Source organism: Luteimonas sp. J29, assembly GCF_000472505.1.
Taxonomy (GTDB): Bacteria; Pseudomonadota; Gammaproteobacteria; order Xanthomonadales; family Xanthomonadaceae; genus Luteimonas.
In genome coordinates this window covers 1-56,831 of the sequence record NZ_AWZR01000013.1, presented here as the reverse complement: position 1 = coordinate 56,831, position 56,831 = coordinate 1, and the positions used below count along the sequence as shown (strand labels likewise).

The following is a 56,831-nucleotide window of genomic DNA, read 5'->3' as shown; positions in this document are numbered from 1 at the left end:
CTTCAAGACCACGCTCATCAGCACGCTGGCCTACTCGGCCCTGCTGTTCGGCGGCTTCGCCCTGCTGCGCAGCCGCCTGCCGGTGCTGCGCGCGCAAACCGTCTGAGCGGCGCCACGCCGCCATGGGCAACCGGCTGTCGAAGATCTACACCCGGACCGGCGACGACGGCAGTACCGGGCTGGGCGACGGCAGCCGGGTCGCCAAGGACTCGGCGCGGGTGGAGGCCTACGGCACCGTCGACGAGGCCAACTCGAGCATCGGCCTGCTGCTCGCCGCGACGCTGCCCGACGACGTGCGCGAACAGCTGACCGCGATCCAGCACCAGCTGTTCGACCTCGGCGGCGAGCTCTGCATCCCCGGCCACGCTGCGATCCACGACGCCGACGTCGAGCGCCTGGAAGCGTGGCTCGACCACCACAACGACACGCTGCCCCCGCTGAAGGACTTCATCCTGCCCGGCGGGGGCGAGGCCGCGGCGCGCTGCCATGTCGCGCGCACCGTGGTGCGCCGCGCCGAACGCGCCGCCGTGGCGCTTGCGCGCCAGGAAGCGGTGCGGCCGCAGGCGGTCCGCTACCTCAACCGCCTGTCCGACCTGCTGTTCGTGCTCGCCCGGGCGCTGGCGCGCCACGACGGGCACGGCGAAGTGCTCTGGCAGCACCAGAGACGCTAGGCCATGGCCCGCCTGCTCGGCTACACGCACCCGGCCTGCCTGGACCACGACACCGGCCTGGAACATCCCGAGTGCGCGGACCGGCTGGGCTCGGTGCTCGAGGCGGTGCACGACGCGTTCCCCGGCATCGAATGGATCGAGGCCCCGCGCGCCACCCGCGGCCAGCTGCTGCGGGTGCACGACGAACGCCTGCTGGCCACGGTCCTGAGCCCGCCCCCGCACGGCACGCTCCACCTCGACCCCGATACCGTGGTCTCGCCCGGCTCGCCCGAGGCGGCGCTTCGCGCAGCGGGCGCCGGCGTGGCGGCGGTCGACGCGGTCATGCACGGGGAAACCGACGTCGCGTTCTGCGCGGTACGTCCGCCCGGGCACCACGCCACGGTCGACGCGGCGATGGGATTCTGCCTGTTCAACAACATCGCCGTGTCCGCCGCGCACGCGCTCGACCGCTTCGGCCTCGGCCGGGTGGCGATCATCGACTTCGACGTCCACCACGGCAACGGCACCCAGGCCATCTTCGAGCACGACCCGCGGGTGCTGTACCTGAGTACCCACCAGGCCGGTATCTATCCGTGGTCGGGCGCCGGCAACGAGCGCGGCGCCGGCAACGTCGTGAACATGCCGCTGCCGGCCGGCGCCGGCGGCGGGGCGTTCCGCCAGGCCTGGCGCGAGGAGCTGCTGCCGGCGCTCCGGTCGTTCGAACCGCAACTGGTGCTGGTGTCGGCCGGGTTCGACGGCGACCGCCGCGACCCGATGGCCCAGTTCGACCTCGAACCGGCCGACTTCGGCTGGCTGACCGGGGAGCTCATGCGGGAGGCCGCGCACCACGCCCAGGGCCGGATCGTGTCGATGCTCGAGGGCGGCTACCACCTCGGGGCGCTGGCCGAGGGCGCGGTCGCCCATGTCGCCGCGCTGCTGGAGGCCGACGCGGGGACCGGGCCACGGTGAACGTTGCGGCGTCAACCCTCCCCGCAGCATGAACCGCGGTTGCCATCTGCATTGCCGCTGCACGGGGGTTCCGGCAAGCTAGCGGCCTTTCCGCCCCCCGGGATCCTGCCGCGTGCGTCCAGCATTCCGCCTGTTGCCCCTGCCGATCTGCATCGCGATGTCGCTGGCGGCCCATGCGGATGACGACATCCCGGTCGACTGGTCGCTGTGCCCGGTCGAGGACGCCGTCCCGCTGTTCCCCGACGCGCAGCCGCCGGTCGGCGCTCCCGCCGACCGCGACAGCCTGCCCACCGACATCCAGGGCGACCAGACCATCGGCATGGACGGCGGCATCTACAACGTCACCGGCAACGTGACGCTGCGCCGGGGCGACCAGTTCCTGGGTACCGACAGCATCGAGTTCTCGCAGGAGACCGGCACCTACGTCGCCACCGGCAACGTGCGCTACCAGGATTCGGGGATGCGCGTGGTGGCCGACCGCCTCGAGGGCGACCAGAACACCGATTCGCACCGCATCGACAACGTCAGCTACCAGCTGACAGAGCGCCGCGGCAACGGTGGTGCCGAGCGCATCGAGATGCAGGACTCCAGGGGCCGGATGTTCGAGTCCACGTACTCGACCTGCCCTCCCAGCCAGCGCTGGTGGGAACTGCGCGCGCAGCGCATCGACGTCGACACCGAGGAAGGCACCGGCGTGGCCCGCAACGCCACCCTGCGCATCGGCAAGGTGCCGGTACTGTACGTGCCGTGGCTGGCGTTCCCGATCGACGACCGCCGCCGCACCGGCCTGCTCTATCCCAACATCGGCGTGTCCAGCCGCAATGGCTTCGACTACACGCAGCCGGTCTATTTCAACCTGGCGCCAAACTACGACCTCACCCTGGAACCGCGCTGGATGAGCAAGCGCGGCCTGCAGCTCGGGACCGAGTTCCGCTACCTGTACCCGGGCGGGCGCGGCACCTTCGACCTGCAGCTGCTGCCGTCGGATGACCTGACCTGGCGCGACCGCGAGCGCGAAATCGACGAGGTCCCGATCGAAGAGAACCGTCGCAGGGAGGACCGCGGCGCGTTCCGCTATTCCGGAGTACACCGGTTCAATCGCAATTGGCGCGCCCGTGCGCGGCTGCACTGGCTCAGCGACCCGCGCTGGATCGAGGACGCGAGCAGCAGCATCGAAGGAGCATCGGTGTCCTCGCTCAAGAGCACGGTCGGCCTCTACGGGCGGGGACGGCATTGGAGCGCCCTGATCGAAGGCCAGTACCGGCATCTGGCCGACTACACCATCGACGAGAGCAGGCTGCCCTACAACCGCCTGCCACGGGCATCCTTCTCGTGGGAACAGCCCTTCGACGGCTGGCTGGTCGCGGGCGTGGACGCCGAGGCGACGCGCTTCACCCACATCGACAACGAGACGCGACCCAACGGCACCGAGACCAAGCCGGGCGGCAGCCGCCTGTTCCTCAAGCCGTGGGTGAGCATGCCCCTGGAAGGCTCGAGCTGGTTCGTCCGGCCGACGCTCGCGCTGCGCCACGTCCAGTACCGCCTCGACGAGGGTTTCGGCACCGATGACGAGTCGCCCTCCGCGAGCCACCCGATGGCATCGCTGGACGCGGGCCTGTTCTTCGACCGCGAGACCCGCTTCCGCGGCGAACGGTACCTGCACACGCTCGAGCCGCGGCTGTTCTACCTCAACGTGCCTTACCGCGACCAGGACGACTTCCCGCTGTTCGACACCCGGCCGATGACCTTCAGCTGGGGCCAGCTGTTCCGCGACAACCGCTACTCGGGCGGCGACCGCCAGGGCGACGCGAACCAGCTCACGGTGGCGCTGAGCACGCGCCTGATCCGCGAGTCCGACGGCCGCGAGAAGCTCTCGCTCAGCGCCGGCCAGATCCGCTACTTCGAGGACGCCCGGATCACGCTCGGCAACGAGGCGCCGATCAGCAAGGGCGAATCGGCCTGGGTGGTGGACGGGAGCTACGCCGTCAACGACCGCTGGACGGTCGGCGCCTCCTACCAGTGGAATCCGACCACCCGCCGCGAGGACCTGGCCACCATCCGCACCCGCTACCTGGTCGGCGACGACGGCATCATCAACTTCGCCTACCGCTATCGTAGAAGCGCGCTGCGCCAGACCGACCTGCTCGAGCAGGTGGACCTGTCGTTCCTGTACCCGATCAACCAGGCGTGGTCGGTGGTCGGCCGCTATTACTACTCGCTGCAGCACAACCAGGTGCTCGAGGGCATCGCCGGCGTGCAGTGGGAAAGCTGCTGCGTGGCGGCGCGCCTGGTGGCCCGCCGCTACCTGCGCAACACCCGTGGCGAGATGAACGACTCGATCCAGCTCGAGATCGAGCTCAAGGGCCTGGGCTCGGCCGGTCCGGACAACCGGAGCCGGCTGCGCCGTGCTATCCTCGGCTATCACCGAGACGACCTCTACCTCGTCCCGCCGTCGGAGCTGCAGGGCAGCGTGGACGACGACGACCAGCCTGCCGACGACTTCCTGCCATGAAGACCCGCATCGCCTTCCTGTGCGCCGCACTGCTGTTCGCGGCCTCCGCCCTCGCGCAACAGGTCCAGCCGCTGGAGCGCATCGTCGCGGTGGTGGACGAGGACGTGATCCTGCAGAGCGAACTCAACCGGGCGGTGGCCAACATCCTCGCCCAGTACGCCGACCGCCAGAACCAGCTGCCGCCGCGCCAGGTGCTCGAACGCCAGGTGCTCGAACGCCTGATCCTGATGAAACTGCAGACCACGCGCGCGGCCGAGACCGGCGTGCGCGTGGGCGACGCCGAGGTCGACAGCGCGATCAACGCGATCGCCCAGCAGAACAACCTCTCGCCCGACCAGCTGCGCCAGCAGCTGGCGCTGGAAGGCATGTCGATCGAGGACTTCCGCGCCTCGCTGCGCGACGAGATCATGATCCAGCGCCTGCGCCAGCGCTTCGCGCAGAGCCGGATCAGCGTGAGCGACGCCGAGGTCGACGCCGCGCTGGCCGCGCGCGCAGGTGCCCGCCAGTACCAGCTGGCGCACATCCTGGTCGCCCTGCCGGAGGGCGCCACGCCCGAGCAGATCGCCATCGGCCAGCAGAAGATCGACGGCATCAAGGGCCTGATCGACCGCGGCGAGATGGATTTCGCGGCTGCGGCGGTGCGCTACTCCGACAGCCCGAACGCGCTCGAGGGCGGCAACCTCGGCTGGCGCACCCTGGACGAGGTGCCGGTGGCCTTCGCCAACGCGATCCGGTCGATGTCGCCCGGCGAGGTGATCGGCCCGATCCGCGGCCCGAGCGGTTTCCAGCTGCTGCAGCTGGTGGACGTGCGCGATGCCGCGGCCTCCGGCCCGACGGTCACCCAGTACCACGCGCGCCACATCCTGGTGCGACCGGCCGAGGGCCCCGCGGGCGACAGCGAGGCCAAGGCCCGCATCGACGGCCTGCGCGCGCGCATCGCCGGCGGCGCGGATTTCGAGGCCGTGGCGCGCGAGAGCTCCGACGACACCATGAGCCGCGACGCCGGCGGCGACCTGGGCTGGTTCACCGAGGACGAGTTCGGCCCCGAGTTCGGCGGCCAGGTCGCGGCGCTCGCCGATGGCCAGGTGTCCGCGCCGTTCCGCACCCAGGCCGGCTGGCACATCGTGCAGCGGGTCGGCACCCGCCAGGCCAGCGTCGACGACGAGAACCGGCGCGCCCAGGTGCGCGAGTCGATCGGCCAGCGCAAGCTCGAGGACGAGTGGGACCGCTACTTGCGCGAAATGCGCGGCGAGGCCTACGTCGACATCCGCCTCGGCAACTCCGCCGGCGGCTGACATGGCGCGCCCGCGCCTGGCGCTGGTCCCGGGAGAGCCGGCCGGCGTGGGGCCGGAGCTGTGCGTGCGCGCGGCCCAGCGCGCCTGGGACGCGGACCTGGTGGCCTATGGCGACGGCCGCACCCTGGTCGAAGCCGCCGACCGCCTCGGCCTGCCCCTGGAACTGCTGCCCCCCGACGCCCCTTGCCCGGCGCCGGGCCAACTGCGCCTGGTCGGGATCCCGAATGCGGTCGCCTGCCCCCCGGGCGCCCCGGACCCGCGCAACGCCGCCGCCGTGGTCGAAGCGCTCGCGCGCGCGGCCGACGACTGCCTGGCCGGTGCCTGCGACGGCCTGGTCACAGGTCCGGTCCACAAGGCCACGATCAACCTCGGCGGCATCGCCTACACCGGCACCACCGAGCTGCTCGCCGCGCGGGCCGGCTGCGACGTGGTGATGATGCTGGCCAACGACGTCGTCCGGGTCGCGCTCGCCACCACCCACCTGCCGCTGCGCGCGGTCGCCGACGCGATTACCGCGGCGGGGCTGGAGCGCACGCTGCGGATCGTGGAGGCCGCGATGCGCGAGGGCTTCGGCATCGACTCGCCCCGCATCGCCGTGCTCGGCCTCAATCCCCACGCGGGCGAGGCCGGGCACCTGGGCCGCGAGGAAATGGAGGTGATCGAGCCCGTGCTGGCGCGCCTGCGCGCCGAGGGCCTGCGCCTGGACGGGCCGCTGCCTGCCGACACCGCGTTCCTGCCCGCGCGCCTGCGCGAGGTCGACGCGGTGCTGGCGATGTACCACGACCAGGGCCTGCCCGTACTCAAGTACAGCGGTTTCGAGCAGGCAGTGAACCTGACCCTGGGACTGCCCTACCCGCGGGTGGCGGTGGACCACGGGACCGCGCTGGACCTGGCCGGCAGCGGCCGCGCGGATCCGTCGAGCCTGTTCGCCGCCATTTCGACCTGCACCCGGCTCGCCGCTGGCCGGAAGGAGCGACGCCCGTGACCGATGCAGCCACCATCACCTGGGACGACTTCATGCGCGTGGACCTGCGCGTGGGCCGGATCGTCTCGGCGCGCGTCTTCGAACAGGCGCGCGAGCCGGCCTACGTGCTCGAGGTCGACTTCGGCCCGGACATCGGGGTGCGCAAGTCGAGCGCCCAGGTGACCGCCCTGTACACCCCGGAGGAGCTCGTCGGACGGCTGGTGGTGGGCGTGGTCAACTTCCCGCCCAAGCAGATCGGCCCGCTGATGTCGCAGTGCCTGGTCACCGGCTTCCACGACGAGGCCGGCCGGGTCGCGCTGTGCGTGCCGGACCGCGAGGTGCCCCTGGGGACGCGGCTGCTGTGAGCGGGTTCACCCGACCGGCGAAGAAGTCGCTCGGCCAGCATTTCCTGCACGAGCGCGAGGTGATCGAGAAGATCATCCTGGCCGTGGACCCGAAGCCGGGCGACCGCCTGGTCGAGATCGGCCCGGGCCAGGGCGCGATGACCTTTCCCCTGCTCGACCGCCACGGCAGCCTGACCGCGATCGAGTTCGACCGCGACCTGCTCGAGCCGCTCGCGGCGGCCGCGCGCGTCCACGGCGAGCTGACCCTGATCCATTCGGACGTGCTCGACGTCGATTTCACCGCCCTCGCCGACGGCACGCCGCTGCGCCTGGTCGGCAACCTGCCCTACAACCTGTCCTCGCCGATCCTGTTCCACGCCCTGGACCACGCCGCGGCGATCCGCGACATGCATTTCATGCTGCAGAAGGAAGTGGTCGACCGCATGGCCGCCGGCCCCGGCAGCAAGACCTACGGGCGGCTGAGCGTGATGCTCCAGGCCTGGTGCGAGGTCACCGCCCTGTTCACCGTCGGCCCGGGTGCGTTCCGGCCGCCGCCCAAGGTCGATTCGGCGGTGGTGAGGCTGGTGCCGCGCCCGCCGGCCAGCGTCGGCATCGTCGACCCGGCGCGCTTCGCGGCGATCGTCCGCGACGCCTTCGGCCAGCGGCGCAAGACCCTGCGCAATGCCCTGTCGCGGCTGTGCGACGAGGCCACGATCCGGGCCGCCGGCCTCGATCCCCAGGCGCGGGCCGAGCAGGTCCCCGTGTCCGGCTTCGTGCGCCTGGCCAATACCCCGCCGGCGGCGTAGGCGCGGGCGCCCGTGACGGCGGCGTCTCCGCCGCGGGATGGCCGCGTTCACGGCCGGGCGCATACACTTCGGGCAATGAACGAGACGGCCGACTACAGCCTGGAGATCCAGATCGCGACCCGGTTCCTGGACGAGGAATCCGCGCCCGAGGACGACCTGTACGTGTTCGCGTACACGATCCGGATCCGCAACCTCGGCCGGCTGCCGGCCAAGCTGGTCGCGCGCCACTGGGTGATCACCGACGCCAACGGCCGGGTCGAGGAGGTCCACGGCGACGGCGTGGTCGGCGAGCAGCCGCGGCTGGAGCCGGGCGAGCAGTTCGTCTACACCTCCGGCGCCACCCTGCCCACCGCCGTGGGCACGATGGAAGGCAGTTACGACATGCTCGGCGACGACGGCACCCGCTTCGACGCGCCCATCCCGCCGTTCACCCTCGCCGCGCCGCGCACGCTGCACTGAGGGGTCGCAGGGCATGGCCGTCTGGGCGATCGGTGACCTGCAGGGCTGCTACGGACCCACGCGCCGGCTGCTGGACGCGATCCGTTTCGATCCGGCCCGCGACCGGCTCTGGTTCTGCGGCGACCTGGTCAATCGCGGCGGCGAATCGCTCGAGACCCTGCGCCTGGTGCATTCGCTGCGCGCGCAGGCGGTGACCGTGCTCGGCAACCACGACCTGTCGCTGCTGGCGATCGCGCAACGGTCCGAGGCCGAGCAGCGCAAAGTCAACCCGGACCTGCAGCGGGTGCTGTTCGCGGAGGATCGCCAGGAACTGCTCGACTGGCTGCGGTCGCAGCCCCTGGTGCACGCCGACCGGAGCCTCGGGTGGCTGATGGTGCACGCGGGCCTGGCGCCGAAGTGGACCACCCAGGCGGCCGAACAGTACGCGCGCGAGGTCGAGCGCAGGCTCGCCGGGGGCGGCGCGCAGAAACTGCTGCGCAACATGTACGGCGACCGGCCGGCATGGTCGCCGCGCCTGGCCGGCACCGACCGCGACCGGGCGATCATCAACGTGTTCACCCGCATGCGCTACTGCTCGCCGCGCGGGCGCATCGCGTTCGAGGAGAAAGGCGCGCCGGGGACCCAGGCACCGGGGCTGTATCCCTGGTTCGAGGTGCCCGGACGGGTCGAACGCGACCTGAAGATCGTCTGCGGCCACTGGTCCACCCTGGGCCTGTTCATCGGCCTCGGCGTGCATGCGCTCGACACCGGTGCCGTATGGGGCGGGCGCTTGACTGCGCTGCAGCTCGATTCGGAAGACCTGCGGATCGTGCAGGTGCCCGGACGAGACGTGGCCGGCAAGCCCTGAATCAGCCCGCGCCGGAGCGCACGCGCTCGAGCTCCACGAAATCGAACGCGAACGTGTGGCGCGCGTCCGCCGCGTGGTGCTCGCGCGCGACCTCGCGCCATCCGCCGTCCAGCGCCGGGAAGAACGCGTCGGCGCCCTCGACGATGGTGTCGACCAGGGTGACCTGCAGGCGGTCCGCGCGCGGCAGCGCGAGCGCGTAGACCTCGCCGCCGCCGATCACGCACAGCTCGCCCGCGTCCTGCGCGCCTGCCAGCGCCAGCGCCTCGTCGAGCGACGCCACCGGCTGCATGCCGCCGACCGGCGCGCGGCCGCTCCGCGTCAGCACGAGGTTGGTCCGCCCGGGCAGGGCACGGCCGATCGACTCGGCGGTCCTGCGCCCCATCAGCACCGGCTTGCCCAGGGTCAGCGCCTTGAACCGCTTCAGGTCGTCGGGCAGGTGCCAGGGCAGCGCGTTGCCGCGGCCGATGGCGCGGGCGCGGTCGTGGGCGACGATCAGGACGACACGCGGCATGCGCTCACACCGCCACCGGCGCGCGGATCGCCGGATGCGGATCGTAGCCGTCGATCGCGATGTCCTCGAAGCGGAAGTCGAAGATCTCGCGCACCTCCGGGTTCAGGCGCAGCGCGGGCAGCGGGCGCGGGTCGCGCGAAAGCTGCTCGCGCGCCTGCTCGAAGTGGTTCGAGTACAGGTGCGCGTCGCCGAGGGTGTGGACGAAGTCGCCCACGCCCAGCCCCGTCACCTGCGCCACCATGTGGGTCAGCAACGCGTAGCTGGCGATGTTGAACGGCACCCCGAGGAAGATGTCGCCGCTGCGCTGGTAGAGCTGGCAGCTCAGCCGGCCATCGGCGACGTAGAACTGGAACATCGTGTGGCACGGCATCAGCGCCATCTCCGGCAGGTCGGCCACGTTCCAGGCACTGACCACGAGCCGGCGCGAATCGGGATTGCGCCTGATCTCCTCGACCACCCAGCGGATCTGGTCGATCTCGCTGCCGTCGGCGGCGGCCCAGCGCCGCCACTGCTTGCCGTACACCGGGCCGAGTTCGCCCTGCCCGTCGGCCCACTCGTCCCAGATCGTGACCTTGTTGTCGCGGAGGTAGGCGATGTTGGTCTCGCCCTTCAGGAACCACAGCAGTTCGTGGATGATCGATCGCAGGTGCAGCTTCTTGGTGGTGACCAGCGGGAAGCCTTCGCGCAGGTCGAAACGCATCTGCCAGCCGAACACGCTGCGGGTGCCGGTGCCGGTCCGGTCGGACTTTTCCGTGCCATGCTCGAGCACGTGGCGCAGGAGGTCGAGGTACTGCCTCATGCCGCGCCTCCGGCCGCCGTCGGCTGCAGGGTCGGCGAACGGTGCGAGCGCCAGAGCAGGTACGCGCCGAGTGCGACCAGCGGCAGCGACAGCAGTTGGCCCATGGTCAGCCAGCCGAACGCGATGTAGCCGATGTCGGCGTCGGGCACGCGCACGAATTCCACCGCGAAGCGGAACACCCCGTAGAGCAGCGCGAACAGGCCGCTGAGCGCGTAACGCGGGCGCGGCCGGGACGAGTACCACCACAGCACGATGAACATCACCAGGCCCTCGAGGAAGGCCTGGTAGAGCTGCGAGGGATGGCGCGCGAACGCATCCAGCGCGCCGGCGGCGAACTCGGCCTGGAGCTGCTCGGCGCTGCGGCCGGCGAGCTGCGGGTCGGTGGGAAACACCACGCCCCATCCGGCCTGGGTGTACTTGCCCCAGAGCTCGGCTCCGATGTAGTTGCCGATCCGGCCAAAGCCCAGCCCCGGCGGCACCAGCGGCGCCACGAAGTCCATCACGTCGAAGAAATGCAGGCGCTGCCGCCGCGCCCAGATCCACGCCCCGACCAGCACGCCCAGCAGGCCGCCGTGGAAGCTCATCCCGCCGTCCCAGACCCGGACGATCATCAGCGGCTCGCGCAGGAACTCGGGCAGCGCGTAGAACAGCACGTAGCCGATGCGTCCGCCGAGCACGACGCCCAGCATCCCGTAGAACAGCAGGTCGCCGAAGCCGTTGGCGTCGACGCCGGGCAGCCGCCCGGCCGCGATCCGCCGCCGTCCCAGCCACCACGCGGTCGCGAACGCCAGCAGGTACATGATCCCGTACCAGTGGATCGCGGGCTGGAACGTGCGCCCGAACAGCTCGAACGCGGGGAACTGGATCGCGATGGGATCGATCTGGTGCAGGTGGATCATGGAGCGTCGCGTTCCTTGGCCGGCCGTGCCCTATTGTGCCCGACGCGCGCCCGGCCGGCCTGCGCGGCGCGGCCGGCCGCAGCCCCTCAGTAGGTCTCGCCCCGCAGGCGGGCGTTGCGCTTGGCCCACAGGTTGAGCACCTCCACCAGCACCGAGAAGCCCATCGAGCCGTAGATGTAGCCCTTCGGGATGTGCACGTCGAAGCCCTCGAGCAGCAGGTAGGCGCCGATCAGCACGATGAAGGCCAGGGCCAGCATCTTGACCGTGGGGTTGGCGTCGATGAACTGGCCGAGCGGGCGCGCGGCGAGCAGCATCACCGAGACCGCGACCAGGATCGCCGCCACCATCACCGGCACGTACTCGCCGGCCATGCCCACGGCGGCGATCACCGAATCGAGCGAGAACACGATGTCGATCACCGCGATCTGCGCGATCACGCCGCCGAACGACGCTGCCGCCTTGGCCGGCGGCGACGCGTCGTGGTCGGAGCCGCCCACGAGCTCCCGGATCTCCAGCGCGCCCTTCACCAGCAGGAACACGCCGCCGAGGATCAGCACCAGGTCGCGCACCGAGATGCCGTGGCCCAGCAGCACGAACAGGTCGCTGGTCAGGCTGGCCAGCCAGGCCAGGGTCAGCAGCAGCATGATGCGGGTGATGCAGGCGACGGCGATGCCGAACTTGCGCGCGAACTCGCGCTTCTCCACCGGCAGCTTGCTGACCGCGATCGAGATGAACACCAGGTTGTCGATGCCCAGCACGATCTCGATCGTGCTCAGGGTCAACAGCAGGATCCACACTTGCGGATCGCTCAACATCGCCAGCATCTCGACTTTCCTTTCAGGTCACTGCAGCCAGCGGGGCGCCAGGACCAGCCCCCACACCAGCAGTACGTTCAACATGGTCACGAACACCGCGGCGGACCCCATGTCCTTGGCCCGCCCCGACAGTTCGTGGTATTCGGATCCGAAGCGCTCGATCACCGCCTCGATCGCGGAGTTCAGCAGCTCCACCGCCAGCACCAGCAGGCAGCTGCCCAGCAGCAGCGCGCGCTCGACTCCGTTCTGGCCCAGCCACAGTGCCAGCGGCGCCATCGGCACGAGCAGGTAGACCTCGAGGCGGAACGAGGACTCGTGCAGCCAGGCCGCGCGCAGCCCCTGCAGCGACCACATCGTCGCCTTGAGGATGCGCGACGGACGACGCGGCATGTGCCCGGTCTCGTCCGCCATCATCCGGCCCGGTTGTACGGGTCGGAACCCGTGTCCCCGGCCCTGCCGGGAAGGATCTTCGTCTGGGTCGGCGACATGCCGCGTGAAGGGACGCGGCCTGCGCCGCAACCATGCAATTTTGCCATAGCCGCGGCGCCCGCCGGGCCTGGCGCGCGCCCGCGGACGGTGGCCCGGGCGGCGGCGCTCCCGGAAAGCATCCGCAGCCGACGCCCCCGCGGAAACGCCCCGCAGGGCCGCGCTGCGGCGCTCCAGGCGCCGCCCGCACGCGTTTCCGCGCCGGGACGCCCGCGTCGCGGCCGCCGCATGCAGCGCCACAGCGGGGCGCTGGCGACGCGCGCCGCGGGACACGCCGTCGCGCCACCCGGTCAGGCGCCAGCCACCTTCGGCGAAGACCGGCGCCCCCTGCCCGACGGCCGGCCACGCGGGCGGCCGGCCTACTGCTGGCGCAGGGCTTCGATCGGGTCGAGCTGGCTGGCCTTGCGCGCCGGGTAGTAGCCGAAGAACAGGCCGGTGGCGATCGAGAACCCGGCCGCCAGCGCGATTACGCGTCCGTTGAGCTGCACCGGCAGGTCGCTGTTGAACTGGCCGACCAGCAGGGCGCCGCCAATGCCGATCAGGATCCCCAGCAGGCCTCCGCCCAGCGACAGCAGCATCGCCTCGGCCAGGAACTGGCGGCGCACGTCGGTCGGCCCGGCGCCGACCGCCATCCGCAGGCCGATCTCGCGGATCCGCTCGGTCACCGAGACCAGCATGATGTTCATGATCCCGATGCCGCCGACGATCAGCGAGATCGTCGCCACCGCGCCCAGCAGCCAGGACATGAGCCGGGTGGTCGCCGTGCGCGTGGCCACGATCTCGGACATGTTGCGCACCCGGAAGTCGTCCTCGCCGCCGGGCGGGATGCGATGGCGCTGGCGCAGCAGCGACTCGATCTCGCCCTGCACGTAGGCCAGGTCGTCCGGGTCGGCGACCGCCAGCGAGATCTCCATCACCGCGCCCGGCGGCATGCCCATCGACCCCATCAGCCGGCGCCGCGCGGTTTCCAGCGGCACCATCACGATCTCGTCCTGGTCGCGGCCCCAGCTGCTCTGGCCCTTGGGCGCCAGCGTGCCGACCACGGTCAGCGGCACGCGGCCGATGCGGATGGTCTCGCCGACCCCGCTCTCCTCCCCGAACAGCTCGCGACGCACGGTCTCGCCGATCAGCACCACCTTGTCGTCGCCCGCCTCCTCGAAACCGACCCCCTCGGCGATGTTCCAGCCGTTGATCACCAGGTAGTCGGGATCCACGCCCTGCCAGCTGCTGTTCCAGTTGCGCTCGGCGTACACCACCTGGGAACTGCCCCGCAGCGAGCCGGAGATGTACTGCACCTCGGGGATCTCGCTGCGGATCGCGTCCACGTCGCCCTGGGTGAGCGTGTAGAAGCTGCTTGCCGCCATGCGCACGCCGCCGCTGGCGCGCGCCACGTTGGGCGAAATGTCGAGGCGCTGCGAACCGAGGCCGGCGACCATCTTGTCGATCTCGGCCTGGGTGCCCTGGCCGACCGAGACCATCACGATCACCGAGGCGATGCCGATGATCACGCCCAGCGAGGTGAGCGCGCTGCGCATCCAGTTGCCGCGCAGCGCGAACAGCGCGGTGCGCAGCACGTCGGCGAAGTTCATGGCCGGGCCTCCTCGTGCAGCTCGCCGTCGCGCATCACGCAGGTGCGGTCGGCGTGCGCGGCGACCTCGGGGTCGTGGGTGATCAGCACCACCGTGTGGCCCTCGTCGCGCAGGCGCTTGAACAGGGCGAGGATCTCCTCGCCGGTCTTCGAATCGAGCGCGCCGGTGGGTTCGTCGGCGAGCAGGATCGGCGGGCGGTTGATCAGCGCGCGCGCGATCGCGACGCGCTGCTGCTGGCCGCCCGACAGCTCGTTCGGGCGGTGATGGGCGCGCTCGGCAAGGCCCACCGCCGCCAGCGCCTCGCGCGCCAGCCGGCGGCGCTCGGCCGGCGGCACCCGGGCGTAGCCCAGCGGCATCGCGACGTTGTCCTCGGCCGTCATCCGCGGCAGCAGGTGGAAGCCCTGGAACACGAACCCGATCTTCTCGCGTCGCAGCGTGGCCAGCTCCTCGCGGTCCAGGGTGGCGACGTCGATGCCGTCGCACAGGTACTGCCCGGACGTCGGCGTGTCGAGGCAGCCGATCAGGTTCATCAGCGTGGACTTGCCCGAACCCGACGGCCCCATGATCGCCACGAACTCGCCCGGATCGATGCGCAGGTCGACCCCGGCCAGGGCCACGACCTCGGCCTCGCTGCCTTCGGCATAGACCTTGCGCAGGCCGCGGGTCTCGATGACCGGAACGATGCCCTCGCTCATCGGCGCGCGCGCTCGCCGGTGATGATCTCGTCGCCGGCCTCGACCGGGCCGCTGATCTCGGTGCTGGTGCCGTCGCTGGCGCCCACGCGCACCTGGACCGCCTCGCGCTGGCCGTTCTTGAGCCGGTAGATGGTGGCGCGGGTGGCGCTGAGCGAGGACGCCAGCGCCGCGTCCCAGGCCTTGCGCTGCGATTCGTCCAGCAGGCGGGTGAAGTCGGCGAAGTTCTCCTTCATCCGCTCCAGCATCCGCTGGCGGATCTGGGCCTGGACGTTGGCCGGGGGCGTGCCCCCGCCCACCACCATCATCCCCGGCGGCGGGCCGCCCGGGCCGCGCGACTGGCCCTGGCCCGCGCCCTGGCGCATCGCCTCGGCGCGCTTGCGCTGGGCCTCCAGCGCGGCGTCGAACGCGGCGCGCTGCCCGGCATCGAGATCCAGCCCGTCGGCGATCCGGCGCAGGTCCTCGAGCATGCCGGCGCCGCCGCGTCCCGCCGCCGCGGCTGGCGCAGGCGCGTCGCCGACCGGCTTGTAGCGCAGCGCCGCGTTGGACACCTTCAGCACGTCCTTGCGGTTGCTGACCTCGATCTCGGCATTGACGGTGAGCCCCGGCAGCAGGGTGCCGTCGCTGTTGTCCACGCTGACCACGACCGGATACGTCACCACGTTGTTGGTGGTGGTCGCGGCCAGGCGCACCTGGTCGACCACGCCGCGGAACTGCCGGTCCGGGAAGGCGTCGGCGGTGAAGGTCACCTGCTGGCCGGCCTGGACCTGGCCGATGTCGGCCTCGTCCACCGCCAGTTCGATCCTCATCTTCGACAGGTCCTCGGCGATGGTGAACAGTTCCGGTGCCTGCAGGCTGGCGGCGACCGTCTGGCCGGGCTCGATGCTGCGGGTCAGGACCACGCCGTCCACCGGCGACCGGATCACGGTGCGGTCGAGGTTCACGCGCGTGGTCTGGGTCGAGGCGGTCTGTTGCCGGATCTGGGCCTGCGCCGAGGCCACCTGGGCCCTGGCCTGCTCGAGCGCGGCGCGCGCCAGGTCCACGTCGCTGCGGGCGACCAGCTGGCGTTCGACCAGCTCGGCCTTGCGGCGATAGTCCAGTTCGGCGTTGCGCAGGGTGGCCTGGGCCTGTTCGAGCTGGGCCCGGGCACTGGCGATCTGGGCATTGCCCTGCTCGATCTGCGCCTCGTAGGTCGACGGATCGATCCGGGCCAGCACCTGGCCGCTGGTGACCCGGTCGTTGAAGTCCACCAGCACCTCGGTCACCTGGCCGGAGATCTGGCTGCCGACGGTGACCGTCGAGGTCGCGCTCAGCGTACCGGTGGCCGAGATCGCCACCCGGATGTCGCCGCGCTCGACCCTGACGGTGCGCCAGGGCGACTCGTCGCCGCTGCCTTGCGACCCGCGCCACCAGAAGAACGCGACGGCGGCGACGGCGATGGCGACGGCGGCCACCACCAGGGCACGTGTGGACGACCGCCTGCGGCGGGACGGGGCTTGGCGCATGCTCGGGGATCCTGGGACGTGGGGCATCGGGACAGGCTAACGCGCCAGCCGACCGGCGGTTGACCGGCGCGACGATCGCGGTGGGGAGTGGCTCAGGCCGCCGGGGTCGGGCTGAAGCGCAGGGTCGCGGCGGTGCCCTGCCCCGGCGTGCTGTCGAGCATCAGCTCCCAGCCGAAGCGGCGCGAGAGCCGGCTGGCGATGGTCAGGCCGAAGCCCTTGCCCAGCGGGCTGAACGCATCGGCGCGGTAGAAGGGTTCGAACACGTGGCGCAGGGTCTCGGCCGACATCCCGATCCCGGTGTCGCGCACCGTCACCGCGTCGGGCTCGATGCGCACGTCGATGTTGCCCTGCTCGGTGAAGTGGCAGGCGTTGGCCAGCAGCTTGCGCAGCACCACGCCCAGCACCGCGGGCGGCGCGAACAGGCGCGGCGAGGCCTCGCCCGACACCGCCAGCGTCACCGGCTTGTCGCCCAGCAGCGGACGCGCCTTCTCGACCTCGTCCAGCACCACCTCGCGGACCTCGAACTCCTCGCTGACCGGGGCGATGCCGCCCTCGCGGGCGAGGATCAGGAACGCGTCGATCACCGCTTCCATGTCGCGCGCCGAGCGCTGGATGCGCTCGAGCGAACGACGACCGTGCGGCGGCAGGTCCGGGTCGCCGAGCAGCATGTCGCTCGCGACCCGGATCACGGTGAGCGGCGTGCGCAGCTCGTGGCTGGCGTCGCGGGTGAAATCGCGCTCGCGCTGGACGAAATCGGCCACCCGCCCGGAAAGGCCGTGCAGCGCGGTGGCGAGCGCGCTCACCTCGCGGCTGGGCTCCTCCACGAAGCCCGACAGCCCCAGCGGCCCGGCCAGTTCGCCGCTGGCCGGGTCCCAGCGCGCGACTTCCTCGGCCAGGCGATTGACCGGCAGCACCATCCGTCGCGACTTGCGGTAGGTCAGCACGGTGATCACCAGCGCCGACACCAGCCCCATGGCGATCATCGCCAGGGCCGCGGTCGCCATCATCCGGTCGATGGTGCCGGTCTGCAGGACGACGTACAGCTCGCCTTCCGGGCCGCGGTCGGCCAGCATCGCCCGGTGCCCGCCGTAGTCGAAACTCACCCCGCCGGGCAGCGCCTCCAGCTCGGGCGGGACCGGCACGTTCGCCTCCGCCGGCCGGAAATGGATCTGCAGGGTGCGGCTATGGCGCGGAACCGGATCGTGCGGCGCCCGCACTTCGTCCCAGAACGCCTGCGCCTCGACCCGCAGGCGATCCTGCACGATCGCGTTGCGGGCGAACAGGGTGACCAGGCTGATTCCGAACACCACCGCCAGCACCAGGAGCAGGCCCTGGACGACGAATGCGTAGCGGATCTTGCGCGGCAGGCCTTGCGGCACGATGGTGGAGCCCCGCCGGCCTCAGGCCGGCGACTGGTCGATGTCGGCGATACGGTAGCCCGCGCTCTGCACGGTGTGCAGCAGCGGCTTGTCGAACGGCTTGTCGATGATCTTGCGCAGGTTGTACAGATGGCTGCGCAGGGTATCCGAATCGGGCAGCCCGTTGCCCCAGATCTCGCGCTCGATCTCCTGGCGGTTGACCACCCGCGGCGACTCGCGCATGAGGATGGTGAGCAGCTTCATGCCGATCGGCGAAAGCTGCAGCTCGGTGCCGCCGCGGGTGGCGCGCATGCTGGCCGGGTCGAGCACCAGGTCGGCGACCTTCAGGACCTCCGAGCCCACCTGGCGGCGCTCGCGGCGGATCAGGGCGCGCAGGCGGGCCTCGAGCTCCTGGATCGCGAACGGCTTGGTCAGGTAGTCGTCGGCGCCCGAAGACAGGCCGGTGAGCTTCTCGTCGAGCGTGTCGCGCGCGGTCAGCATCAGCACCGGGGTGGACTTGCGCGCCTCGGCCCGCAGCCGCTTGCACACCTCGACGCCGTCCAGGCGGGGCAGCATCAGGTCCAGCACGATCACGTCGTAGCTGTTCTCGACCGCCAGCCGGTAGCCGTCGAGGCCGTCCGCGGCGTAGTCGACCTCGAACCCGCGGCCTTCCAGGTACTCGCCCACCATTTCCGAAATATTGCGGTTGTCCTCGACGATCAGGACAAGCCCGCCGGTTTCCTGCTGCGCTGCTCGCATAACGGTTCCTCGAAGGGATCTTCAGCTTTGTGAAAGGTGCCAGTCCCGCTGTACAAGCGCCGTGAAGATGCCCCATTGTCCGCACCCGGCCGCCCCCGACCTCCTCCCGGACCCCGTCCCATGCCCGCCCTCGACCGCCTCTACCCCGTCCTGCTCCTGGTCGCCTCCAACGTGTTCATGACCTTCGCCTGGTACGGCCACCTGAAGTACCGGTCGGCGCCCCTGCTCGGGGTCATCCTGGCCAGCTGGGGCATCGCCTTCTTCGAGTACTGCCTGATGGTGCCGGCCAACCGCCTCGGCGCCGCGCTCTACTCCGCCCCCCCAGCTCAAGGGCATGCAGGAAGTGATCACCCTGCTGGTGTTCGCCGGCTTCACCGCCTGGTACCTCGGGCAGCCGCTGAAGTGGAACCACTGGGCCGGCTTCGCCCTGATCGCGGTGGCGGCCTGGCTGATCTTCCTCGAGTAGCGCAGACTCCCGCGCGGCCCCGGCGCGAGGCTCAGAACGGGATCCGCCCGGTCAGGATGTCGCGGAACATCACCCAGTCGCCGGCGAAGGAATAGAACGGGTGGCGGAAGGTGGCCGGACGGTTCTTCTCGAAGAAGAAGTGGCCGATCCAGGCCAGCGCATAGCCCGACAGCAGCGCCGCCAGCAGCCACCAGGCATTGCGCTGCACGATCGCCAGCACCACGAACGCCAGCGCCGCGCAGCTGCCGGTGAAGTGCAGGCGCCGCGAGGTGCGGTTGGAATGCTCGGACAGGTAGAAGGGATAGAACTCGCGGAAGCTGGCGAAACGGCGCATGTCGATCCTCCGGCGCGCGGCATGGGCCCGCGGCGATGATCGCCCCGCGCCCGCCACCGGGCAAGCCGCCCCGCGCGGTGCGTCCGGCCTCAGGTCCCGCGCTTGGCCCGCTCCCAGTAGCGGTCCTGGGCCTCGAGGGGCAGGTCCTCCAGGCGCACCCCGCCGGCCTTCGCCATCGCCTCCATGGCCCGGAACCGCCGTTCGAACTTGAGGTTGGCGCCGCGCAGCGCGGCGCCGACGTCGACCTTCGCGTGCCTGGCCAGGTTGGCGGCGACGAACAGCAGGTCGCCCAGTTCCTCCTGCAGGCGCGCCTGCACGGCCGGGTCGCCCGGGGTCGCCGCCGCGGCCTCGAACTCGGCCCGCACCTCCTCCAGCTCCTCGGCCAGCTTGGCGAGCACCGGCGCCGGGCCCGGCCAGTCGAAGCCGACCCGGGCGGCACGGTCCTGCAGCTTCACCGCGCGCTGCCACTCCGGCAGGCCACGCGAGATCCCGGCCAGCGCCGAGGTGTCGGTGCCGCCGGCCGCCTCGCGCTCGGCGCGCTTGATCGCCTCCCAGCTCGCGGTCTGCGCCTGCGCGTCGGCCACTTCGGCATCGCCGAACACGTGCGGATGCCGGCGCACCATCTTGTCGCAGATCGCCGCGACCACGTCGCCGAACGCGAATGCGCCCTGCTCCTCGGCCATGCGCGCGTGGAAGACGACCTGCAGCAGCAGGTCGCCGAGTTCGTCCTTCAGCGCCGCGAGGTCGCCGCGGTCGATCGCGTCGGCCACCTCGTAGGCCTCCTCGATCGTGTACGGCGCGATGCTGGAGAAATCCTGCTCCAGGTCCCAGGGGCAGCCGCCATCGGGATCGCGCAGGCGCGCCATGATCCCGAGCAGGCGCGCGATGTCCCGGTCCCCGGCCGACACGGGCTCAGCCGGCCTCCGTCGCCGCGTCGGGTCCGAGCCACCCGCGCCAGGGCAGCGCCGGGTCGCCCAGGGCGATGAACTCGCCGTTGAGCAGGGTGTCGCGCTGGTTGTATCGGAACGGGCGGCCCTGCGGGTCGAGCAGCGCCCCGCCTGCCGCCTCGAGGATCGCCTGCCCGGCGGCCGTGTCCCATTCGCTGGTCGGGCCGAAGCGCGGATACACGTCCATGCCGCCCTCGGCGATGCGGCAGAACTTCAGCGACGAGCCCAGGGCCACCGTCTCGGTCGCGCCCATGCGCGCCATCAGCGCGGCGGTGCGCGGATCCAGGTGCGACCGGCTGGCGGCCACCCGCAACGGCGGGTCGGCCGGCCTGCGCGCGTGCAGCAGGCACTCGCCCTCGCCGTCGCGACGGAACGCGCCATGGCCCGGCGCGCCGTGCCACAGCACCCCGGTCACCGGCGCCTGGATCGCGCCGAACACCGGCACGCCGTCGTCGATCAGGGCGATGTTGACGGTGAACTCGCCGTTGCGCTTGACGAACTCGCGGGTGCCGTCGAGCGGGTCCACCAGCCACAGCCGGCGCCAGCCGCGTCGGCTCGCGGCCGGAACCACGTCGGCCGCTTCCTCCGACAGCACCGGGATGTCCGGCGTCAGTCGCGACAGGCCGGCGACGATGCTGCGGTGCGCGGCGAGGTCGGCGTCGGTGAGCGGGCTCGCGTCGTCCTTGCTGACCACGTCGAAGTCGCGCTCGTACACCTCGAGGATCGCGGCCGCCGCGTCCTGTGCGATCGCCAGCACGTCCTCCCGCAGCGACTGCAGGGTGGCGGCGTCGATCATGCCGCCCGGCCCTCGCGAAGCAGGAACTCGCGCGCCGCGAACAGCGCCGCGATCGAACGGCCTTCGGAGAAGTCGTCGAGCAGGGCCAGTTCGCCGAGGCGTTCCAGCGGCCAGGGCACGACTTCAAGCTCCTCCGGCTCGTCGCCGGGCAGGCGCTCGGGGTAGAGGTCCCGGGCGAGGACGACCGTGGTCTCGTGGCTCATGTACACCGGCGCCAGGGTCACGGTACGGACCACGTCGAGGCGGCGCGCGCCGTAGCCCGCCTCCTCCTTGAGTTCGCGGTTGGCCGCTTCCAGCGCGGTTTCGCCGGCGTCGACCCGGCCCTTGACCAGGCCCAGTTCGTAGCGGTGCAGGCCGGCGGCGTACTCGCGCACCAGCAGCACGGTGTGCTCGTCGAGCAGCGGCACGACCGCGACCGCGCCATGGCCGCGGCCGCGCAGGCGCTCGAACTGCCGCCGCTCGCCGTTGCTGAACTCCAGGTCCAGCCGCTCGAGGCGGTAGGGGCCGGCGTCGTGTTCGGTGACGCGGTGGATGATGGGCAGGCGGCGGCTCACGGCGCCGCCCCGGCCGGGCCACGGGCGATAATGGAAGGATGTCGAATCACGATGGCGCCATTCTAGACGAGGCCGCGCGCTGGCGGTCGCGGGACCTGGCGGTGCTCTGGCACCCCTGCACCCAGATGCGCGAGCACCCGGACGTGCTGCCGCTGCTGCCGGTCGCGCGCGGCGAAGGGGCCTGGCTGGTCGGCCACGACGGACGCCGCACCCTGGACGCGGTCAGCAGCTGGTGGACCAACCTCCACGGCCACGCCGAACCCCGCATCGCGGCCGCCATCGCCCGCCAGGCGGCCACGCTCGAACAGGTGATCCTGGCCGGCTGCTCGCATCCGCGCGCGGTGGAACTGGCCGAGCGCCTGCTCGCCATCGCCCCCCGCCAGCCGGGGCGGCCTCCGCTGTCGAAGGTGTTCTACGCCGACAACGGTTCTGCGGGGGTCGAGGTGGCGCTGAAGATGGCCTTCCACTGGTTCCGCAACCGCGGCGACGAGCCGCGCCGGACCCGGTTCGTCGCGCTGCAGAACGGCTACCACGGCGAGACCCTCGGCGCGCTCTCGGTCACCGATGTCCCGCTCTACCGCCGCACCTACGCGCCGCTGCTCCTGGAGCCGGTGTTCGCGCCCTCTCCGGACGCCTGGCTGACACCGGCCGGCCAGAGCGCCGAGGGTTTCGCCGAGGACGCCGCGGACGCCCTCGCCCACCTGCTCGACGAGCACGCCGGCGAGGTCTGCGCGATCGTGCTCGAACCGCTGGTGCAGTGCGCCGGCGGCATGCGCATGCACCATCCGGCCTACCTGCGCCGGGTGCGCGAGCTGTGCGACGTGCACGGCATCTTCCTCATCGCCGACGAGATCGCGGTCGGCTTCGGCCGCACCGGCACGATGTTCGCCTGCGAACAGGCCGGCATCCAGCCCGACCTGCTGTGCCTGTCCAAGGGCCTGACCGGCGGCTTCCTGCCGCTGGCCGCGGTGCTGGCCACCGGGTCGATCTACGAGGGCTTCCTCGACGACTCGCGCGAGCGCGCATTCCTGCACTCGCACAGCTACACCGGCAACCCGCTGGCCTGCGCGGCGGCGCTCGCCTCGCTCGACGTCTTCGAACAGGACGGCGTGATCGGACGCAACCGCGCCACCGCCGCGCGCATGGCCGGGCTCGCACGTTCCATCGGCGAACTCCCGCACGTGGCCGAGGCACGCCAGCGCGGGATGATCGTCGCCTTCGAACTGACCCCGGACGGGCGCCGCGACGCGCGGTTCGATCCCGCGCGCAAGGTCGGCCTGCGCGCCTACCGCGCCGCGCTCGAACGCGGCGTGCTGCTGCGCCCGCTCGGCGACGTGCTGTACTGGATGCCGCCCTACTGCGTCGACGCGGCGCAGCTCGACCTGCTCGCCGAGGTCACCGCGCACGCGATCCGCGAGGCGACCGCTTGAGCCGCCAGGTCCGCGCCTGGGTGGACCTGCCGCTCGCGCCCGGCACGCGCGTGGCGCTCCCGGACTTCGCCGCCGCGCACCTGGTGCGCGTGCTGCGCCTGCGCGCGGGCGACGGATGCGTGCTGTTCAATGGCGACGGCCTCGATTACGCGGCGCGCATCGTCGAGGCCGGCAAGCGCTCGACCGTGGTCGAGGTGCTGGACGCGCGCGCGGTGGCGAACGAGTCCGCGCTGCGCATCACCCTGGTCCAGGGCATCGCCCGCGGCGAGAAGATGGACCTGGTCCTGCAGAAGGCCACCGAACTGGGCGTGGCCCGGATCGTGCCGGTGCATTCGGAGCGCAGCGAAGTGCGCCTGGACGGCGAACGCCTGGAGCGGCGGCTCGCGCACTGGCGCGCGGTGGTGGTATCGGCCTGCGAACAATGCGGGCGTGCGCGGCTGCCGCGGCTCGACGCGCCGGTCGCGCTGGCGACGATGGGCGATGCGCTGGAAGCGGGCGGACTGCGGCTGACCCTGGATCCCGAGGGGGCGCACGTCCTGCCCGCGCTGGCCACGCGGCTGTCCGCGGACGGCGGCGGCGCGGTGGTCGCGGTCGGCCCCGAGGGCGGCTGGTCGCCGCGCGATCGCGAGCAACTGGCGTCGGCCGGCTTCGAAGGGCTGCGGCTCGGGCCGCGGATCCTGCGCACCGAGACTGCGGGGCTGGCGGCGATCGCGGCCCTGCAGGCCCTGTACGGCGACCTGCGCGGCTGAGTGGGGGGATGCGGCCGCGCGCTGCGCGCGGCCGGAAGGGATCAGGCCGCCAGCGCCTGGCGCAGCGCCTGCTCGATCCCGTCGATGTCGGGAATCACCGCCGGCTCGTCGTTGAAACGGACCGCGGCGCGCACCCCGATGCGGCTTTCGAGTCCGCTGTCGCGCGCTCCCTCCAGGCGGTCGCGCGAGACCGTGACCAGTCGCGGGAAGCCGCGGGTCAGCAGGGCGAAGTACGGCATCGTCGGCTGGCCGCCGAGCGTCTTGAGCACTACCACCTTGTGGCCCAGCCCGCCCACCTCGGCGCCCTGCCCGATCAGTGGCGCGAACGCGACCAGCGGCAGCCGCCAGCCGCGCCAGCGGATCGTGCCGAGCAGCCACGGCGGCGCGGCATCCACCGGCTCCGGGTCGGCGTAGGACAGCACCTCGGAGATCGTGGCGTTGGGCAGCAACAGGCGCGCGGCCTCGGTCTGGATCAGGACCGCGCGGATGTCGCTCTGGATGGGTGTGTTCATGGCTGCAACAGTCCGCTGGAATCGGGTGCGGTGGCGGCGTCCGGCGGCGGCCAGCGCTCGAGCAGCCGTGCCGCCATGCCCGCCGGCGCATCGTGGCCGGCGCCTGCGGCGATCGCCGCCTGCGGACCGGCCGGGTCGTAGCAGCCCTCGTCGGGGGTCTGGCCCAGCACGAGGCCTTCCTGCCATCCGGCGCCGGTCACCGCGGACACGAGGGCCGGATCGGCGCCGCTGAGGAACAGTACCGCGCTGTCGTGCGCCGGCAACTGCGAGGCGTCGAAGGGTGCCGTTGCGTCGAACAGCCAACCGCCGCGCTCGCGCAGGCCCAGGCCCGGTGGCACGAAGTACACGTGGCCCGGTTGCGCGACCTGGCCGTCTTCGGCTACGTCCACCGGGGCCTCGGTGGCACGGGACATCTGCTTGACCAGGCGGTCGTAGCGCCCGCCGTCCAGCGCCAGGCGGACCAGCACCGGACGGGCGAAGCCGGCGGGGATGCCGGCGAGCAGCTGCCGCACCGCATCCGGGCCGCCGAGGCCGGCCTCGATCACCACCGCGCCACGCACCGGACCATGCCCGTAACTGTCGGGGTCGGCCAGCGACAGCCCGTCGCCGAGGCGGTCGAGGTCGAACGCGGGTGCCGGTGCGGCGGGCGCAGGCGCGGCCACGATCGCGTCGTCGTCGGCCAGGCTCAGCCCGGACAGGTCGAACGTCGGGGCCTGCGGCGCCTCCGCACCGGACGGCCGCCCGGCCCCAGTGGCCGCGGGCGCCGCCGCCGGCGCGGCGTCGGGCGTCGTCGCTTCCTGCCCCAGCTGCGCGGCCAGGAATTCCTCGATCCCCGCCACCGACTCCTGCGCCTGTCCGGCGCGGTTGAAGCGCTCGGGGTCGAAGGACAGTTCGTCCTCGCCGGCGCCGGGGCTCGCGTCCTCCGGCAGCGGCGGGACCACCAGCTCCATGTCCGGCACCGCCAGGTCGTCGGAACCGGCGAGCGCGGAATCCTCCGGGAAGGACTGCTCCGGCAGGGTCCCGGCCACGCCCGCGTCGGCCACGGGCTCGTCCAGGCTCCACGCGGGCACCTGGACCTCGAGGGCCGGGGCGGAGGCGACCGGACCGTCGACGACGCTGTCGCGCGGCACCCCGTCGGCGCGCTGCTGGGCCTCGCCGGTGACCGCGGCGATCGCTTCGTCGTAGTCCACCCGCCCGGTCGTGGGCGGCAGCGGACCGGGCGTGGGCAGCAGTACCTCGTCGGGCTCGGCGCCGGCCGGCAACACGTCGTTGTGGCGGTGCAGCTTGGCCGAGAGGTGGCGCAGCCAGCGCGCCGCGTCCCAGCCGGTGCGCTGCGCGGCCTGCTCGGCCTCCTCGAAGATCACCATGTAGTCCGGATCGGCGAGCACGTCCGCGTAACGGTCGATGGCATCCTCGATCGCCGGATCGAGCGCGACCAGGATCGCCTCGGGCATCGCCTGGCGGACCTCCTCGGGCGCCGCCTGGAGCGGATCGGCCACCAGCACCACCTCGGCGCCGGCTTCCGACAGCGCCTGGCTGATCCGGTCGCAGGCATCGCCCGCGCGCGCCAGCAGCGCGACCCGCGGCGTGGCCTCAGTCGCGGCCATGCCCGATCCTCAGCAGTTCGTTGACGTTGCGCATCAGCTCCGGCTCCTGGTACGGCTTGCCCAGGTAGCGGTCCACGCCCAGGTCGAAGGCGCGCTGGCGGTGCTTCTCGCCGGTACGCGAGGTGATCATCATGATCAGCACGTCGCGCAGGCGCGGATCGGCCTTCATGTGCTTGGCCAGCTCGTAACCGTCCATGCGCGGCATCTCGATGTCGAGCAGCATCAGGTCGGGGACGCGCTCGTCCATCCGCTCCAGCGCGTCGATGCCGTCCTTCGCGGTGATCACCTCGAAGTTGTGGCGCTCAAGCACGCGGCCGGTGACCTTGCGCATCGTCACCGAGTCGTCGACCACCATCACCAGCGGCACCTTGCGCTGTTCGACCGCCGGCGCCGGCGCGGCCTCGCGCGGCAGCACCGCATGGCGGCGCACCAGCGGCGCCACGTCGAGGATCACCACGACGCTGCCGTCGCCCATGATCGTCGCGCCGAAGATGCCGGGGATGGAGGCCACCTGCGGCCCGACCGGCTTCACCACGATCTCGCGGCTGCCGATGATCGCGTCCACCGCCACCGCGGCGCGCAGTTCGCCCGAGCGCACCAGCAGCAGCGGCATCTGCAGGTGGCCTTCGGCCTTCGCCGGCCCCTGGCCGACCAGCAGGCCGAGGTCGTGCAGCGCGTAGTCCTCGCCGCCGTAGGCGTAGACCCCGCCCTCGCCCAGGCGCTCGCGCTCGACGCGGCCGACGCCGCGGACCGACGCGATCGGCACCGCGAAACGGGTCTCGCCGATGCGCACGAACACCGCCTGGGTCAGCGCCAGCGTCTGCGGCAGGCGCAGGGTGAAGGTCGTGCCCTGCCCCGGGCGCGTCGCGATGTCGAGCGAACCGCCGAGCTGGCGCACCTCGCTGGCGACCACGTCCATGCCCACGCCGCGGCCGGCCAGGCGGCTGACCTCGCGGGCGGTCGAGAAGCCCGGTTCGAAGATCAGTCCGTCCAGGTCGCTGTCGCTGAGCGTGGCGCCCGGGCGGATCAGGCCACGCTCCTCGGCGCGGCGACGGATCGCGGCGCGGTCGAGGCCGGCGCCGTCGTCGCCCACCTCGAGCACCACTTCCGAGCCCTCGCGGCGCACCGAGATGCGGACCGTGCCTTCCTCGCCCTTGCCGGCCTTGCGGCGCTGGTCGGGCGACTCGATGCCGTGCGCGACCGAGTTGCGCAGCATGTGCTCGAGCGGCGCGGTCATGCGCTCGAGCACGTTGCGGTCGAGCTCGCCCTGGCTGCCTTCCAGCTTGAGCTGGACCTGCTTGCCGGTCTCCTGCGCGGCCTGGCGCAGTACCCGGCGCAGGCGCGGCACCAGCGCGTCGAACGGCACCATGCGCGTGCGCATGAGGCCTTCCTGCAGTTCCGAACTCACCCGCGACTGCTGCAGCAGCAGCGTCTCGTACTGGCGGGTGAGGTCGTCGAGCGTCTGCTGCAGGCTGGCCATGTCGGCCGCCGACTCGCCCAGTGCGCGCGAGAGCTGCTGCAGGGTCGAGAAGCGGTCCAGCTCCAGCGGGTCGAAGGTGACGTCGTCGCTGTCGCCCTCGCGCTGGTAGCGCGCGATGATCTGGGCTTCGGTTTCGATCTCGAGGCGGCGCAGCTGGTCGCGCAGGCGCGCGTTGGTCTGCTCCATCTCGTTCATCGCGGCGCGGAACGCACCCAGCTGCTGCTCCAGGCGGGCGCGGTAGATCGCCACTTCGCCGGCGTAGTTCACCAGCCGGTCGAGCAGGTCGGCTCGGATGCGCACCTGTTCCTGCGGCGCCCGGATCGTGGTGTCGTCGTCCGTGCCCGGCTCGGGCAGCGGGCCTGACAGCGGCGCGAGTTCGACCTTCTCCGGCGCAGGCGCGGCCTCGGCCAGCGCCTCGTCGTCGGCCAGCAGCGACCTGCCGCGGGCGAGCGCGTTGAACGCGTCGACCAGCGCATGCGGCATGGCGACCGCGCGCCGTTCGCCCACGCGGGTGACCATCGCATGCAGGCGGTCGAAGCCGCCCTCGAGCAGGCCGATCCCGGTGCGGTCGAGCTCGCAGCGCTGTTCGACCACCGCCTCGAGCAGGGACTCCATGGCGTGGCCGAGTTCGCCGATGCTGAACACGCCGGCCATGCGCGCGCCGCCCTTGATCGTGTGCAGGTTGCGCTGCAGGCCGATCAGGGATTCGCGCGAATCGGCGGACTGGCGCAGCTGCGCCAGCAGGCCGTCGGAATGGTCGAGCAGGTCGCCGGCTTCCTCGACGAAGATGTCGAGCAGCTCCTCGTCCAGGCGCGAGGTATCGAGCGCTTCATCCGGATCCTCGGCCGTGAGCACGCGCGCCAGCAGCGCGGCGACGGCGGCGTCCACCGGCGTCTGCACGGGCTGGTCCGCAGGCTCGTCCCCGGCGGGCGCGGGCTGGGCGGCTTCCGCCGCGGCTTCGAGGCGTTCGGCTTCGAGGCGTTCGGCTTCGAGACGTTCGGCTTCGAGACGTTCGGCTTCGAGGCGTTCGGCTTCGAGGCGTTCGGCTTCGAGGCGTTCGGCTTCGAGGCGTTCGGCTTCGAGGCGTTCNTCGGCTTCGAGACGTTCGGCTTCGAGACGTTCGGCTTCGAGGCGCTCGGCTTCGCTGCCTGCCACCGGCTCCGGCCCCATCCCGGCCCCGGCCAGCTCGCCGTAACCGTCCAGGTTGACCGGCACCAGATCGGGTACCGCGCCGGGCTCGGGTGCGTCCGGAATGGACGCCCCCAGCTCCTCGCCCAACGCCTCGGCGTCCACCAGAGCCGCCAGCCCGCTGGCCGCTTCCGGCAGGCTGTCGCGCAGCGCGCCCAGCCGCCCGGCCAGCGCATCCTGGGTCGCCAGCAGCGGCGAAGGCCGCTTGAGCTCCTCCACCGTGGCGCGGACCACGGCCGACAGCTCGGCGATGGCCTCGACGCCCTCCGGGGTCGCGCTGGCCTCGGCGGCCAGCAGCCGCCGCGCGTAGTGCTCGGCCGGCGACAGCACGGTATTGATGACCGGCACCTCGGTCATCGCGAACGCGCCGTTCATGGTGTGCAGCGCGCGCAGCAGCGGATCGCTGCCGGCGGCATCGCCCGCGCGCGCCGCCGCAACCCAGGCGTCCACGGTCTGCAAGTGGCCGTTGACCTCGGCCTCGAGGATCTCGAGCAGCAGCGCGTCGATCTTGGCCGGGACCGCGTCGAGCGGCTGCCCGGCCTCCGCCAGTTCCACGGTCGGGGCTTCCGGCGCCGCGCCGGCCAGCACCGCGGCGGGTGCGGGCGGCGCCGCCTCGGGCGGCATCACCTCTTCGCCGCCGGCGATGCGGTCGGCCACCTCCTCCAGGGGCTTCAGGTCGGTCGCCAGCCCGCGTTCGCCGCGCAGCGCCGCCTGCAGCTCGGGCAGCGTGTAGAACGCGCGGTCGACCATCGCGATCACCGCCTCGCTCGGCGGGCGCGACCCGTCGAGCACGCGGTTGAGCATGTTCTCGATCTTCCAGCTGAACTCGCCCAGCATGCGCGCGCCGACCAAGCGGCCACTGCCCTTGAGGGTGTGGAACACGCGGCGGATCGGGCGCAGCCGCTCCATGTCGTCGGGCTTGGCGCGCCAGTGCGGCAGCAGCGAATCGAGGTTGTCGATCTCCTCGGCGAACTCCTCGAGGAAGACCTCGCGGATCTCTTCGTCGATCTCCTCGCCCACGGTCTCGAACCCGCCCACCAGGGGTCCGGCCGGCGCCACGACGGGCGCGGAGGCCGGCTCGGGCGCGGGCTCGGCGGCAGGCGCTTCCACCCCAGGGGCGGACGCCTCCTCGTCGACCTGCGCCGGGACGCCGGGTGCAGGGGCTTCCGCGACCGGGGCGGGCGCGGCGGTCTCCGCCAGGTCCGCGGACGCGGACGCCACGGCCTCCGGCACCTGCGCGGTCGCCGCCGGCCTGGCCGGCTTGGGGAGCGGCCAGTAGCCCAGCGCCTCCAGGCTGTTGCGCGCGATGTCCAGGATCTCGTCGCGGTTGCCGCGCTGGTCGCGCAGGGCCTCGAGGTAGTACTCCAGGCTCGCCAGCGCGTCGGCCAGGGTGTCGAGCTGGCGCCCGTTGGGCACGCGCTGGCGCGCGATCAGCTCGTTCTCGGTATAGCGTCCGACGGCGACGAGGTAGTCGGCCGCCAGCGTCAGTTCCATCATCCGCAGCGCGCCGGATACCTCGTGCAGCAGGCGCGGCACTTCGGTGAGCTGCTCGTGCTGCCAGCTGGTCTCGACGAAGGCCACCAGCGCCTGGCGCGCCTGGACGAAGTTGGCGATCGCCTCGCGGACGATGGTGTCCACGACCTGGCGGGTCTCGCCGGCGAACAGCTCATTGTCGGCGCTGGCGCCGGATTCGCTTGCGCCAAGCCTGGCGACCTGGTCGTCCAGGGTGGCATCGACGTACAGCAGCGCGCCGGCGACGTCGAGCAACGCATCCTCGTTGGCGGGCACGCTGCCGTCGAGGATGGCGTGCATCGCGTCGCGCTGCTGCTGGACCACCTTGCGCGCGACGCCCAGGCCCAGCATGCCGAGCGTGTCGGCGACGCGACCGAGGGTCTCGGCGTGGGGCTGGAGCGCGGACAGGTCGGTGGAGCCGGTGCGCAGGTGCAGGTCGAGCGCGTCCTTGACGTGCAGCAGGTCGTCCTTCACCGCCGCCGACACGGTGTCGAGCAGGGCGCGGTTGCGGCCGCTGATGCTGCCGCGCGCGTGCTCCAGCTCGGACTGGGTGGGCAGCGCCGCGTCCAGCTCGAACACGCGCCGCAGTTCCTGCAGCGCCGGATGGCCGCCGTCTTCGGCGTGGGCGACGTGGTAGAGCAGCTGGCGGGTCGGCTCCTGGGCCGCGTCGCCGCGCACCTCGGCGAAGCCGTCGTGGTCCTGCAGGCCGTGGCGCGCCTCGCGCTCCACGCCCGCGAACACCTTGCGCAGCGCGGCGGTCGGCGCCAGCGCGCCGTCGGCGATCGCGCGCGCGACGTTCGAGGCCACCCACAGCATCCGCCGTACCGGCACCTGGCGCACATGCGGCAGCAGCGCGTCGATCGCGGGCGCAAGCGGCGCCAGCGCCTCGCGCGGGCCGTCGTCCTGCCAGCCGGCCAGGGCCTTCTGCACGGCCTCGAGCAGCGGCTGCGCGTCGTCGTTGGACGCCGGCGCCAGGCCTTCGGCGATCGCGCCGGGAAGCGGCCGCTCCAGGTCCGGCGAGAACAGCACGCTCTCGCTGAGCCCGCTTTCGCCGCGGGTGGCGCGCAATTCGTTGAGCAGCGGCAGCAGCACGATCGGGATATCTCGGTGACCGCTCTGCAGGCGTTCGAGGTAGTCGGGCAGCAGCACGATGCCGCGCAGCAGCGCGGCGCAGGCGGCGTCGCGGTCGGCGACCGTGCCGGCGTGCAGCGCCAGCGCGACCTGCTCCATCTCCTCGGCCACCATCGCCGGCGCGTACAGCTCGACCATGCGCAGCGTGCCCTGCACCTGGTGCAGGTAGCCGGCGCACAGCCGCATCCGGGCGACGTCGGCCTGGTCCTCGGCGTAGTCCTCCAGTTCGGCCTTGGCCAGGCGCAGGGTCTCGTCGAGCTCGGGCTTGATCCAGCCGAGCGCGGTGTGTTCGAGGGCTTCGCGCAGCGCGGTCGTCATGGCTGCCCCCCATGCGGGCCCGCGCGCATTCGCCAGCGGCGGTGCGTGGTGGCGTTCATCCGGTCCACTCGTCCCCCGCTCAGGCCGGCAGCTTGAAGTCGGCGACCGAGCGGCGCAGGTTGGCGGCCAGTTGCGCCAGGTTTCCGATCGACTGCGCGGTCTGGTTCGCGCCCTGCGAGGTCTGCGCGGTGATCGCCTGGATCGTGTTCATCGTCGAGGTGATGTCGCTGGCGGCCTCGGACTGCTGCTTGGCCGCCTGCGAGATCCCGAGAATCAGGTTCGCGAGGTTGTTGGACACGCTTTCGATCTCGCCCAGCGCGGTGCCCGCGTCCTCGGCCAGCCGGGCGCCGGCGACCACCTCGGAGGTCGTCTGCTCCATCGAGCTGACGGCCTCGTTGGTGTCGGACTGAATGGTCTGCACCAGCGTCTCGATGCGCTTGGTCGCGTTGGACGCGCGCTCCGCGAGTCGCTGCACTTCGTCCGCGACCACCGCGAAGCCGCGGCCCGCCTCGCCCGCCGACGCGGCCTGGATGGCCGCGTTGAGCGCGAGGATGTTGGTCTGCTCCGAGATGTCGTTGATCAGTTCCACGATCGAACCGATTTCCTGGGAGCTTTCGCCCAGGCGCTTGATTCGCTTCGAGGTTTCCTGGATCTGGTCGCGGATCGAGTCCATGCCGGCGATCGTCTCGCGCACCACGCCCGCGCCCTTGGTCGCGATCTGCACCGAGCGCTGCGCCACGTCCGCGGACTCGGCCGAGTTGCGCGACACCTGGTCGATGCTCTGCGCGATCTCGGTGATGCGGTTGGACGCCGAGGTGATTTCCTGGGCCTGGTGCTCAGCGGCCTCGGCCAGGTGCATGGCGGTGGCCTGGGTCTCCTGCGCGCTGGAGGCCACCTGCACCGAGGTCTCGTTGATCGTGCCCACCAGTTCACGCAGGTTCTCGACCGCGAAGTTGATCGAGTCCGCGATCGCGCCGGTCATGTCCTCGGTGACCGTCGCCTTCACCGTCAGGTCGTTCTCGGCGAGCGCGCCGATCTCGTCCAGCAGGCGCATGATCGCCTCCTGGTTGCGGTTGTTCAGTTCGGTGGTCGCCTCCAGGCGCTGGCGCTGGGCGCGGTTGAGCGACCAGAGCAGGCCGGCCACCGAGATCAGGGCGAGCAGGCCGCTCACGATGCTGATCCAGACGTTGCCCGCCAGGCTGGTGTCCTTCATCGAGCCGAAGCTGGTAAAGGCGGCGAACAGCGACTGGCTGTCGGACAGGAGCTTGTCGGAGCCGGCGGTCAGCGCGGCCGAGGCGGCCTGGGCCTGGAACAGCGCCGGGGCGCTGGCGATGATCGCGTCCAGGTCGTCCTTCATCTCGGCCCAGCGCGCGGCGGCCTGGTTGAGCGCCGACACCGCGCCGCCGTTGCTCAGCGCCTGCACGTTGATCGCCTGGTCGCCCTCGCGCAGGCCCTCGAGCACCTGCTCGAACACGCCCACGTCGCGCGCCAGCGCGTCGCCGGCGATCGCGGCGGTGGGGCCACCGGCCTGGATCTCGGCCACGCGGCGCGCCATGTTGCCCGCGAGCACGTTCTGGCGCAGGGCGATGTAGACCTGCGAGGCGGGCGAACCGCTCGAGGACATCGCGCGCACCAGCTCGTCGAGCTGCGCCTGCAGCTGCGGCACCGCCTGCGTGAACGAGGTGGCGTTGCTGGCGAAGGTGTTCACCGCCTGCTCGCTGGCCGCGACCTGGTCGGCGCTCGAGGCGAGCGGGGTCCAGGTCTCGGTCACGGTGCGGATCGGGCCGGCGACGCCGGTGGTGTTGCCGAAGTTGGCATTGAGCTGGGCGATCGCCTGGTCGATCTCGGCCTTGGTCTCGCGGAACGCGGCGAAGGCCTCGGCGTCACCGGCCACCGCCTCCCGGCCCTGGTTGGCGAGGCGCTGCGAGTTCACCTGCAGGCTCGAGGCCGCCGTGCTCGCCCCGCCCAGTCGCGCCGCCTTCCAGCCGGCGTAGCCGGTGTTCAAGGCGAAGACCACGAGCGTGACGAGCAGCGCCGCGACCCAGAAGTTGCTCCCAAGTCCGCGGCCCTTGCCGGCGATCGTGTCGACTACTGTGCTCATGATGCTTCCCCTGCCCCTGCACTCGAATTGCTGGATGCGGCCGTCAGGCCGCTGCTTGTCTGAACTCGGGCGTGCGCGCCAGCCTGGCCAGGCTGAACACGCCCCACGTCTGGTCGGCGAGCCGGTAGGCCCGCTCGATGAAATGCGCGTAGCGGCCCTGCGCGAGGTCCGCGGCGTCGACCTGCTGCTCGTCGTGGAAGCTGCGCTGGCCGAACAGTTCGTCGATGGTGACGGCGACGTCGCCGTCGGGCTGGCGCACGATCAGCACCCGCTGGGTCTCGTGCAGCACGGTGCGCTCGCCCTCGAGGAACTGCTTGAGGTCGACGATCGGAAGCAGGTTGCCGCGCACGTTGCCCACGCCGAGCATCCACGCCTGGGCGCCGGGCACCGGCGTGATCGGCGGCAGCGGCAGGATCTCGACCACCTCGTTGAACGACGAGGCCAGCCGGTGGCCGCCGATGCGGTAGCCCACGCCGCGCCACAGGCCCGGCGCGTCGAACTGCTCCGGCACGCCCGCGACGTGCGCGAGGCTGCGCTGCTCGTAGTCGAGCAGCATCGCGAACGGGTCGCGACTCGCATTCATCCCGCGGCTTCCAGCAGGCGGTCGATCTCGCCCAGCAGCACGTCTTCCTTCGGCGGCTTGACCAGGTAGCCCTTGGCGCCCTGGCGCATGCCCCAGGCCTGGTCGGTCTCCATGCCCTTGGTGCTGACGATCAGCACCGGGATGTCCTTGGTCTCGGCGTCGCGGCCGAGCGCGCGCGTGGCCTGGAACCCGTTCATGCCCGGCAGCACGACGTCCATCAGCACCAGGTCCGGCTTCTCGCGCTTGCAGGTCTCGATGCCGTCCTCGGCGTTGCTCGCCGCGATCACCTCGTGGCCGTGCCGCTCAAGCAGCTGGGTCAGCACGGCGGTGTCGGTCGGTGAGTCCTCGATGATCAGGATGCGGGCCATGGCGGTTCCCCCTTTCACGCCTTGACATGGGTTCGGATCGCGTCGAGGAGTTCCTCGCGCGTGAATGGCTTGGTGACGTACTGCTCGGAGCCGACGATGCGGCCACGCGCCTTGTCGAACAGCCCGTCCTTCGAGGAGAGCATGATCACCGGCGTGCTCTTGAACAGCTGGTTGTTCTTGATCAGCGCGCACGTCTGGTAGCCGTCCAGGCGCGGCATCATGATGTCGACGAAGATGATCTGGGGCTTCTGGTCCGCGATCTTGGCCAGCGCCTCGAACCCGTCGACGGCGGTTACCACGTCGGCGCCTTCCCGCTTCAGCAGTGTCTCCGCGGTACGCCGGATGGTCTTCGAGTCATCGATGACCATCACCCGCAGGCCGTTGAGGCTGGCAGCGCGGCTGTCGTCTTGCGTCATTGATTGGTTCCCCCGGCGCGCGCAGCGGGTCCGGTGCCCGTGACGCCGCGATCACCGTATATTCCAGCCCCGCGGGGGACTGTCAAGCATCCGTGAAGAAGATTGCGCAAGTGGTGGCATTGACGGGCGAAAGTGACGCCGGCCGCCTGCTAACATTTGTCACAAGTTGCCGCTGGTGGGTCACATGTCCCTGAACGTCGTGGTGGTGATGGATCCGATTGGCGAGATCAGGATCGCCAAGGATTCGACCTTTGCCATGCTCCTGGAAGCGCAGCGCCGCGGCCATTCCCTGCAGTACGTGGTGCCGGGCGGGCTCGGCATGGACCACGGCGTGGCCCGTGCGCTGGTCGCGCCGCTGCGGGTGCGCGACGATCCCGCCGGCTGGTACGAACTGGGACCCGCGTCACATCGTGCGCTGGGGCCGGGCGACCTGGTGCTGATGCGCAAGGATCCGCCGGTCGACCCGGACTACGTCCACGACACCTTGGTCCTCGACATCGCCCGGGGCCAGGGCGCACAGGTGGTGAACGACCCCCGCGGCCTGCGCGACCTGAACGAGAAGCTCGCAGCGCTGCAGTTCCCGCAGTGCTGCCCGCCCACCGTGGTCTCGCGCGACGCGGCCACGCTCAAGGCGTTCGTGGCGCGCGAAGGCCAGGCCGTGCTCAAGCCGCTGGACGGCATGGGCGGGCGCTCGATCTTCCGCGCCGGCGCCGGCGACCCGAACCTCAACGTGATCCTCGAGACCCTCACCGCGGGCGGCCGCCACCTGGCCATGGCCCAGCGCTACCTGCCCGAGATCGCGGATGGCGACAAGCGCATCCTGCTCATCGACGGCGAGCCGGTGGACTACTGCCTGGCGCGGATCCCGCAGGGCGACGAGTTCCGCGGCAACCTCGCCGCCGGCGGCCGCGGCGAAGGCCGGCCGCTCAGCGAACGCGACCGCTGGATCGCTGCCCAGGTCGGTCCCGAGATGCGGCGCCGCGGCATGCGTTTCGTCGGCCTGGACGTGATCGGCGACTGGCTGACCGAGGTCAACGTCACCAGTCCCACCTGCATCCGCGAGCTGGACGCGCAGTTCGGCCTCAACATTGCCGGGATGCTGTTCGATGCGCTGGAACGCGATCCGGCGGCATCCGGGGCGGTGCCGCAGGAGGACGGCCGCTGATGCCGCGACGCACCATGCCCGCGCCGGCCGCCGGGCGCCGCGTGCGCCTGCGCTCCGGCTGACGGGGCCGGCCGGCCATGTCCAGCATCGCCATCCCCCCCGGTCCGCGCATCGGCGAACGCGAGCGCCTGAGCGCGACCATGGTGCTGTCGCTGCTGCTGCATGGCCTGCTGGTGCTCGGCGTGGGCTTCGCGCTCGACGAGGGCGCACCGTCCTTGCCCACCCTGGACGTGATCATCACCGAGACCACCAGCCCGCTCACCCAGGCCCAGGCCGACTTCCTGGCCCAGGCGTCGAACCAGGGCGGTGGCGAGCACGAGCGCAGCACCCGACCGCGCGACGACCAGGCCGGGCTCTCGGCGCAGGCCGAATCGGGGGTGGCGCCGATCGAGGTGCGCGCGCAGTCGCCGGCCGAGCAGTCGCCGCCGCAGGCGCGGGTGGTGGCCAGCCACCGCGGCGAGGAGGAACTGCCCACGCCCGACAACCGCCCCGAGGCGGAACCCAGCCCGCTCCCGCGCGGCGAGCACAAGGTCGAACGCGACCTGGCCATGGCCCGGCTGGCGGCCGAAATCCACCTGCGTTCGGAGCGCTACGCCAAGCGGCCCAAGCGCAAGTTCGTCTCGGCAAGCACGCAGGAATGGGCCTATGCCGCCTACCTGCGCGACTGGGTCGACCGGGTCGAGCGGGTCGGCAACCTCAACTACCCGGACGAGGCGCGCCGGCGCCAGCTGGCCGGCGAGCTGGTGATCAGCGTCGCGATCCGCCGCGACGGTTCGGTCGAGCGCGCCGACATCATCCGCTCCAGCGGCATCCGCCTGCTCGACGACGCCGCGCTGCGGATCGCGAAGCTGGCCGAGCCCTATCCGCCGCTGCCCAGGACCGAGGAGGACATCGATATCCTCCACGTCACCCGGACCTGGCAGTTCCTGCCCGGCGGCACCCTGGTCGACGACTGAGCCCGGGCGCTACAGCCGCTCCCAGGCCGGGCCCTCGCCGCGCCGCCAGTACACCGCGATCGCGCGGCCGTAGAACGCCTCCTCCGGCACCAGGCCGAACCAGCGGCCGTCGGCGCTGTCGCCGCGGTGGTCGCCCAGCACCAGGACCATGCCGGGCGGAATGCGCTGCGGCGGGATGTCGGGGCCGCCGCCGTCGGACAGGTCCAGCCGCACCGTGCGCGCGCCGTGGCGCTCCGCCGCACCGTTCGGGCCGGGTGCCGCCAGCGGGCGGCCGTCGATCCACAGCTTCCCGCCGACCAGGGCCACGTCCTGCCCGCCGACCGCGACCACGCGCTTGATCAGGCGCGTGCCGTCGGCCGGCGACCTGAACACCACCACCTCGCCCGGGGCCGGGCGGTCGCGCGGGACCAGCACGTGGCGCGTGAACGGCACCCGCAGGCCGTAGGCGCTCATGTCGACCAGGACCCGGTCGCCGGGGCGCAGGGCCGGCTCCATCGAACCGCTGGGCACGTGGTAGTGGTTGGCGAAGGTCGAGCGCGCGAGCACCAGCAGCACGACCATGACCAGCAGCGGCCCGAACTCGCGGACCAGCCTGCGTGCCGCGCTTCGGGCGGAATCGGACGTGGATGCCATGGGGCGGGAACCTCCTCGATCGGTCGACCCGTGGACCACGGCCGGAGCGCCGGGTTCCCGGCTCAGCCGCGCGCGGCGCGCAGCGCCTCCTGCTCGGCCAGGGTCAGGGCCACGTTGTCGCGCAGGTAGGCCGGCTCCAGGCACTCTGGCGCGACCGCAGCGCCCTGCGCGAACGCGCGCGCGGCCAGGCGCGCGACGTCCGCTGCACGCGGCAGGGCCTGTGCGTCGACGGTGGCCAGTGCCGCGCCCAGGCGTTGGCGCAGCGCGCCGTCCACGGCGTCGAAGCCGGTGCCGACGCCGTGCCAGCCCGTGCCCTCGGGCAGTTCCGCCGCGTCGGGCCGGACCACGCATTCCGCGCCGATCGGCCCGGCCGCGTCCCGGGCCACTTCGAACCGGCCCAGGTACACCTCGCCCATGCGCGCGTCGATCGCCGCGATCACGCGTCCCGCGGGCGCGCGCAAGGCGAGTGCGGCCAGGGTCGAGACCGGCACCACCGGCAGGTCCAGCGCCAGGGCGATGCCTTGGGCCAGCCCCACGGCCAGGCGCACGCCGGTGAAGGCGCCCGGGCCGCGACCGACCGCGATCGCGTCGAGCTGGCTGCGCGCCAGCCCGGCCTCGGCCAGCAGCGCCTCGGCCCACGGCAGGGCCAGGCTGGCGTGGCGGCGCGGCGCGACCTCGAAGCGCTCGAGCACGCGGCCGTCGTCCAGCACGGCCACCGAGCAGGCTTCGGTGGCGGTTTCGAAGGCGAGCAGTCTCATCGCGCCATGGTAGCCGCGTGGCCGAAGAACGCCTCCACCTCGCCCGCCTGGCGCGTGGTGGGGAACGGCGGCAGCGAATCGAGGAACACGCTGCCGTAGGACTTCCGGGTCAGGCGCGGATCGCACAGCACCAGCACGCCGCGGTCGGTTTCGCTGCGGATCAGGCGTCCCACGCCCTGCTTGAGCGCGATCACCGCCTGCGGCAGCTGCTCGTCGCGGAACGGATTGCCGCCGGCGCGGCGGATCGCGTCCAGCCGCGCCTCGAACACCGGGTCGTCGGGGGCGGCGAACGGCAGCTTGTCGATCACCACCACGCTCAGCGCCTCGCCGGCCACGTCCACGCCCTCGCGGAAGCTGGCCGCGCCGAGCAGCACGCCGTTGCCCGATTCGCGGAACCGCTGCAGCAGCACGTGGCGCGGGGCGTCGCCCTGCACGAACAGCGGCCATTCGCCTTCCTCGCGCAGCAGCTCCGCCGCTTCGCGCAGCGCGCGGTGCGAGGCGAACAGGATGAAGGCGCGGCCGCGCGAGGCCTGCAGCACCGGGCGCACCGCGTCGACCACCGCCCAGGTGTAGTCGCGGTCGGACGGCTCGGGCATGCGCGTGGGCAGGTAGCACAGCGCCTGGCGCGGCCAGTCGAACGGGCTCGGCACCAGCAGGGTCCTGGGCGCGACGAGGCCGAGCCGGGTCGCGATATGGTCGAAGCCCGCGCCCACCGACAGCGTCGCCGACGTGAAGATCCAGGCGGCGCGCGACTGTTCGCGGTGCGCGCGCAGCGGCGCGGAGACGTCGAGCGGCGTGCGCTGCAGGCGGAAGCCGCGCGCGGACAACTCGTACCAGCGCACCTCGCCGGCAGGGTCGGGTGCAGCCGGCTCGTCCTCGGGGTCGGCATCGACCGCGGCGCCGGCGTCGTGCCAGCGCGTCAGGCGCGAGGCGAGCTCGCGCGCCCGCGCATGGCAGGCGTCCAGCCCGGGCGAGGATTCGCGCAGCGGTCCGAGCGCGTCGCGCAGCGCGCCCACCGCGCGCACGAGCGTCTCGAGTCCCTCCCCCAGCGCGGGCGACTGCAGCGCGCGTTCGCGCGTGCCGCGCGCCGGCAGGCCGTCCATCGCCGCGCGCAGCGCGCGCGTGGCGTGCTCGAGCTCGCGCGCCGGTCCCTGGACGATGGCGAGCGCACCGGGGACCTCGTCGCATTCGCCCACCGCGTCGCGCGCCAGTTCCACCAGCGGCCGCGCCGACAGCGCCTCGCCGAAGAACTGCGCCGCCAGTTCGGGCAGCTGGTGCGCCTCGTCGACCACGAAGGCCTGCGCGCCGGGCAGGATCTCGCCGAATCCCTCCTGCTTGAGCGCGAGGTCGGCGAGCAGCAGGTGGTGGTTCACCACCACCAGGTCGGCCGACTGCGCCCGCTGCCTGGCCTGGACCACGAAGCACTCGCCCCAGAACGGGCATTCGCTGCCCAGGCAGTTGTCCGCGGTCGAGGTGACCATCGGCAGCAGCGGCGAGTCTTCCGGCAGCGCCTCGATCTCGGCCAGGTCGCCCATGCGCGTGCGCCCGCTCCAGGCCACGATGCGCTGGAACTGCCCGACCTGCTCGCGCGAGGTGAAGCGCGGCTCGCCCTTGGCGCGCTCGAGGCGGTAGCGGCACAGGTAGTTGGCGCGGCCCTTGAGCAGCGCGGTCTTCAGGCCGGTGCCCAGCGCGTCGCGCACCCGCGGCAGGTCGCGGTGGTAGAGCTGGTCCTGGAGCGCGCGGGTGCCGGTGGAGACGATCGTCTTGAGTCCGGACAGCAGCAGCGGCACCAGGTAGGCGAAGGTCTTGCCGGTGCCGGTGCCGGCCTCGGCCAGCAGGGTGTCGCGGTCCTCGAGCGCGTCCGCCACCGCTTCGGCGAGGCGTTGCTGCGCCGGGCGCGCGACGAAGGCGGGGATCCGTCCGGCCAGCAGCCCGCCGGCGGCCAGGGCCTCGGTGCTGCGTCGGGCGAGCGCGCTGCGTGCGGTGGGACCGTCGCCCGGCATCGTCAGTAGCGTTCGGGGCCGGCGACGCGGCAGCCCTCGACCTGGCGCGCGGCCGAGGCGGCACCTTCTGCGTCGCCGGCGACCAGGCGCACCTGCTCGATCGTGGCCCAGTGGCGGCGGCACAGCGGGCCGACCTGCGCGCCCAGGGCGAAGGCGCGCTCGGCCAGCGCACCGGCACGCTCGAAGTCGCGCTGCAGCAGCGCGGCTTCCGCCCGCTCCTGCAGCAGCGCCGGATCGTCGGGGATGATGTCGAGCGCGCGGTCCAGGGCCGCGGCCGCGGCGTCGTAATCGCGGGCGGCGATCGCCGTGCGGGACTGCGCGCGCAGGTCCTCGACCATCGGATCTCGCAGCGGCATCACCGCCAGTTCGCCGTCCCCGTCGCCGGCGGCCGCCTCGACCGCCGCCACCATCTGCTCGGGCGTGGCGTCGGTGAGCGGGGCCGGCCCCCGCTCCACGGGCGTGGCGCAGGCGGACAGCAGCAGGACCAGGGCCGGGACGGCCAGGCGGAACGGCGACATCATCGCGCAGGCTCGCTCGGTGGGGGGGGCGCCGACTGCGGCGCAGGGGGTTCGGCGGGCGGCTCGCGCCGGCCGAAGCCGAACCAGTCGCGCCAGCTGCGCCCGCGCGACTCGCGCGCGCCGCCGGCCTCGGGCGACGTCCCGTCCGGCGCGTACTCCGGATCGGGCGCCATGAACGAATGGCAGGGAGCGTACGGCGGGGCGAACCCGGACACGAAGGCGAAGCGCTGCGCGCCCGGGCATTCGGCGTCGGTGGCGTTGGACTGCAGCACCCACTGCCAGTCCAGCCCCTGGCCGCCGACACGCAGCGGCGCGCTCGGCAGGCGCGAGAACAGCCGCGACCACACCCGCATCGCGCCGGTGGCGCCGTACAGGCCGGTCTGTTCGTTCTGGTCGTTGCCGACCCAGACCACGGCCAGGTGGTCTCCGGTCCAACCGGCGAACCAGCTGTCGCGCCCGTCGTTGCTGGTGCCGGTCTTGCCGGCGGCGTTGAGCCGGCCGAGGCCGTCGTTGACCAGCTGCCGGCCGGTGCCCGAACTGACCGCGTGCTGCAGGGCCAGGGTCACCAGCCGCGCCGCGATCGCGTCGCCCTCGGTGGCCGGCGCCGGCGCCTTGTCGTAGCGCCGCACCGCGCGGCCCTCCGGATCGAGCACGCCACGCACCGCGTGCAGCGGCTGGATCTCGCCGCCGGAGGCGAGGAACTGGTAGAGCTGGGCCATCGCATACGGGCTCTGGTCCACCGCGCCCAGGATCAGCGAGGGATTGGGCTCGGCCTCGATCCCGGCCAGGGTCCGCACCAGGTCGGCGAGGCGCTCGGGCGCGACCTGCATGCCGATGCGCACCGTGGCCTGGTTGTACGAGCGCGCCAGCGCGTCGATCAGGCGCACCGTGCCGTGGCTGCGGCCGTCGGAGTTGCCCGGCGTCCAGCGCTTGCCGTTCTGCAGGGTGACTGTGACCGGCGAGTCGTCGACCCACGTGGCCAGCGACCAGTCGCGCGGGCTGGCGAGCGCCAGCAGGTAGACGAAGGGCTTGAGCAGCGACCCCACCGGGCGCTGGGCCTCGACCGCTCGGTTGAAGCCGTGCACCGCCGGCTGGCGGCTGCCGACCACGGCCAGCACCTCGCCGCCGTGCACGTCGGTCACCACCATCCCGGCCTCCAGCGGCGGGCGCTTGCCGGTCTGCAGGTCGTCGAGCGTGCGCACCACCGCCGCCTCGGCGTAGGCCTGGGCGGAGGGCGACATCGCGGTCATCACGCTCAGGCCCGCGCCCTGCAGCGCATCGGCCGGGTAGTCGCGCGCCAGCTGCCGCCGCACCAGGTCGACGTAGGCCGGGAAGCGGTTGGCGGCGATGCTGCCCGGCGTGCGGGTGATCCCGAGCGGGGCCTTGAGCGCGCGGTCGTGCTCGGCCTGGTCGATCAGTCCGGTCTGGAGCATGTTCGCCAGTACGAAGTCGCGCCGCGCCTTCGCCCGTTCCGGGTGCTTGCGCGGGTCGTAGTACGAAGGCCCGCGGACCATGCCGACCAGCAGCGCGACGTGCTCGGTCTCGAGGTCCTCGAGCCGGCGCCCGAACCAGAACTCCGCGCCGGCCGCCACGCCGTGGATCGCCTGCGCGCCGCGCTGGCCCAGGTAGACCTGGTTGAGGTAGGCCTCGAGGATCGTGCCCTTGTCGTAGCGCGCCTCCATCAGCAGCGCGTACAGGATCTCGTTGAATTTGCGGCTCCAGGTCTGCTCGCGGCCGATTCCGAGCAGGCCGCTGCGCGCCAGCTGCTGGGTCAGCGTGCTCGCGCCCTGGCGCTTCTCGCCCGAGCGCAGGTTGACCCACGCCGCGCGCGCCATGCCGCTGAGGTCGATCCCGAAGTGGTGGGCGAAGTCGCGGTCCTCGACCGCCTGCAGGGTGTCGGTGAGCAACGGCGGCACGTCGGCGGCGCGCACCAGCCGGCGTTCCTCCTGCTTCTGCCCGTAGAGGGTGGCGATGCGGGCCGCGTCCAGGCGTGCGGACTTGATCTCGCGGTCGCCGGCCAGGTCCTTGAGGCTGCGCACGCGGCCGCCGGAGAGCGTGGCCTGGATCCGGCTCGGGCCGACCACGCCGTCGACGTCGCGGAACCCGCGGCTGGAGATGGTCCAGCGCCCCTCTTCCTGCCGGTACGTGCCCGGGCGCACGCCATCGCCCTCGTGGTAGGCGGCCGCCTCGAGTTCGATCTTGAGCGTCTGCTCGTCCATCGCCAGCCCCGGCGCCAGGCGCAGCGGGCGGGCGTAGACGCGGGTGGGCACCTGCCAGCGCAGTTCGCCGAAGCGTTCGGTGATCTGGTGGTTGAGGTACAGCGCGTACGGGACCAGGAAACCGATGCCCAGGCCGACCAGCGCCAGCGCCCACGTCACCAGCCGGCGCCGCCAGTCGGTGCGGGCCGGGGATCTCGGGGTGCGGTCGTGGTCGTCTTCGTCGTATTCGATACGGGCCATGCCTGCCGGAGCCTGCACCGGAAGCGGGCCGCGGGATGCGACAATCGGCGCGATGCGCAGTCTATCCCACCCCCACGGGCCTCCGCCGCTGGCGGCGGCCGCGCGGTCAGCTGGAGTTGCGGGGCGCCGATGGCGGTGATCGACGAGCTCCGGCTGCTGCTTGCGCGGGCCTCCGGACTCGCCCGCCGCGGCGTCGCCAGCCTGCGCACGCGCGGCTGGCGGCACACGCTCGAGCGCGCCCGGCTGCAGTTCGCGCCGCGCGCGCGGCCGGCGTCACGGCCGCTGTTGCAGGCCGACGACCGCCCGTTCGAGCCGTTCGCGGTCCCGCGCGCCGACGCACCGGTGGCGAGCATCGTGATCCCGGTCCACGGGCAGTGGCCGCGCACCCTGGCCTGCCTGCGCGCGATCGCCGCGCACCCGCCCGCCTGCCCGGTGGAGGTGGTGGTGGTGGACGACGCGTCGCCGGACGACACGGCGTCCTTGCTGGCCCGGATCGAGGGCCTGGTGACCGTGCTGCGCGAAGCCAACGGCGGCTTCATCGCCGCCTGCAACGACGGCGCGGCGAAGGCGCGCGGTGACTACCTGGTGTTCCTCAACAACGACACCGTGCCGCAGCCCGGCTGGCTCGACGCCCTGCTCGACACCTTCCGCACCCATCCCGACACCGGCCTGGCCGGCGCCCAGCTGCTGTATCCCGACGGCCGCCTGCAGGAAGCCGGGGGCCTGGTGTTCCGCGACGGCAGCGCCTGGAACTACGGTCGCTTCGAATCGCCCGACGACCCGCGCTTCGCCTACCTGCGCGCGACCGATTACGTCTCGGCCGCCGCGGCCGCGATCCCGCGCGCGCTGTTCGCGCAGGTGGGCGGCTTCGACGCCCGTTACGCGCCCGCCTATTACGAAGACACCGACCTCGCCTTCGCCGTGCGCGCGGCCGGGCGCGTGGTGCGCTACCAGCCGGCGTCGCGGGTGCTGCACGACGAGGGTTCGACCGCGGGCTCCGATCCGGGGTCGGGCGTCAAGGCCTGGCAGGCGCGCAACCGCGAGGTGTTCGCCGCGCACCGTGCCCGGGCGCTCGCCGCGCTGCCCGAACCGGGCATCCGGCCCTCGCCCGCGACCCTCCACCGCCACCAGCGCCAGGTGCTGGTGATCGACGGCAGCAGCCCGCGGCCGGACCACGATTCGGCCTCGCTGCGGCTGGTGAACCTCATGCGCCTGCTGCAGGCCGAGGGCGCGCACGTGGTGTTCCTGCCCGCCGACCTCGCCCACGCCGGCCGCCACACCACGGCGCTGCAGGCGCTCGGCATCGAGGCCTGGTACGCGCCGTTCGCCCGCAGCCTGCCGCGCTGGCTGCGCGCGCACGGACCGCGCTTCGACGTGGTCATGGTCAGTCGCCACTACGTGCTGCGCGAACTGCTGCCGCTGCTGCGTCGCACGGCGCCGCGGGCGCGGATCGTGTTCGACAGCGTGGACCTGCATTTCCTGCGCGAGCGCCGCACGGCGGAGCTGGCCGGCGACGGGGTGCTGGCACGCGCCGCCGAGGCCACCCGCACGCGCGAGCTGGAGATGGTCCGGGGCAGCGACGCCACCGTGGTGGTCAGTCCCGAGGAGGCCGCGCTGCTGGCGCGGGAGGCGCCCGGCGCCTGGGTCGAGGTGCTCTCGAACGTGCACGAGGTCGCCGGCCCCGGACGCCCGTTCGAACTGCGCGAGGACGTGGTCTTCGTCGGCGGCTTCCGCCATCCCCCGAACGTGGACGCGGTGCGCTGGTTCTGTGCCGAGGCCTGGCCGCGCATCCGTGCACGGCTGCCGCAGGCGCGCTTCCACTGCATCGGCGCGGAACCGCCCGACGACATCGCGCGCCTCGACGGTCGCGACGGCATCCGCGTGCACGGCCACGTCCCCGACCTGGTGCCTTACATGGACGGCTGCCGGGTCGCGGTGGCGCCGCTGCGCGCGGGAGCCGGGGTGAAGGGCAAGATCAACCTGAGCATGGCCCACGGCCAGCCGGTGGTGGCCACGCCGCTGGCGGCCGAAGGCATGCACCTGCGCGACGGCCACGACGTGCTGCTGGCCGACCGCGCCGAGGCGTTCGCGGACGCCGTCGTGCGCCTGTACCGGGACCGCGCGCTGTGGCAGGCGCTCTCGAGCAACGGACTCGACAGCGTCGGCCGCCACTTCTCCGCCGACGCGGCGAGGCCGGCGCTGCGGCGGCTGTTCTTCGGCGACGCTGCCGGCTGAGGCGCCCGGCGGCACGCGCCACCCCGCTCAGTCGCGCACCCGCCCGCCCGCGGTGCGCAGGCGCTGTTCGAACTCGCCCAGCCCCGGCGCGGCGCGATCGAGCGCGCGCGCAGACTCCAGCGCTGCACCCGCCGCCGCCAGCTGTCCGCCCTGCAGGCGCTCGTCGCCGATCGCAAGCCAGCGCTGGGCGAGCCGGCGCCGGGCGCCGGCCAGCGAGGCGGCGTCCTCGCCCAGCGCCTCGCGCGCCTCCAGGCAGCGCTGCGCCCCGGCCAGGTCGTTGGCGCTGAGGTGACGGTCGAAACAGGCGCGGGCCGACGGCAGCAGGCGCTCGACCGCCTGGCGCACGCGCGGATCGCGCGGGGCGATCGCCTGCGCGGCGCGCAGGCGGTCGTAGGCGCTTTCGCCCGGCGGGGTCAGCAGGTCGCCGCGCGCTTCCGCATCCGCCGCCTGCCGCAGCAGGGAGGCCACGCGCTGCGCGGCACCGGCGTCCACACGGCCGGGCTGGACGCTGGCGTGGCGGCGGCGGGAACGTTCGATCGCAGCCTGGGCCGCGGCGACGGCCGGCGCGTCCGGCGCCAGTTCGCGCGCCTGCGCCAGCACCGCATCGGCGCGGCCGAACCGGAAGTCCGCGCCCAGCCGCTGCGCCCGGGCGGCGAGCGTCGCGGCGGCGCGCGCCAGGCCCTCGCGCGCCGATGCATCGCCGGGGTCGTACTGTTGCAGGCGCCGCCACAGCGACACCGCGGATTCCACCCGGCCGCGCGCCAGTTCGCCTTCGGCACGCCCGCGCAGCGCATCGAGCTCCTCCACCAGCCGCGCCTCGGTATCGGGCAGGTCGACGTGGCCCGCGTCGTAAGCGCGGGCGGCGGCGATCGCGGCAGCGGCCGCCTGCAGGTCGCCCCCGCGCAGGTCCTCGCGGGCCTGCGCGAGCAGGGCGGCCAGCGCGTCGTCGCGACCGCGCAGGGCCTCGGCGTGGTCCGGCACCAGCGCCAGCACCCGTGCATACAGCGGCAGGGCCGCGTCCTCCCCGCCATCCAGGCGCCCCGCGGCATGCGCCTGGGCGGCGAGGCGGACGAGCGTGTCCACGGACACCGTGCCGGCCTCGCGTTCCCGCAGGCGTTCGGCCAGCGCGTCGGCGCGTTCGCGCGGGATCGACAGTTCGCGGGCGAGCTGGAGCATGGCGTGCGCCTCGGCGAACCGCTCCGCGGCCAGCGCCGCGGATGCCTGCGCCAGCGCCGCCTCCGCCACCCGCGCCAGACCCGCGCGCGGCCCGGGCAGGTCGGGATCGATCGCGCGCGCCGCCTCGAACAGCTCGCGTGCGCCGCTGCCGTCGGCGGCGGTGAGATGGCCGCGCGCCAATGCCGCCTCGGCCTGCGCGGTGAGGTCGTGCACGCGTGGATGCGGCCACATCCGGTCGCCCAGGGGCCCGCGCAGGAGCACGGCCGCGGCCACCAGCAGCACCAGTCCCACCGCCACCAGCAGCCAGCGGCCCCGGGCGCGATCATCGCGCCGCCGGGACCCGCGCGCCGGCCGTGCGAACCGCAATGCATCCAGGTCCCCGAGCACGGGCTCCCGCCGGCCGTCCGACCGGGCGTGCTTCGGGGTCGGGGTGCGATCCGGGGCCACGCGCGACAGGTTACCCGCGTCGACTGAATGGGTCCGTGACGCCTCCGGGCCGCCGCGGTCCCGCGCTCATTCCCGCCTCGCCGCCTCCACCCCGGGCAGCGCGTCGAGCCGGGACAGGACCCGCGACAGCTGGTCGTACCCGTTCACCCGCAGCTGCAGCCGCAGCCGCACCCGGCCGTGGCGGCCGGCGTCGCTGCGCACCGACACCACGTGCGCGTCCTCCTGCGCGATCACGTTGCTCACGTCCTTGAGCAGGTGCCGGCGGTCGATCGCGTCGACCACCGCGGTGGCTTCGTGCAGGCCCTCCTGGCGGCCCCAGGCCACGGGCAGCACCCGCTGCGGCTGGTCCCTGGCCAGGCGCAGGAACGCGGCGCAGTCGGAGCGGTGCACGCTCACGCCGCGACCGCGGGTGAGATAGCCGGAGATGGCCTCGCCCCGCAGCGGATGGCAGCAGCGCGCCAGCTGTACGACCAGGTTGTCCACGCCGACCACGGTGACGCCGGGCCCGCCGGCCCGCGGGGTGCGCTTGCGCTGCAGGACCGCGGCCGGGTCCGGCGCCTCCTCCGTCGCAGTGGTGCGGGCACGCTCGTGCTCCTGCAGCGCGCGACCGACCTGGTGCGGGCCGACGTCGCCCAGCGCCACCAGCACCAGCAGTTCGTCGACGCTGGCGACGTTGAACCGCGCCAGCACCGGTTCGAGTTCCACGTTCAGCAGGCCCATGCGCCGCAGTTCGCGGTCGAGCAGTTCCCGCCCGGCCTGCAGGTTGCGCTCGCGGTCGAGCTTGTGGAACCAGGTCCGCACCTTCTCCCGCGCGCGCGGGCTGGCGAGGAAGCCGTTGGCCGCCACCAGCCAGTCGCGCCGCGGCTCGGGCTCCTTGGCGGTGAGGATCTCGACCCGGTCGCCGCTGCGCAGCTTGTGGTCGAGCGGCACGATGCGGCCGTCGACCTTCGCCCCGCGGCAGCGGTGCCCGACCATGGTGTGCACGTGGTAGGCGAAGTCGAGCGGCGTGGACCCGCGCGGCAGGTCGACCACCTCGCCAGCCGGGGTCAGCACGTAGATGCGGTCCTCGACCAGCTCGGTGTCGAAGCCACCGGCGAGCGCCTCGCCCTCGCCCTCGCCGTGCGCCTCGAGCAGGCGCCGCATCCATTCGATCTTGCGTTCGAGCGCGGCGTTGCCGGAGCTCGAACGCTGCGAAGGGCCGCGTCCGGCGTAGGAGTCCTCCTTGTAGCGCCAGTGCGCGGCCACGCCGAGCTCGGCCTGCTCGTGCATTTCCCGGGTGCGGATCTGCACCTCCAGGGTCTTGCCCTCGGGGCCGATCACCGCGGTGTGCAGCGAGCGGTAGTCGTTGTGCTTGGGCCGGGCGATGTAGTCGTCGAACTCGCCCGGCACCGGCGCCCACAACGCGTGCACCACACCCAGCGCGGCGTAGCAGGCCGGGATGTCGTCGACCAGCACCCGCACCGCGCGCAGGTCGTAGAGCTCGCCGATCGGCACGTCCTTCTTCCGCATCTTCTTCCAGATGCTGTAGATGTGCTTCGGCCGGCCGGCGATCTCGGCCTCGATGCCCTGCGCGCGCAGGGCCTCGCCGAGTTCGCGCGTGACCTGGGCGATGTAGCGCTCGCGGCCGGCGCGCTTGTCGTCGAGCAGCGAGGCGATGCGGCGGTAGGTCTCCGGCTCGAGGTGGCGGAAGGCCAGGTCCTCGAGCTCCCACTTGAGCTGCCAGATGCCCAGGCGGTTGGCCAGCGGGGCGTGGATGTCGCGGGTCAGGCGCGCCAGCGCCAGCCGCTCCTCCTCGGGCAGCGCGCCGGCGTGGCGCATCCGCGCCAGCTGGCGCGCGAGCAGGATCGGCACCACCCGCAGGTCGCGCACGATCGCCAGCAGCAGCCGGCGCAGCCCCTCGGTATTGCCCGCGGCCGGGCGCTCGGCGTGCAGGCTCCACACCTGGTTGGCGGCGCGCTGCCCGTCGAGCAGCACCGCGACCGCGGCATGCGCGGGCGGAAGCTGCGGTTCCACCGCGGCGGCCAGGCCGGGCAGGTCGAACAGCAGCGCGGCCGCCAGCGAATCGCCGTCGGCGTCGAGCAGCGCCAGCAGCGAGAGGGTGTCCGCCAGCTGCGCCGGCGCGGCCGGGGTGCACTGCGCCGGATCCAGCGTCGCCGCGGCACGCCGCAGGGCTTCGCGCAGGGCCGGGGCGATCGCCTTCGTGGCCGGCAGCGCGAGCCAGTGGTCGAGTCCTGGCGGAGGGGCGGCGTGCACGATGTCCGTCCGGTGGGGATGCGTCCTACACTAGCGTCAGCGCGCCACGAGGAACAGCCATGGGTCGACTCGCCGCCGCCCTGTTCGCCACTGCGTTTGTGGTTCCGTTCATGGCCTCCGCCCAGCAGGCACCGCCGCTCCAGCAGGCCATGAGCGAGGCGGAGTTCCGCGCCGCCGGCCTGCACAAGCTCGACGCCGCGGAACTGGCGCGGCTCAACGCCTGGCTCGACCGCAAGGTGGAGCAGGAAGCCGCCGCGGCCGTCGCCACCGCGATCGAGCAGGCGCGCGAGGAGGGTCGTCGCGAGGTCGTGGAGCGCAACCGCGGCTTCTTCCACTTCGGTTCCGACGCGCCGATCGATGCCCGGATCGCGGGCGAGTTCACCGGGTTCGCGAACCGCAGGCGCTACGTGCTCGACAACGGACAGGTCTGGCAGCAGACCGATTCGGCCACCCTCGCCGGCGTGCGCGAGGCCAACCCGGCCGTGCGCATCCGGCCCGGCGCGCTCGGCACGTGGTGGATGCGGGTCGAGGGTTACAACACCCAGGCCAAGGTGCAGCGGATCGAGTGACCGGACCGGCCGGCGCGGCCGCCAGCCTCAGCCCAGCGCCGCGATCCGCGCCGCCAGCTTCTTCGCCGTGGGCGCGCCGCGCATGGACAGTTCCTGGGCGTAGGTCGCCACCCGCACCTCTTCCAGGTCCCGGCGCAGCGCCTGGCGCTCGCGCGGCGTGCCGGCGCCCGCGGCCTCGACCGCGGCCAGCGCGTCGACCAGCGGCTTGAGTTCGAGCATGCGCTGCTGGTCGCGCAGCGGATCGCGCTGGGCGCGTTCGGCGCGGGTGGCCAACGCGCGCAGCCAGCGCGGATAGGCCTCGAGCGCCTGCGCCGGCTCTTGGCGCAGGAACCCCGGGTACGCGAGCGAGGCGAGGTGCGCCTGCATGTCGTCGAGGTTGCCCCGGGCCCAGCCGACCAGCCGCGATTCGAGCCGTGCGCGGACCTGCGCCACCAGCTCGAGGATCGCCTCGGCCTGCTGCAGCCGGCGCATGGCCTCGCCGAACAGGGCGCGGCCGGCCGCGTCGCGGCGCGCGGCGAAGGCGTCGGGATCGCGGATCTCCTCCAGCCCGTCGGCCAGCAGCGCCTCCAGCGCGCCCTCGACCAGGTCCTCGCGCAGGCGATCGCCGCCGGCGCCGCGCTGGCGGTCGCCGCCCGCCTCGATCGCGGCGTACAGCAGCGAGGTCTTCGGCTGCACCGGCAGCTGCCGGCGCGCCTGCCGCACCCGGTCCTCGAGCGCGATCCGCAGCAGCCGCCGCACGCCGCCGGGGTGCAGCCGCCGGGCCAGGGCCTGGTCGGCGTGGACCGCGAGCGAGGCGCTGTCGCCATCGTCCTGCAGCGCCGGGTACGCGGGCACGCCGCCCGCGCCGGGCACCGAGACCGGGACGGGTTCGCCGGGGAACTCGCGCAGTCCGGTGCGCGCCAGTCCCTCCGCGGCGCGCGCGGCGAAGGCCCGCGCGGCGCGCTCGCCGAAACGCGCGCGCAGTTCGTCGAGGTCGCGCGACTCGGCCAGCACCCGCGGCTCGCCACGGCCGCGCACCTCGACCAGGCGCAGGTTGGCGCGCAGGTGCGGGTCCAGCGCCGATTCGTCGAAGTCGGCCGCGGCCACCGCCACGCCGGTCATGCGCTGCAGGAAGCGCGCCAGCGACTGGGCGAAAGCGTCGGGCTCGTCGCGGCCGTGGGCCTGGGCGAAGGCGGCGGCGAAATCCGGCGCCGGCACGAAGTTGCGACGCAGCGACTTGGGCAGGGTCCGGATCAGCGCCGCGGCCTTGTCGGCGACGAAGCCCGGCGCCAGCCACGACAGCCGTGCGGGGTCGAGCGCGTTGAGCAGGTGCAGCGGCACCGACACGGTCATGCCGTCGTCCGGCGCGCCGGGTTCGAAGCGGTAGCCGACCGCCAGCCGCGCATCGCCGAGCGGGATGAAGGCAGGGAAGCGCGCTGCGTCGACGCCCTCGCCCACCAGCAGGTCGTCGCGGGTCCATTCCAGCGCCTGGCGCTGCGCCGCATCGGCCTTCGCGTACCAGGCGTCGAGCGTGCGCGCCTCGACGATGTGCGACGGGATCCGGTCGGCGTACCACTGCCGCATCCAGTCCTCGTCCACGACCAGGCCGACCCGGCGCTGCTTGGCCTCCTCCTCGCGCGCGGCCTCCAGCGTGGCGAGGTTGCGGGCCAGGAACGGGGCGCGCAGGTTGACTTCGCCGGCGACCAGGCCGTCGGCGAGGAACAGCTGGCGCGCGTCCTGCGGATACAGCCGGCCGTAATCCACCGGCCGCTTCGGCGCCAGCACCAGGCCGAACAGGCTGACCTGCTCGCTGCCCAGCACCCGCCCCTGCGAGCGCGACCAGCGCGGATCGTGGTGGCGGCGCGCCAGCAGGTGCGGCAGTTCGGCGATCGCCCAGTCGGGCTCGATCGCGGCATTGGTGATCGCCCACACCTTCTCGGTATCGAGCAGGGTCGCGGCCAGCACCCACGGTGGCGGTTTGCGCGCGAGCGCCGAACCCGGGAACAGCTGGAAGCGGCGCCCGCGCGGCCCCTCGTAGACGCCGCGCTCGCCGAGGTGGCCGATGTGCGTGGGCAGGCCGGCGATCAGGGCCCGGTGCAGCGGTGCGTACAGGTGGGGCGCGAGGGCGTCGCCCGCGTCGGCCGGCACGGATGCCGGCTTGCGCGGCTCCGCGGGCGGCGGCGGGTCGGCCTGGCCTGCCCACAGTTCCGCGCACTGCAGCTTGAGCTGGCGGTGCAGCTCGCGCCATTCGCGCATGCGCAGGAAACCGAGGAAGTTGCGTTCGCACCACTTGCGCAGCTGCGACTGGGTCAGCTCGGAGTGCGCCGCGTCGTAGGCATCCCACAGCCGCAGGATGCCGACGAACTCGGACCTGGGGTCGGCGAACTGCGCGTGCGCGGCGTCGGCGGCGGCGCGCTGGTCGGCCGGGCGCTCGCGCGGGTCCTGGATGCCGAGGAACGACGCGATCGCCAGCATCTCGCGCAGGCAGCCGTGGCTGCGCGCGGCGACCAGCATCCGCGCCAGCTTCACGTCCACCGGCAGCCGGGCCATGGTCCGGCCCAGCGGGGTCAACGCGCGCCGTTCGTCCACCGCGCCCAGCTCCGACAGCTGCTGCCAGCCGTCGGCGATCGCGCGCGGGTCGGGCGGATCGATGAACGGGAAGTCGGCGATCACGTCGCCCTGCGCGGCCCCGTCGCGTTCGCCGCCCTTGCGCCCGCGGCGCCTGCCTCCGGCCGGCCCGGCCTCGCCCAGGCCCAGCGCGAGCATGCGCAGGATCACGCCGGCCAGCGCGGCGCGCCGGATCTCCGGATCGGTGTAGGCCGGGCGCGACAGGAAGTCGGCTTCCGAATACAGGCGAATGCACGTGCCCGGCGCCACGCGCCCGCAGCGGCCCTTGCGCTGGTCGGCGCTGGCCTGCGAGATGGCCTCGATGTGCAGCCGGTCCAGCTTCTGCCGCGGACTGTAGCGCTTGACCCGGGCCAGGCCGGGATCGACCACGTAGTGGATGCGGGGAACCGTCAGCGAGGTCTCGGCGACGTTGGTCGCCAGCACGATGCGCCGCTGCGGCCCCGGGTTGAACACCCGGTCCTGGTCGCGCGCCGACAGCCGCGCGTACAGCGGCACCACTTCGGTGTGGCGGTAGCGGCGCTTCTCCAGCGCCTGGTGCGCGTCGCGGATCTCGCGCTCGCCGGGCAGGAACACCAGTACGTCGCCGGTGCCCCGCTCGGCCATGATCTCGTCGCAGGCGGCCACGATGCCGTCGAGCACGCTCAGGCCCGGCGCCTCCGCCCGGCCCCGTGCGCGCCCGCCGCCGGACGGCGGCGCCTCGTCGGCCTCCCCCTCGCCCAGCGGCCGGTAGCGCACCTCGACCGGATAGCCGCGGCCCTCGACCTCGACCACCGGCGCCCCGCCGAAGTGCCCGGCGAAGCGCTCGGTGTCGATCGTGGCCGAGGTCACCACCAGCTTGAGGTCCGGCCGCCTCGGCAGCAGGCGCTTGAGGTAGCCGAGCAGGAAGTCGATGTTGAGGCTGCGCTCGTGCGCCTCGTCGACGATGATCGTGTCGTAGCGCGAGAGCCAGCGGTCCGAGGCGATCTCCGCCAGCAGGATGCCGTCGGTCATGAACTTGACCGCGGTGTGCTCGCCGACGTTGTCGTTGAACCGCACCTGGAAGCCGACCGCCCCGCCCAGCGGCACCTGCAGCTCCTCGGCCACGCGTCGCGCCACCGCGCGCGCGGCGATCCGGCGCGGCTGGGTGCAGCCGATCATCCCGGCCGCGCCGCGTCCTGCCTGCAGGCACAGCTTGGGCAGCTGGGTGGTCTTGCCCGACCCGGTCTCGCCGGCCACCACCAGCACCTGGTGGCGACGCAGCAGTTCGACGATGCGGTCGGCGTGGGCGGCGATCGGCAGGTCGGGGGCGACGGTCGCCGACGGCAGGCGCGTCGCCACGGCGTCCCGGGCCTCCAGCGAGGCCTGCAGCGCGGCGGCGAAGGCCTCGCGCGCCTGGTCCGAGGCCGGCGCCGCCTTCCAGCGCGACCACAGCCCCAGCAGCCGGCCACGGTCGCGCGTGCGCGCCGCGTCGATCGCGCGCCGCGCCTGGCTTAACGCGTTCGTCGCACCGGCATCCCTAGACTCCATCAGGCCCTTCGATGCCGGCGACCGCTGGTCGCCGCCTGCCACCACATTGGCGTATTGTCTCCAAAAACCAACACCGCGAGGTTCCCCATGGCCAAGGCCACCACCAGCAAGTCCAGCAAGGGTTCCACCGGCAAGGCCGCGAAGGCCGCGGCCAAGTCCGCCGACGGCAAGGGCGCCAAGGGCGGCAGCGTGGTGCCCACCGCCTCCCCCGCCTCCGGCGAGGGCCAGGCCATCGACATCGGCATCTCCGCGCAGGACCGCAGGAAGATCGCCACCGAGCTGTCGAAGTTCCTGGCCGACGCCTACACGCTCTACCTCAAGACCCACAACTTCCACTGGAACGTGACCGGGCCGATGTTCAACGCCCTGCACGTCATGTTCGAGGAGCAGTACACCGAGCAGTGGAACGCGCTCGACGAGATCGCCGAGCGCATCCGCGCCCTGGGCTTCAACGCCCCCGGCTCCTACGCCGAGTTCATCAAGCTCACCTCGATCCGCGAGGAGCCCGGCGCCACCGAGGCGCCCGACTGGCGCGAGATGGTGCGCCAGCTGGTGGTCGGCAACGAAGCCGTGTGCCGCAGCGCGCGCCGGGCCATCGACGTGGCCGACGACGGCGACGACGAGCCCACCGAGGACCTGCTGATCCAGCGCCTGCAGACCCACGAGAAGTACGCCTGGATGCTGCGCTCGCTGCTGCAGTGAGCCTGGCGGACGCTCCCTGCCCCGCGATGCCGGGGCCGGGAGGCGTCCGCGCTGACCCGCCTTCGTCCCCTCCGCCCCGGGAAACGGGCGCACCGCATCGCGTGCGTGTGCGCCCGACCGTGCACAGGGTGCTTGTCCGACCCCGCCGCGTGCCCCGCACCGGTATCCTGCCCTGATGGAATCCCGGCCCGAAGTCCTGCTCGAGCGCGTGTTCGGGCATCGCGCGTTCCGCGGCGCGCAGGGCGAGATCGTGCGCCATGTCGCGGACGGGCACGACGCCCTCGTGCTCATGCCCACCGGCGGCGGCAAGTCGCTGTGCTACCAGCTCCCGGCACTGCTGCGCGAGGGCACGGCGATCGTGGTCTCGCCGCTGATCGCGCTGATGCAGGACCAGGTCGAGGCGCTGCGCCAGCTGGGCGTGCGCGCCGCCTGCCTCAACTCCAGCCTGGACGCGGCCGAGGCGCAGGAGGTCGAGCGCCAGCTCCTCGCCGGCGACCTCGACCTGCTGTACGTCGCGCCCGAGCGCCTGCTCACCGCGCGCTTCCTGTCGCTGCTCGACCGTGCGCGCCTGGCCCTGTTCGCGATCGACGAGGCGCATTGCGTCTCGCAGTGGGGCCACGACTTCCGTCCCGAGTACCGTGAACTCACGGTTCTCCACGAGCGCTGGCCCGATGTCCCCCGGATCGCCCTCACCGCCACCGCCGACCCGCCCACCCAGCGCGAGATCGCCGAGCGGCTGCAGCTGGAGGACGCGCGCCGCTTCGTCACCTCGTTCGACCGCCCCAACATCCGCTACACGGTGGTGCAGAAGGACGACGTGCGGCGCCAGCTGCTGGACTTCCTCTCGGGCCACCGCGGCGAGGCCGGGATCGTCTATTGCCTGTCGCGGCGCAAGGTCGGGGAGTTCGCGCAGTTCCTGACCTCGCATGGCATCGACGCCCTGCCCTACCACGCCGGCATGGACGCGGCCACGCGCGCGGCCAACCAGCGCCGGTTCCTGCGCGGGGACGGCGTGGTGATGGTGGCCACGATCGCGTTCGGCATGGGCATCGACAAGCCGGACGTGCGCTTCGTCGCCCACCTCGACCTGCCCAAGTCGATCGAGGGCTACTACCAGGAAACCGGGCGTGCCGGCCGCGACGGCGAACCGTCCGAGGCCTGGATGTGCTACGGCCTGGGCGACCTGGTCCTGCTGCGGCAGATGATCGCGCAGTCCGAGTCCGGGCCCGAGCGCAAACGGCTCGAGCACCGCAAGCTCGACGCGCTGGTCGGCTACTGCGAGACCATGCGCTGCCGTCGCCAGGTGCTGCTGGGCAACTTCGGCGAGGCGCACCCGGGCGCCTGCGGCAATTGCGACAACTGCCTGTCGCCGCCCGAGTCCTGGGACGGCACCGAGGCCGCGCGCAAGGCGCTGAGCTGCGTCTACCGCACCGGCCAGCGGTTCGGCGCGGCGCACCTGATCGACGTACTGCGCGGCGGGGAGACCGCGCGCATCCAGCAGTTCGGCCACGACCGGCTGAGCGTGTACGGGATCGGCGCCGACCTCGACGCCCGCGAATGGCGTGGGGTGTTCCGCCAGCTCGTCGCCGCGGGCCTGCTGGACGTCGATGCCGAAGGCCACGGCGGCCTGCGCCTGACCGCCGCCAGCCGCCCGGTCCTGCGCGGCGAACAGCCGGTGCCGCTGCGCAAGCTGCCCGGCCGGCGCGAACGTGGACGATCGGCCGCGCGTACGCCCGCGGTGGCCGTCGACCTCGGGCCCGCGGAGCTGCGCGTGTTCGAGGCCCTGCGCGAGCTGCGCGCGCGCCTTGCACGGGAACAGGGCGTCCCCGCCTACGTTGTCTTCCACGACGCCACCCTGCGCGCCATCGCCCGCCAGCGCCCGCGCAACCTGGGCGAACTGGCGCAGGTGGAAGGCATCGGCGCCGCCAAGCTCGAGCGCTACGGCGACGAGGTCATGGGCACCCTGCGCGAGCTCGACGACGCGCTGGCGGACTAGTCCGCCGCAGCGCGTGGAGAATTCCCGCTGCGACGGAAAAGAAACGCTGGGCCGTGATGGATTCGAACCGCGCCGCGCGGACCTTTCGCCTCTCCGC

Annotated in this window: 45 protein-coding genes and 3 pseudogenes (1 of these 48 running past the window's edge); 19 read left to right on the top strand and 29 right to left on the bottom strand. The window is 72.8% G+C overall.

The annotated features are described in order from the left end of the window. The 10 genes and pseudogenes from LUTJ29_RS0113580 to LUTJ29_RS17525 form a co-directional block, all read left to right on the top strand. Positions 1-106 carry the end of a DUF6580 family putative transport protein gene (locus LUTJ29_RS0113580; protein ID WP_051323022.1) on the top strand. It extends 491 nt beyond the left edge of the window, so 106 of the gene's 597 nt are visible here — the last part of the coding sequence; its start codon lies beyond the left edge, outside the window; it ends in the stop codon at positions 104-106. Between the two features lie 16 nt (positions 107-122). Continuing rightward, positions 123-671 (top strand): cob(I)yrinic acid a,c-diamide adenosyltransferase, encoded by a 549-nt coding sequence (locus LUTJ29_RS0113575; RefSeq protein ID WP_027072995.1) that lies wholly within the window; start codon positions 123-125, stop codon positions 669-671. Between the two features lie 12 nt (positions 672-683). After that, on the top strand, positions 684-1,619 hold the full coding sequence (locus LUTJ29_RS0113570; protein ID WP_027072994.1) for a histone deacetylase family protein: 936 nt from the start codon (positions 684-686) through the stop codon (positions 1,617-1,619). Between the two features lie 112 nt (positions 1,620-1,731). Continuing rightward, complete coding sequence (gene lptD, locus LUTJ29_RS0113565) at positions 1,732-4,131, top strand: LPS-assembly protein LptD (protein ID WP_027072993.1); 2,400 nt, start codon at positions 1,732-1,734, stop codon at positions 4,129-4,131. Beyond that, positions 4,128-5,426, top strand: a complete 1,299-nt coding sequence (locus LUTJ29_RS0113560; RefSeq protein WP_027072992.1) for a peptidylprolyl isomerase — start codon at positions 4,128-4,130, stop codon at positions 5,424-5,426. The genes lptD and LUTJ29_RS0113560 overlap by 4 nt, the downstream gene beginning before the upstream one ends. A 1-nt stretch (position 5,427) precedes the next feature. Continuing rightward, positions 5,428-6,411 (top strand): 4-hydroxythreonine-4-phosphate dehydrogenase PdxA, encoded by a 984-nt coding sequence (gene pdxA / locus LUTJ29_RS0113555; protein WP_027072991.1) that lies wholly within the window; start codon positions 5,428-5,430, stop codon positions 6,409-6,411. Between the two features lie 32 nt (positions 6,412-6,443). Beyond that, positions 6,444-6,755: a tRNA-binding protein gene (locus LUTJ29_RS0113550; protein ID WP_043741525.1), complete on the top strand. Its 312-nt coding sequence runs from the start codon at positions 6,444-6,446 to the stop codon at positions 6,753-6,755. Next, entirely contained in the window at positions 6,752-7,540 is a 789-nt protein-coding gene (gene rsmA / locus LUTJ29_RS0113545) for a 16S rRNA (adenine(1518)-N(6)/adenine(1519)-N(6))-dimethyltransferase RsmA (RefSeq protein ID WP_027072989.1), read from the top strand. The genes LUTJ29_RS0113550 and rsmA overlap by 4 nt, the downstream gene beginning before the upstream one ends. A 75-nt stretch (positions 7,541-7,615) precedes the next feature. Then, a complete protein-coding gene (gene apaG, locus LUTJ29_RS0113540) occupies positions 7,616-7,999 on the top strand; it encodes a Co2+/Mg2+ efflux protein ApaG (protein WP_027072988.1) in 384 nt (127 codons plus the stop codon). Positions 8,000-8,012: 13 nt separating this feature from the next. Beyond that, positions 8,013-8,831: pseudogene (locus tag LUTJ29_RS17525) on the top strand (symmetrical bis(5'-nucleosyl)-tetraphosphatase); the annotation flags it as partial. Between the two features lie 16 nt (positions 8,832-8,847). Here the strand turns inward: LUTJ29_RS17525 and LUTJ29_RS0113530 are convergent. From LUTJ29_RS0113530 to LUTJ29_RS0113485, 10 genes are all read right to left on the bottom strand, one after another. After that, on the bottom strand, positions 8,848-9,357 hold the full coding sequence (locus LUTJ29_RS0113530) for a dihydrofolate reductase (protein WP_027072987.1): 510 nt from the start codon (positions 9,355-9,357) through the stop codon (positions 8,848-8,850). Between the two features lie 4 nt (positions 9,358-9,361). Beyond that, positions 9,362-10,156, bottom strand: coding sequence for a thymidylate synthase (locus LUTJ29_RS0113525; RefSeq protein WP_027072986.1), 795 nt, complete (start codon positions 10,154-10,156; stop codon positions 9,362-9,364). Then, positions 10,153-11,055, bottom strand: coding sequence for a prolipoprotein diacylglyceryl transferase (lgt, locus tag LUTJ29_RS0113520; RefSeq protein ID WP_027072985.1), 903 nt, complete (start codon positions 11,053-11,055; stop codon positions 10,153-10,155). Before lgt ends, LUTJ29_RS0113525 begins: the two co-directional genes overlap by 4 nt. Positions 11,056-11,141: 86 nt before the next feature. After that, positions 11,142-11,879 (bottom strand): TerC family protein, encoded by a 738-nt coding sequence (locus LUTJ29_RS0113515; protein WP_027072984.1) that lies wholly within the window; start codon positions 11,877-11,879, stop codon positions 11,142-11,144. 18 nt (positions 11,880-11,897) lie between these two features. Further along, complete coding sequence (locus LUTJ29_RS0113510) at positions 11,898-12,281, bottom strand: diacylglycerol kinase (protein WP_027072983.1); 384 nt, start codon at positions 12,279-12,281, stop codon at positions 11,898-11,900. A 434-nt stretch (positions 12,282-12,715) separates the two neighbouring features. Further along, positions 12,716-13,945 (bottom strand): ABC transporter permease, encoded by a 1,230-nt coding sequence (locus LUTJ29_RS0113505; RefSeq protein ID WP_027072982.1) that lies wholly within the window; start codon positions 13,943-13,945, stop codon positions 12,716-12,718. Beyond that, the gene (locus LUTJ29_RS0113500) at positions 13,942-14,640 is read right to left on the bottom strand and encodes an ABC transporter ATP-binding protein (protein ID WP_043741488.1); all 699 of its coding nucleotides are present in this window, start codon (positions 14,638-14,640) and stop codon (positions 13,942-13,944) included. Before LUTJ29_RS0113500 ends, LUTJ29_RS0113505 begins: the two co-directional genes overlap by 4 nt. Continuing rightward, positions 14,637-16,142 (bottom strand): efflux RND transporter periplasmic adaptor subunit, encoded by a 1,506-nt coding sequence (locus LUTJ29_RS0113495; RefSeq protein WP_027072980.1) that lies wholly within the window; start codon positions 16,140-16,142, stop codon positions 14,637-14,639. The genes LUTJ29_RS0113500 and LUTJ29_RS0113495 overlap by 4 nt, the downstream gene beginning before the upstream one ends. A gap of 92 nt (positions 16,143-16,234) precedes the next feature. Further along, entirely contained in the window at positions 16,235-17,521 is a 1,287-nt protein-coding gene (locus tag LUTJ29_RS0113490; RefSeq protein ID WP_027072979.1) for a HAMP domain-containing sensor histidine kinase, read from the bottom strand. A 21-nt stretch (positions 17,522-17,542) separates the two neighbouring features. Continuing rightward, positions 17,543-18,259, bottom strand: coding sequence for a response regulator transcription factor (locus LUTJ29_RS0113485; RefSeq protein WP_027072978.1), 717 nt, complete (start codon positions 18,257-18,259; stop codon positions 17,543-17,545). Positions 18,260-18,379: 120 nt separating this feature from the next. Between LUTJ29_RS0113485 and LUTJ29_RS17520 the strand changes: the two are divergent. Beyond that, a pseudogene (locus LUTJ29_RS17520) lies at positions 18,380-18,725 on the top strand (DMT family protein). Positions 18,726-18,756: 31 nt separating this feature from the next. Here the strand turns inward: LUTJ29_RS17520 and LUTJ29_RS0113475 are convergent. The 4 genes from LUTJ29_RS0113475 to nudE form a co-directional block, all read right to left on the bottom strand. Then, on the bottom strand, positions 18,757-19,059 hold the full coding sequence (locus tag LUTJ29_RS0113475) for a DUF962 domain-containing protein (protein WP_027072977.1): 303 nt from the start codon (positions 19,057-19,059) through the stop codon (positions 18,757-18,759). An 89-nt stretch (positions 19,060-19,148) separates the two neighbouring features. Next, complete coding sequence (gene mazG, locus LUTJ29_RS0113470) at positions 19,149-19,967, bottom strand: nucleoside triphosphate pyrophosphohydrolase (RefSeq protein ID WP_027072976.1); 819 nt, start codon at positions 19,965-19,967, stop codon at positions 19,149-19,151. Positions 19,968-19,971: 4 nt separating this feature from the next. Further along, a complete protein-coding gene (gene cysQ, locus LUTJ29_RS0113465) occupies positions 19,972-20,802 on the bottom strand; it encodes a 3'(2'),5'-bisphosphate nucleotidase CysQ (RefSeq protein WP_027072975.1) in 831 nt (276 codons plus the stop codon). Then, a complete protein-coding gene (gene nudE / locus LUTJ29_RS0113460) occupies positions 20,799-21,356 on the bottom strand; it encodes an ADP compounds hydrolase NudE (RefSeq protein ID WP_027072974.1) in 558 nt (185 codons plus the stop codon). The genes cysQ and nudE overlap by 4 nt, the downstream gene beginning before the upstream one ends. Before the next feature lie 38 nt (positions 21,357-21,394). Here nudE and LUTJ29_RS0113455 point away from each other — a divergent pair, with 38 nt between their 5' ends. After that, on the top strand, positions 21,395-22,786 hold the full coding sequence (locus tag LUTJ29_RS0113455; protein ID WP_043741485.1) for an adenosylmethionine--8-amino-7-oxononanoate transaminase: 1,392 nt from the start codon (positions 21,395-21,397) through the stop codon (positions 22,784-22,786). 20 nt (positions 22,787-22,806) lie between these two features. Then, positions 22,807-23,535 carry a 16S rRNA (uracil(1498)-N(3))-methyltransferase gene (locus LUTJ29_RS0113450; protein WP_186441949.1) on the top strand — a complete coding sequence of 243 codons (729 nt, stop codon included), beginning with the start codon at positions 22,807-22,809 and terminating at the stop codon, positions 23,533-23,535. Between the two features lie 41 nt (positions 23,536-23,576). Here the strand turns inward: LUTJ29_RS0113450 and LUTJ29_RS0113445 are convergent, their stop codons facing one another. The 7 genes from LUTJ29_RS0113445 to pilG all read right to left on the bottom strand — a co-directional run bounded on the left by LUTJ29_RS0113445 (position 23,577) and on the right by pilG (position 34,751). Further along, complete coding sequence (locus LUTJ29_RS0113445) at positions 23,577-24,047, bottom strand: CheW domain-containing protein (protein WP_027072971.1); 471 nt, start codon at positions 24,045-24,047, stop codon at positions 23,577-23,579. Next, on the bottom strand, positions 24,044-25,654 hold the full coding sequence (locus tag LUTJ29_RS18190) for a chemotaxis protein CheB (RefSeq protein WP_027072970.1): 1,611 nt from the start codon (positions 25,652-25,654) through the stop codon (positions 24,044-24,046). Before LUTJ29_RS18190 ends, LUTJ29_RS0113445 begins: the two co-directional genes overlap by 4 nt. After that, entirely contained in the window at positions 25,641-31,283 is a 5,643-nt protein-coding gene (locus LUTJ29_RS0113435; RefSeq protein WP_027072969.1) for an Hpt domain-containing protein, read from the bottom strand. Before LUTJ29_RS0113435 ends, LUTJ29_RS18190 begins: the two co-directional genes overlap by 14 nt. A gap of 79 nt (positions 31,284-31,362) precedes the next feature. After that, positions 31,363-33,384, bottom strand: coding sequence for a methyl-accepting chemotaxis protein (locus LUTJ29_RS0113430; protein WP_027072968.1), 2,022 nt, complete (start codon positions 33,382-33,384; stop codon positions 31,363-31,365). A 43-nt stretch (positions 33,385-33,427) separates the two neighbouring features. After that, positions 33,428-33,967, bottom strand: coding sequence for a chemotaxis protein CheW (locus LUTJ29_RS0113425; RefSeq protein WP_027072967.1), 540 nt, complete (start codon positions 33,965-33,967; stop codon positions 33,428-33,430). Beyond that, positions 33,964-34,335 carry a response regulator gene (locus tag LUTJ29_RS0113420; protein ID WP_027072966.1) on the bottom strand — a complete coding sequence of 124 codons (372 nt, stop codon included), beginning with the start codon at positions 34,333-34,335 and terminating at the stop codon, positions 33,964-33,966. Before LUTJ29_RS0113420 ends, LUTJ29_RS0113425 begins: the two co-directional genes overlap by 4 nt. Before the next feature lie 14 nt (positions 34,336-34,349). Continuing rightward, positions 34,350-34,751 carry a twitching motility response regulator PilG gene (gene pilG / locus LUTJ29_RS0113415; protein WP_027072965.1) on the bottom strand — a complete coding sequence of 134 codons (402 nt, stop codon included), beginning with the start codon at positions 34,749-34,751 and terminating at the stop codon, positions 34,350-34,352. A gap of 184 nt (positions 34,752-34,935) precedes the next feature. On the opposite strand from pilG, the gene gshB reads away from it, so the two are divergent. After that, positions 34,936-35,916, top strand: coding sequence for a glutathione synthase (gene gshB / locus LUTJ29_RS0113410; protein ID WP_027072964.1), 981 nt, complete (start codon positions 34,936-34,938; stop codon positions 35,914-35,916). A 77-nt stretch (positions 35,917-35,993) separates the two neighbouring features. After that, positions 35,994-36,872 carry an energy transducer TonB gene (locus tag LUTJ29_RS0113405; RefSeq protein ID WP_027072963.1) on the top strand — a complete coding sequence of 293 codons (879 nt, stop codon included), beginning with the start codon at positions 35,994-35,996 and terminating at the stop codon, positions 36,870-36,872. A gap of 9 nt (positions 36,873-36,881) precedes the next feature. Here the strand turns inward: LUTJ29_RS0113405 and lepB are convergent, their stop codons facing one another. From lepB to mrcB, 5 genes are all read right to left on the bottom strand, one after another. Next, the gene (gene lepB, locus LUTJ29_RS0113400) at positions 36,882-37,505 is read right to left on the bottom strand and encodes a signal peptidase I (RefSeq protein ID WP_027072962.1); all 624 of its coding nucleotides are present in this window, start codon (positions 37,503-37,505) and stop codon (positions 36,882-36,884) included. Positions 37,506-37,567: 62 nt separating this feature from the next. After that, the gene (gene tsaB / locus LUTJ29_RS0113395) at positions 37,568-38,263 is read right to left on the bottom strand and encodes a tRNA (adenosine(37)-N6)-threonylcarbamoyltransferase complex dimerization subunit type 1 TsaB (RefSeq protein ID WP_027072961.1); all 696 of its coding nucleotides are present in this window, start codon (positions 38,261-38,263) and stop codon (positions 37,568-37,570) included. Then, positions 38,260-40,266 carry an ATP-dependent DNA helicase gene (locus tag LUTJ29_RS0113390; RefSeq protein ID WP_051323021.1) on the bottom strand — a complete coding sequence of 669 codons (2,007 nt, stop codon included), beginning with the start codon at positions 40,264-40,266 and terminating at the stop codon, positions 38,260-38,262. The genes tsaB and LUTJ29_RS0113390 overlap by 4 nt, the downstream gene beginning before the upstream one ends. Before the next feature lie 2 nt (positions 40,267-40,268). Beyond that, the gene (locus tag LUTJ29_RS0113385; protein WP_043741513.1) at positions 40,269-40,784 is read right to left on the bottom strand and encodes a hypothetical protein; all 516 of its coding nucleotides are present in this window, start codon (positions 40,782-40,784) and stop codon (positions 40,269-40,271) included. Then, the gene (gene mrcB / locus LUTJ29_RS0113380; protein WP_027072958.1) at positions 40,784-43,243 is read right to left on the bottom strand and encodes a penicillin-binding protein 1B; all 2,460 of its coding nucleotides are present in this window, start codon (positions 43,241-43,243) and stop codon (positions 40,784-40,786) included. The genes LUTJ29_RS0113385 and mrcB overlap by 1 nt, the downstream gene beginning before the upstream one ends. Before the next feature lie 129 nt (positions 43,244-43,372). Between mrcB and LUTJ29_RS0113375 the strand changes: the two genes are divergently transcribed. Then, positions 43,373-45,478 (top strand): glycosyltransferase, encoded by a 2,106-nt coding sequence (locus LUTJ29_RS0113375; protein ID WP_027072957.1) that lies wholly within the window; start codon positions 43,373-43,375, stop codon positions 45,476-45,478. Between the two features lie 27 nt (positions 45,479-45,505). Here the strand turns inward: LUTJ29_RS0113375 and LUTJ29_RS17510 are convergent, their stop codons facing one another. Both LUTJ29_RS17510 and LUTJ29_RS0113365 read right to left on the bottom strand, forming a co-directional pair. Beyond that, on the bottom strand, positions 45,506-46,951 hold the full coding sequence (locus LUTJ29_RS17510; RefSeq protein WP_144774537.1) for a hypothetical protein: 1,446 nt from the start codon (positions 46,949-46,951) through the stop codon (positions 45,506-45,508). A 216-nt stretch (positions 46,952-47,167) separates the two neighbouring features. Then, a complete protein-coding gene (locus tag LUTJ29_RS0113365; protein WP_027072956.1) occupies positions 47,168-49,354 on the bottom strand; it encodes a bifunctional (p)ppGpp synthetase/guanosine-3',5'-bis(diphosphate) 3'-pyrophosphohydrolase in 2,187 nt (728 codons plus the stop codon). A gap of 59 nt (positions 49,355-49,413) precedes the next feature. Between LUTJ29_RS0113365 and LUTJ29_RS0113360 the strand changes: the two genes are divergently transcribed. Further along, complete coding sequence (locus LUTJ29_RS0113360; protein WP_084524881.1) at positions 49,414-49,923, top strand: hypothetical protein; 510 nt, start codon at positions 49,414-49,416, stop codon at positions 49,921-49,923. A 27-nt stretch (positions 49,924-49,950) separates the two neighbouring features. Here LUTJ29_RS0113360 and LUTJ29_RS0113355 read toward each other — a convergent pair whose 3' ends face one another. After that, positions 49,951-54,036 (bottom strand): DUF3418 domain-containing protein, encoded by a 4,086-nt coding sequence (locus LUTJ29_RS0113355; RefSeq protein WP_027072954.1) that lies wholly within the window; start codon positions 54,034-54,036, stop codon positions 49,951-49,953. A gap of 231 nt (positions 54,037-54,267) precedes the next feature. Between LUTJ29_RS0113355 and LUTJ29_RS0113350 the strand changes: the two are divergent. Then, positions 54,268-54,738: pseudogene (locus LUTJ29_RS0113350) on the top strand (Dps family protein); the annotation flags it as partial. Between the two features lie 175 nt (positions 54,739-54,913). Further along, positions 54,914-56,734: a DNA helicase RecQ gene (gene recQ, locus LUTJ29_RS0113345; RefSeq protein ID WP_027072952.1), complete on the top strand. Its 1,821-nt coding sequence runs from the start codon at positions 54,914-54,916 to the stop codon at positions 56,732-56,734. Positions 56,735-56,831 lie beyond the last annotated feature (97 nt).

Coding starts and splice junctions, on each gene's coding strand:
- LUTJ29_RS0113575 (WP_027072995.1), top strand. CDS start 123: ATGGGCAACCGGCTGTCGAAGATCTACACCCGGACCGGCGACGACGGC.
- LUTJ29_RS0113560 (WP_027072992.1), top strand. CDS start 4,128: ATGAAGACCCGCATCGCCTTCCTGTGCGCCGCACTGCTGTTCGCGGCC.
- pdxA (WP_027072991.1), top strand. CDS start 5,428: ATGGCGCGCCCGCGCCTGGCGCTGGTCCCGGGAGAGCCGGCCGGCGTG.
- LUTJ29_RS0113550 (WP_043741525.1), top strand. CDS start 6,444: ATGCGCGTGGACCTGCGCGTGGGCCGGATCGTCTCGGCGCGCGTCTTC.
- apaG (WP_027072988.1), top strand. CDS start 7,616: ATGAACGAGACGGCCGACTACAGCCTGGAGATCCAGATCGCGACCCGG.
- LUTJ29_RS0113530 (WP_027072987.1), bottom strand. CDS start 9,357: ATGCCGCGTGTCGTCCTGATCGTCGCCCACGACCGCGCCCGCGCCATC.
- LUTJ29_RS0113525 (WP_027072986.1), bottom strand. CDS start 10,156: ATGAGGCAGTACCTCGACCTCCTGCGCCACGTGCTCGAGCATGGCACG.
- lgt (WP_027072985.1), bottom strand. CDS start 11,055: ATGATCCACCTGCACCAGATCGATCCCATCGCGATCCAGTTCCCCGCG.
- LUTJ29_RS0113515 (WP_027072984.1), bottom strand. CDS start 11,879: ATGCTGGCGATGTTGAGCGATCCGCAAGTGTGGATCCTGCTGTTGACC.
- LUTJ29_RS0113510 (WP_027072983.1), bottom strand. CDS start 12,281: ATGGCGGACGAGACCGGGCACATGCCGCGTCGTCCGTCGCGCATCCTC.
- LUTJ29_RS0113505 (WP_027072982.1), bottom strand. CDS start 13,945: ATGAACTTCGCCGACGTGCTGCGCACCGCGCTGTTCGCGCTGCGCGGC.
- LUTJ29_RS0113500 (WP_043741488.1), bottom strand. CDS start 14,640: ATGAGCGAGGGCATCGTTCCGGTCATCGAGACCCGCGGCCTGCGCAAG.
- LUTJ29_RS0113495 (WP_027072980.1), bottom strand. CDS start 16,142: ATGCGCCAAGCCCCGTCCCGCCGCAGGCGGTCGTCCACACGTGCCCTG.
- LUTJ29_RS0113485 (WP_027072978.1), bottom strand. CDS start 18,259: ATGCGAGCAGCGCAGCAGGAAACCGGCGGGCTTGTCCTGATCGTCGAG.
- LUTJ29_RS0113475 (WP_027072977.1), bottom strand. CDS start 19,059: ATGCGCCGTTTCGCCAGCTTCCGCGAGTTCTATCCCTTCTACCTGTCC.
- cysQ (WP_027072975.1), bottom strand. CDS start 20,802: ATGATCGACGCCGCCACCCTGCAGTCGCTGCGGGAGGACGTGCTGGCG.
- LUTJ29_RS0113455 (WP_043741485.1), top strand. CDS start 21,395: ATGTCGAATCACGATGGCGCCATTCTAGACGAGGCCGCGCGCTGGCGG.
- LUTJ29_RS0113445 (WP_027072971.1), bottom strand. CDS start 24,047: ATGAACACACCCATCCAGAGCGACATCCGCGCGGTCCTGATCCAGACC.
- LUTJ29_RS18190 (WP_027072970.1), bottom strand. CDS start 25,654: ATGGCCGCGACTGAGGCCACGCCGCGGGTCGCGCTGCTGGCGCGCGCG.
- LUTJ29_RS0113430 (WP_027072968.1), bottom strand. CDS start 33,384: ATGAGCACAGTAGTCGACACGATCGCCGGCAAGGGCCGCGGACTTGGG.
- LUTJ29_RS0113425 (WP_027072967.1), bottom strand. CDS start 33,967: ATGAATGCGAGTCGCGACCCGTTCGCGATGCTGCTCGACTACGAGCAG.
- LUTJ29_RS0113420 (WP_027072966.1), bottom strand. CDS start 34,335: ATGGCCCGCATCCTGATCATCGAGGACTCACCGACCGACACCGCCGTG.
- pilG (WP_027072965.1), bottom strand. CDS start 34,751: ATGACGCAAGACGACAGCCGCGCTGCCAGCCTCAACGGCCTGCGGGTG.
- gshB (WP_027072964.1), top strand. CDS start 34,936: ATGTCCCTGAACGTCGTGGTGGTGATGGATCCGATTGGCGAGATCAGG.
- LUTJ29_RS0113405 (WP_027072963.1), top strand. CDS start 35,994: ATGTCCAGCATCGCCATCCCCCCCGGTCCGCGCATCGGCGAACGCGAG.
- lepB (WP_027072962.1), bottom strand. CDS start 37,505: ATGGCATCCACGTCCGATTCCGCCCGAAGCGCGGCACGCAGGCTGGTC.
- tsaB (WP_027072961.1), bottom strand. CDS start 38,263: ATGAGACTGCTCGCCTTCGAAACCGCCACCGAAGCCTGCTCGGTGGCC.
- LUTJ29_RS0113390 (WP_051323021.1), bottom strand. CDS start 40,266: ATGCCGGGCGACGGTCCCACCGCACGCAGCGCGCTCGCCCGACGCAGC.
- LUTJ29_RS0113385 (WP_043741513.1), bottom strand. CDS start 40,784: ATGTCGCCGTTCCGCCTGGCCGTCCCGGCCCTGGTCCTGCTGCTGTCC.
- mrcB (WP_027072958.1), bottom strand. CDS start 43,243: ATGGCCCGTATCGAATACGACGAAGACGACCACGACCGCACCCCGAGA.
- LUTJ29_RS0113375 (WP_027072957.1), top strand. CDS start 43,373: ATGGCGGTGATCGACGAGCTCCGGCTGCTGCTTGCGCGGGCCTCCGGA.
- LUTJ29_RS0113360 (WP_084524881.1), top strand. CDS start 49,414: ATGGGTCGACTCGCCGCCGCCCTGTTCGCCACTGCGTTTGTGGTTCCG.
- LUTJ29_RS0113355 (WP_027072954.1), bottom strand. CDS start 54,036: ATGGAGTCTAGGGATGCCGGTGCGACGAACGCGTTAAGCCAGGCGCGG.
- recQ (WP_027072952.1), top strand. CDS start 54,914: ATGGAATCCCGGCCCGAAGTCCTGCTCGAGCGCGTGTTCGGGCATCGC.